Source organism: Janthinobacterium sp. PLB04 (genome assembly GCF_021165895.1).
GTDB classification, from domain to species: domain Bacteria; phylum Pseudomonadota; class Gammaproteobacteria; order Burkholderiales; family Burkholderiaceae_D; genus Janthinobacterium; species Janthinobacterium lividum.
Genome location: NZ_CP088968.1, coordinates 4,449,395 through 4,506,067 on the forward strand (window position 1 = coordinate 4,449,395; position 56,673 = coordinate 4,506,067).

Sequence of the window (56,673 nt, forward strand, 5' to 3'; positions counted from 1 at the left end):
TCAAGCCTTCAAAGGGTCAAAGCTCACAGCGCGAGCGCACAGGCGCTCAAGCGCCATGAATCAAACGGAACAACGCTTAGTTGAATTGCTTCAGGAACCTTAAATCGCCTTCATAGAACAGGCGCAGGTCGTTGATGCCGTAACGCAGCATCGTCAAGCGTTCCAGGCCGGAGCCGAAAGCAAAACCGATGAATTTCTCGGGATCGAGGCCAAAGTTCTTCACCACGGTCGGATGCACCTGGCCGGCGCCCGACACTTCCAGCCAACGGCCTTTCAATGGACCGGAGCCAAAGGCGATGTCGATCTCGGCCGACGGTTCCGTGAACGGGAAGTACGATGGACGGAAGCGCACTTGCAAATCGTCCGTCTCGAAGAAGGCCTTGACGAAATTCAGGTACACACCCTTCAGGTCGGCAAAGCTGATGTCTTCGGCGATCCACAGGCCTTCGACCTGGTGGAACATGGGCGAATGGGTGGCGTCGCTGTCGACGCGGTAGGTGCGGCCTGGCGCGATGACCTTGATCGGCGGCGTGTGCGTGCGCGCGTAGCGCACCTGCATCGGGCTCGTGTGCGTGCGCAGCAGCAAGGGCTTGCCATCGGTATCGTTGCCGTCGATGTAGAACGTGTCTTGCATGGAACGGGCCGGGTGGTTTTCCGGGCTGTTCAGCGCCGTGAAGTTGGTCCAGTCGTTCTCGATTTCGGGGCCGTCGGCCACGTCAAAGCCGATCGAGCGGAAGATTTCCTCGACCCGTTCCCACGTGCGCATCACGGGATGGATGCCACCGGGCATGCGGCCACGGCCTGGCAGGGTCACGTCGATCGCTTCGGCGTTCAGACGACCTTGCATCTGGGCATCGGCCAGCGCATCACGGCGCGCCGTCAGCGCGTCCTCGATCTGCACTTTGACGGCGTTGATCAGGGCGCCTTGCGCCTTGCGCGCGTCCGGGTCCAGCTTGCCCAGGCCCTTCATCATTTCAGTAATCTGGCCAGTCTTGCCCAGGTAGCGGGCTTTGGCGTTTTCAAGTGCGGCAGCGTCTGCGGCGGCGATAAAGTCAGCCTGGGCCGAGACGACGAGTTCTTCTAGGGAGTTCATGCGGCATTTCCTGTTTTGGACATCAATTCTGGACTCGCTTATCTAAAGTCCAACAATCAAAAACGGAAACGGGGCATAAGGTTCACACCCCTGCCCCGCTCTTTATGACAACCGACCTAATCTGCTGCGCGTCGTGATCTACGGTTTGCGATGCTCACCGTACTTTCGTACGGTTGCGCTTCTCGACCGCAACTCCCTTCCGCTCGCGACGATTTTGTCGGTCGCCGTTCTAACGTCACCCTACGGATGACGTTGTGCAATGACCGATGCTTACGCAGCGATTTTTGCTTTAACTGCGTTGACAATCGCAGCGAATGCTGGCTTGTCCATCACAGCCATATCGGCCAGGACTTTACGGTCCAGTTCGATATTTGCTTTTTTCAAGCCGTTCATGAATACGCTGTACGTTACGCCATGCTCACGGGAAGCGGCGTTGATACGGGCGATCCACAGGCGGCGGAAAACGCGTTTCTTGTTGCGGCGATCGCGGTAAGCGTATTGGCCAGCGCGCATAACTGCTTGCTTGGCAACACGGTATACACGGCTGCGGCGACCACGGTAGCCTTTAGCTTGAACAAGAATCTTTTTATGACGGGCACGAGCTGTAACCCCACGTTTTACTCTAGGCATAGTAACTCCTTAAATTGAGTGTGAGATTAAGCAGTCGGCATCATGCGCATGACGGATGTGACATCCGATGCGTTGATGTTACGGGTACCGCGCAACTGACGTTTGTTTTTGGTGGTTTTCTTGGTCAGGATGTGGCGTTTGAACGCGTGACCCGACTTGACTGTTCCACCTGGACGCACGCGAAAACGTTTTTTCGCGGAGCTTTTGGTCTTCATTTTAGGCATAGCAATCTGTCCTCTTACGGACAGCTCCATTTATAACAGGATTGCAGGTGGCAACACGACGCTGCGCTTAGATGCCTGCTTTCACATGTTGTGCAGCGGATGCGAGTCCGCTACAGTTCACGCGGCCCGGGCATTGCTGACCGGGCCGCGCAAATTCTGCCTGGAATCTGGTGTCGCGCCCATGCAGGCACAAACCACGTCGATCCACAGTAAAACGCTATTGTAGCTTACTTCTTCTTCTTAGGCGAAAGAACCATGATCATTTGGCGGCCTTCCATCTTCGGGAACTGCTCGACCTGGCCGTACGGCTCCAGGTCGGCTTTCAGACGTTCCAGCATGCGGAAGCCAATATCCTGATGCGCCATCTCACGACCGCGGAAACGCAAGGTGATCTTGGTTTTATCGCCATCTTCGAGGAACTTGATGAGATTACGCAACTTGATATTGTAGTCACCATCATCAGTCCCCGGACGGAATTTAACTTCCTTCACGAGGATGATCTTTTGCTTCAATTTGGCTTCGTGAGCTTTCTTTTGCTCCGAATACTTAAATTTGCCGTAGTCCATCAAACGGCACACCGGTGGCTGCGCGGTAGGCGCAATTTCCACCAGGTCGACGTTTGCCTCTTCCGCCAGGCGGAAGGCTTCAGCCAAACTTACGATACCGAGTGGCTCGTTATCGACCCCGCTTAAACGCATTTCAGGGGCAGTGATTTCGCCATTGATGCGATGTGACTTGTCAGTAGCTATTGTAATTTCCTTTAAAAATCTTGTAAGACGGTCGTGCAGCGAGTTTCCTCGTCAGGCCTTGGTGTCGACTTCATGTTTGAGTCGCTCAATCAGGGCATCGACGGACATGACGCCCAGATCGACATTGCCCCGCGCCCGCACGGCCACTGTATTCGCATCCCGCTCTTTGTCGCCAATCACTAAGATGTAAGGCAATTTTTGTACGGAATGTTCACGTATTTTATAGGTAATCTTCTCGTTACGCAAATCAGCCTGTACGCGCAGCCCCGCTTTGCGCAGTTTTGTTGTAACTTCCTGTACATAGTCGGCTTGAGCGTCGGAAATATTCAACACCGACACTTGCACTGGCGACAACCACAGCGGCATGGCGCCCGCATAGTGTTCGATCAGGATGCCGATGAAACGTTCCAGCGAACCGACGATCGCGCGGTGCAGCATGATGGGCACCTGGCGCGTATTGTCCACGGCCACGTATTCCGCACCCAGGCGGCCCGGCATCGACGGATCGATCTGCACGGTGCCCACTTGCCATGCGCGGCCCAGACTGTCCTTCAGGTGGTATTCGATCTTCGGACCATAGAACGCGCCCTCGCCCGGCAATTCCGTCCATTCCACGCCGCAGGCGCGCAAGGCCGAACGCAGCGATTCCTCGGCGAAATCCCACGACTCTTCCGTACCGATGCGGTTATCCGGGCGCAAAGCCAGTTTCACATCGATATTCGTGAAGCCGAAAGCCGTGTACACATCCATTGCCTGCTGGTGGAACGCCGTCACTTCGCCGGCGATCTGCTCTTCCAGGCAGAAAATGTGACCATCGTCCTGCGTAAAGCCGCGCACGCGCATCATGCCGTGCAAGGCGCCCGACGGCTCATTGCGGTGGCATTGACCGAATTCGCCGTAGCGCAATGGCAAGTCGCGGTAGCTGCGCATGCCATTGTTGAAAATCTGGATATGGCCAGGGCAATTCATCGGCTTCAGCGCATAGGCGCGGTTTTCCGATTCCGTGATGAACATGTTTTCACGGTAATTGTCCCAGTGACCGGTTTTTTCCCACAGGCCACGGTCCAGAATTTGCGGCGCCTTGACTTCCTGATAGCCATTGACCTGATACACATTGCGCATGTATTGCTCGACTTGCTGCCAGATCGACCAGCCTTTCGGATGCCAGAAGATCAGGCCTGGCGCTTCCTCCTGGAAATGGAAGAAATCGAGCTGCTTGCCCAGCTTGCGGTGGTCGCGCTTTTCCGCCTCTTCCAGATTGTGCAGGTACAGTTCCTGGTCTTCCTTCTTGGCCCAGGCCGTGCCATAGATACGCTGCAGCATCTCGTTTTTCGAGTCGCCGCGCCAGTAGGCGCCGGCCAGCTTCATCAGCTTGAAGACTTTCAGCTTGCCCGTCGATGGCACGTGGGGGCCGCGGCACAAGTCCGTGAACTTGCCCTCGGAATACAGCGACACTTCCTGGTCGGCGGGAATCGAGCCGATCAGCTCCGCCTTGTACGCCTCGCCGATACCCTTGAAGTATTCGATGGCTTCGTCGCGCGCGACAACCTTGCGCGTGACTTGCTCATCCTTCTTGGCCAGTTCCGCCATTTTCTTTTCGATCGCCGTCAAATCTTCGGGCGTGAACGGACGCTTGTAGGCGAAGTCATAGTAGAAACCGTTGTCGATCACGGGACCGATGGTTACTTGCGCGTCAGGGAACAACTCCTTGACGGCATACGCCAGCAAGTGGGCCGTCGAGTGGCGGATCACTTCCAGGCCATCGGCGTCCTTGTCCGTGACAATCGCCAGTTCCGCATCCTGCTCGATCAGATAGGAAGTATCGACCAGTTTGCCGTCGACCTTGCCGGCCAGCGCAGCCTTGGCCAGACCGGTACCAATATTGGCCGCAACCTGGGCCACGGTGACCGGGCCGTCGAATTGACGGGCGGAACCATCGGGAAGTCGGATTGTAAGCATATTGATCTCCATATCGGCGCTGGCGCCAGGTAAAACTGCAATGTGATGGGTAAAATACTGAAAGGAAAACGCAGACGCAAAAAAACGCGGACTAGCCGCGTTTTTCACTTTCTTGAGACAAAGGAAACCCGTTCGACTAGCGTCACTCCCAAAGCTTGGTAGTAGTTCGCGGTGTCATAACCGGCTTTACCTTTCTCTCTAACTGCATTCTGGTGGGCGGTGAGGAATTCGAATCCCCGACCCCTTGGATGTCGACCAAGTATTCTAACCAGCTGAACTAACCGCCCGTAAAACTTTTGTTGATCATTGTATTTCAAATGACCGCTTGCGGCTTGCGCCAGCTTAAAAACCATCTACTGCCAAATTCTGGTGGGCGGTGAGGAATTCGAATCCCCGACCCCTTGGATGTCGACCAAGTATTCTAACCAGCTGAACTAACCGCCCCGAAGACCAGCATTATAGAGAGGCTTTCCCAGAATGACAAGGGCTGTTTTACAGGAAACTTTAATCATTTCCCGGGGCGTCAGCCCCCTTTATATAGAGTAGGCCCGGCGCACGCGGAATGCCGCTAGAATCGCGGCATGAACTCCACCATATTAGCCTGGCTGAAAACCCTGAGCCGCATCTGCGGTTTTGAAACGGCCGACTCCTTCCCGCCCGGCCACCCGTATGCACGCACGCGCTGGGAAGCCGCGTATTTCGATATCGCCTCCGACGTAAAACCTGACGAGATCGAACGGCGCATTTGCGCGGCCATTGCCAACACGCCGAGCGTCTTCGCCTACATCACCAATCCCACGCCGCGCATGCAGCGCGCGCTGCTGAACGTGATCCACGACCGGCTGCGGCGCCAGCCCGGCGCGGGCGCCACGGACCTGGTCTTGTTATTGATCAATGCCTACGCCAGCGACCACGTCACGGAAGCCGTGCCCGGCCTGCGCGCCCTGATCTGCAACACGGAGCACGAAGACACGAATCTGCGCGTGCATGCCATCCTGGAATTGCTGGTGGGCACGCCACGGGGACTCGATGTCATCGACATGTAGTCGTCACGCATGATTCGCGGGAACGTAGCGCGCCCGCAAGCGCATGAACGGCGTTTCCACCAATCTATATAAGAGCCAGCCCGTGACGATGCTCACAGCGATACTGACCAGTATCGCCGTGAGGCCATCCGGCCCGTAGCCAAAGTCTTGCAACAAGGGGCGCAGCAAAATGCACAGCTGCTTGTGCAGCAGATAGATCGCATACGACCACAAGGCCAGGCTGGCGGCGCCCGGCACGCGCAGTGTATAGAGTGCGCTGGCGGGACTGAGCGCCGCGATCAGCAGCAGGGTAAAACTGGCCGCCAGGGCCGGATAGCCGAACACCGCCACCCAATAGCCATAGTGATCGGTGAGAAACACATAAAACATCAGCGCCGTGCCCGCGATTCCCGCCAGCAAGCTGCGGTTGCCGTAAGAGGTCAGGCGCGACCAGGCGCCAGGGTGGTAGCTCTTCAGCAGCGCCAGCGCCACGCCCGCCACCAGCTCGTCGAAGCGGCACCACGACGCGTAATAAATATACTTGTAATACCCGAGGCCGCCGCGCGGCACTTGCACGTATTCATCCCACAAATAGGCGCGCACCAGCATGCCGACGATAAAGCTGGCGGCCACGGCCAGCCAGGCCCACAGCAGCGACTTGCGGCAGGCGGCGATCACCAGGGCCACGGCCGGCAGCAGCACATAGAACTGTTCTTCCACGCACAAGGACCACGCATGCGAAAACGCCGTACCCGGCGTCAGATTGATGTTTTGCGTAAAGGTCAGGAATTTCCACAGGGGCAGCAGCGCGCTATCGCCGCGGAACGCGGGCCACAAATAATACAGGGCCAGCACGGCATAGAAACTGGGCAAGGTGCGCAGGAAGCGCCGCGCATAGAAACGCGACAAGGAAAATCCATGTTCGCTGCGCAAGGCCGCAAAAATCTGGTTGCCGATCAGATAACCGCTGAGGGCAAAGAACAGGTCCACGCCCACCCAGCCGATTTCGCCCCAGAAACCAAACGCCCCACCCTCGCTGACGAACAGCAAATAATGGTTCATGAAGACAAGCACGATGGCCAGCGCGCGCAAGGTATCGAGGCCGTACAGGCGGGAAGGATGGGACGTACTGGACATGGAATCGGCAAGGGAAAACAACGGTGGCGCCGATCATGCCACGCCGCACGCCGCCATGGCCAACTTTTTACAGGCGTCCATGGCGAATCCCGCTAAAATATGCCGACCCCGCTTTCCCTTCCCGCAACAGCATAGGATATGTCCAGCATGAGCAGCGCACTCCACTTCAAATCCATCAACTACACGGGCCAGGGCAGCGGCCCGCGCCTGATCGTCACGGGCGCCGTGCACGGCAATGAAACCTGCGGCACCAAGGGCATTCACCGCGTGATGGCTGAACTCGACAGCGGCGCCCTCTCCATCGTGGCCGGCAGCGTCACCTTCGTGCCCATCACCAATCCGCTGGCCTATGCCAAGGGCGTGCGCAGCGGCGACCGCAACCTGAACCGTAATCTGTTCCCGAACGACAATCCGCAGGATTTCGAAGACCGCATCGCCAATTGGCTGTGCCCGCTGTTGGGCCAGCATGACGTGCTGCTGGACTTGCACTCGTTCAATGCCGATAGCCAGCCCTTCGTCATGGTCGGACCACGCAACAACGATGGCCCGCTGCAACCGTTCAAGCACGAGGACAAGGAGCGCGCACTGGCACGCCGCCTGGGCGTGCGCCGCTTCGTCGATGGCTGGCTGCACGCTTACGGCCAGGGCGTGCAGCGCCGCCTGGGCAATAGCGACCAGGTGGGCCTGGTCTTGCGCTACGGCGTGGGCACGACGGAATACATGCGCTCGACGGGCGGCTACGCCTTGACCCTGGAATGCGGCCAGCATGCGGACCCGGCCGCGCCAGATGTCGCTTACCGCGCCATCATGAACACCCTCGCCTTCCTCGGCTTCATCGACGCGCCGCAGCCGGAAGCGATCGCCGACGCCGACATGGAAGCGCTGAACATGGTCGTCGTGCACGACAAGCTGCACGCGGATGACCGCTTCATCAAGACCTGGTCCAGCTTTGACAAGGTGAAACAAGGCGAGCAGATCGGCGTGCGCGCGGACGGCACGCCCGTAACGGCCGAATTCGACGCCTACATCCTCTTCCCGGACGTCAATGCGGCGGCGAATGCCGAGTGGTATTACCTGGCGCGGGTGGCCAGCAACTTTTGATTAGTGGCCGACGGACTTTGAAAACAAGTTAATGACCAGCACGCCGGCAATGATCAGCCCCAGGCCAATCAAGGCCGGCGTATCGAGGCTTTGCTTGAACCAGAACCAGCCGACGGCGGAAATGAGCACGATGCCCACGCCGGACCAGATGGCGTAGACGATGCCGGTAGGAATGACCTTCAAGGTCAGAGACAAACACCAGAAGGCGATGCTGTAGCCAACCACGGTAATGATGCTGGGCCATAAGCGACTGAAGCCCTCGGACGCCTTCAAGGCGCTGGTGGCGATCACTTCGGCGATGATGGCGATGGCGAGGTAGAAATATGTCATGGCGAGACTCATGCTGGCATCCTTTATTGTGGGCTGAGCAGTTTCAAGCCCAGGATGCCCGAAACGATCAGGGCGATGCAGGCGATGCGCGCGGCGCTGGCCGGCTCGCCCAGCACCATGATGCCGAAGATGGCCGTGCCGACGGTACCGATGCCCGTCCAGATGGCGTAGGCCGTGCCCAGCGGCAAGGTGCGCAAGGCCAGGCCCAGCATCACTACGCTGCCCAGCATGGAAATGGCGGTCAATACGGATGGCACGAGGCCGGTAAAGCCGGCACTGTATTTGAGGCCGATGGCCCAGCCGATTTCCAGCAAGCCCGCCAATACCAGAATGATCCACGCCATACTTTTCTCCCGAGGCGGCAGGGTCGTCCCCGCCATACAGCCCCGTCATCGAGCAGGGTCGTCCCCACTGGAGCAAAGGGAAAAGTATACCATTGGGTGAAAACTCTTGCCGCCAGCACATTTTTTCTAGTGCGTCCGCTCCAATCGAAAGTTGCCAAAAAACATGCTGATGGCAGCATAATTGCCGCATCCATTCACTTTCGGGAACAATGATGCTACTTCTGGCCCAAATCCTTACCGCCCTCATCCTGCTGCTGCACGCCTACATCGTGCTGCTGGAAACCGTGCTGTTCGATGCGCGCGGACGCAAGGTGTTTGGCCTGTCCAAGGAAAAAGCGGAGATCGTGCGTCCCGCCATGTCGAATCAGGGTTGCTACAACGGTTTTCTCGTCGCCGCCCTGACGCTGGGCTTTTTTCACCCGGACGCGGCCATCGCCTATGCGTTTACCGTGTTCGGCCTGGCCTGCATCGCCGTGGCCGGCGTGTGGGGCGCAGCCACCGTCATGACGCGCATCCTCTACCTGCAAACCGTGCCGGCCGTCATCGCCTTGCTGCTGTTCCACTTCGCCTGATACCTGCCAGGGCGGCCAGCCGGCCGCCCTGGCCCGCTCCGCTCCGCACTGCCTGCGCATACCCCAAATGGGTGATGTTTCCAAAAAACATGCCCGATACAATTCCTTGTAGCAAAAATACCACCAGACACATGGTGGCAAGTCACAGTCCACAGGGGAAATCATGCAAGCACATCCAACCACCTTTGCCGTCACATTGCTCGGCTGCCTCATGCTGTCCGCCTGCGGTGGTGGCGGCGGCGACGGCAGCGGCTCCGGCTCCGGCAGCGGTTCCACCAGCGCCGGCGGCACCAGCGGCACCTCGGCAAACTGCCAGTACAGCAACCTGATCAGCGATACGGAGCGCAAGCAGGCCAGCGCCTGCGGCGTCCAGGTATCGGGCAACTACGCCCAGGCGGACTCGGGATACGACAGCGTGGTCGCCGCCTGCAAACAGGGGCAGAAAACCGTTGCCGATACCTATTACAACGGCACGTACCAGAAAATGGTCGACTACGCGCGCTCTGTGAGCAAGGAGCTCGGCTGCGGGCAAAACAATGGCCCCACCTTGCCCAACAACACGACGGCAAGCAACTACAATTTCTGTGTCAAGAGCACCACTGTCAGTGGTAAGCTCAGCTATGAAGGCGCTTGCTACGGCCCCGTCAAATCGGGCGAAGGCGGCTGCGGCAGCGGCTATAACTATGTCAGCCAGTATGCCAGCCTCAGCACGTGCACATCCGGCGGCAAAAGCTGGCTGGAATCGCGCTAGGGAAGCCGGGCGGCCGTAGCAAGGGCCGCCCCCAGATGTGTCTTGTCCACCGCTTGCCGCCATGAGGATCGCCAATGACGCCATCGCTCGCCGTCGCCAGCCAGGCACTGATTGCCCTGATCTACGAAGCGGCCACGCGGCATGGCGCCTGGTCGCAATTCCTCGCCGCCTTTGCGCAACAACTGAAATCGCACGCGGGTTTGATCTGGGCCAATGATTTCAGCAACCGCTCGGTCGACGTCCAGCTGCCCGGCAGCGGCCTGTCCGCCACGTATGGCTTCGAGTCGGATGCCATGGCCAGCTTTGCCAGCTATTACGGCGCGCGCAATGTCTGGCTGGAAGACGCCACCCTGCACCGCGAGGGAGCCGTCGTCACCGGCTCCATGCTGTTTCCCGACCATTGCCTGAAGAAAACCGAATACTGGAACGACTGGCTGCGCCCGCAAGACATCTTTTATACGGCGGCGGCCATCGTCGAATTGCGCGCCGAGCGCTCCACCAATGTCACCGTGGTGCGCCGCGAACAGGCGGGCGCCTATGACGCGGGCGAACTGGCGCTGGTCCGCAGCCTGATGCCGCATTTGCAAACGGCCTTTGCCCTGCAGCGCAAGCTGCGCCGGCTGGAAGTGCTGTCCCAGAGTTCCACGCAGGTGCTGGAATTGCTGCCGTTTGGCGTGCTGCTGCTCGACGCCACCTCGCAACTGCTGTATGCCAACGAGCGGGCACTGGCCATGACGGCCGCGACGCGGCTGCTGCATCTGCGCGAAGGCGCACCCCTGTATTGCCCGCGCGAAGCGGACAACGGCGCGCTGCGGCGCATACTGCACGAGGCGGCCCAAACGGGCACGACGGCGGCAGGCGGTCCCGGCGGCGTGCTCAATCTGAATGGATTGACGGGCGAACAGCTGCGCCTGCGCGTCACGCCCCTGCCTTCCTGGCACAGCCCGTTCGGCTCGGCCAGCGCCATCGCCGTTTTCCTCAGCGACAGCAGCGACCTGATCACCTCCCTGGCCGCCACCCTGCGCAATTTCTATGGCATGACGGTGGCCGAGGCGCGCCTGACGGAAGCGCTCGTCAACGGCTATTCCTTGCAGGAATACGCCGAACGCCAGCGCATTTCCATCCACACGGCGCGCACGCAGATCAAGAGCGCCACCGCCAAGGCCGGCGCCCAGCGCCAGGTGGATCTGGTGCGCATCGTGCTGACGGGCCCGGCCGTGCTGCAGCGCAATCCCCTACCCGCCTGAATCCATTCAAAAACGCGCGCCGCCAGCACGCTTTTCATTTATATCGTAAGATAGATATATCGTAAAACAGCGATATTAAAATTGAACAACTACGATATATACATCGCTGAAAAGCGAATTGTATGTTAAGGAGAAACAATATGGATATCGACGCCATCCACAAGGCGCTGGCCAATCCGGTGCGCCGGCAGATTTTGCAATGGCTGAAAGAGCCGCAGCTGTATTTCCAGGAGCAGGATCACCCGCTGCACCTGGGCGTGTGTGCCGGCCTGATCGACCGCCGCCTGAACCTGTCGCAATCGACGGTCTCGGCGCACCTGGCCAGCTTGCAGAAGGCAGGCCTGATTTCGGCCACCAAGGTGGGCCAATGGAGTTTCTTCAGCCGCAATGAAGCCACCATCGAAGCCTTTCTCGAACACATGCAGCAAGGTTTGTAAGCACATAGTTCATCTTGACAACCCCGTCTCAACACCGCCTGAACGGCACCCACAAGGACAATCATGGCAACTTTATTCGACCCCATCACCATTGGCAGTTTGCAACTAAAAAACCGCATCATCATGGCGCCGCTGACGCGTTCGCGCGCCGGCAACCCGGGCCGCGTGCCCAACGCCCTGATGACGGAGTACTACACGCAGCGCGCTTCGGCCGGCATGATCATCTCGGAAGCGACGGCCGTCACGCCCCAAGGCGTGGGCTATGCCGACACGCCGGGCATCTGGTCCGAGGAACAGGTGGAAGGCTGGAAACACATCACCCAGGCCGTGCATGACGCAGGCGGCTTGATCGTATTGCAACTGTGGCATGTGGGCCGCATTTCCGCCCCCGTCTTCCTCGATGGCGACTTGCCCGTGGCGCCCAGCGCCGTCAAGCCGGCCGGCCACGTCAGCCTGCTGCGCCCGAAACAGGAATTCGTCACGCCGCGCGCGCTGGACACGGAAGAGATCCCCGGCATCGTGGCAGCCTACCGCCTGGGCGCCGAAAATGCGAAAAAAGCCGGTTTCGACGGCGTGGAAATCCATGGCGCCAATGGTTATTTGCTCGACCAGTTCCTGCAAGACAGCACCAACTTGCGTACCGACAACTATGGCGGCTCCGTTGAAAACCGCGCCCGTTTGATGCTGGAAGTGACGGACGCGTGCATCGACGTGTGGGGCGCCGACCGGGTCGGCATGCATCTGGCACCGCGCCGCGATGCGCACGACATGGGAGATTCCGACCCGCGCGCCACCTTCGGCTATGTGGCACGCGAGCTGGGCAAGCGCGGCATCGCCTTCATCTGCGCCCGCGAAGCGCTGGGCGACGACCGCCTGGGCCCGTACCTGAAGCAGGAATTTGGCGGCGTGTACATTGCCAACGAGAAAATGGACAAGGCGGCGGCCGAAGCCCTGCTGGCCAACGGTGAAGCCGATGCCGTGGCCTTTGGCCTGTGGTTCATCGCCAACCCCGACCTGCCCATCCGCCTGCACAGCGACGCGCCATTGAATCCCCTGAATCCGGATACCCTGTACGCAGCGGACGCTGCCGGCTACACGGACTACCCGGCACTGGCGGCACACGCCTGAACGGCTCTTTGAGAATACCCTGAGAGCTCCCTGAGCGGCACTAAGCTGCTCATCCCCGCTCCTCCCCCACTGGCGGCGGACGCAACGATACCAACGCAACTCACTGCGTGACGATCGCGGCGCCCGCCGTTTTCGCCGCTTTTTTTTAATGACACTGCCGCTCCCCATCGTCAGCGCCATCGGCGCCGTGCCGGCCGGGCCGGACGACGCGCCTGCACGCTGCTGAAGACCCGGCGTATCACCTCGACCGGTACCGCGTGTTCGCGCAAATAGGCTGTCGCCACCGTCCGTCCCAGGGTGTGATGAAAAGCGACGCCCCGCTCGACGAGCTCGGCCATCGCTTTGTCCGTTCGCACATGCTCCCCGTTTACATCGTCGATGTTGTTTTTCATGCCATGGCTCCATGTCGGGTGGATCAACGCTGCGTCAAGTTTTGACCACATTGTGCGCATTTAGTGCCCGACACAGTGACCAAGCATCGTTAAAATAGCGGCAGCAACCGCCTCGACACCGCATGAATAGCGGCCTCGGCTGCTTGTCGCCATCGCCAGCCCCGTATAGAATGCCTGCGCAGAATTTTTGCTTCAAGGAAAATGGCCACCAGCGCCATCCCATTAAGAACAGTGTCACTGAAGGGTATCAATGGACGATTTATTTGTACAAGCGGGCGACTTGCCGACCTGGCACCAGCGCTGCGCGCTGCGCGTGCTGCACCTGTTTGGCTGGCGCATGCGCTTCCGTCCCCTGCCGGGACCGCGCGGCATCGCCGTCGTCTACCCGCACACGTCCAACTGGGATTTCATGGTGGGCCTGTTCGGCAAATGGGCGCTGTCCCTGCCGTTCCGCTGGCTGGCCAAGGATTCCCTGTTCCGCGGCCCGATGGGCAAGGTGCTGCGCTACCTCGGCGGCGAACCCGTCGACCGCAGTACCACCAGCGGCACGATCCAGCGCCAGGCCGAGCGCATGCTGGCCGCCGACTGGTACTGGCTGGCCATCACGCCGGAAGCGACGCGCAGCTACCGCCCGAACTGGAAGAGCGGCTTTTATCACCTGGCCCTGGCCGCCAAGGTGCCGCTGTTGCTGGTGTATATCGACTACCCGAACAAAGTGCTGGGCGTCGTCGACCATATCTATCTGACGGGCGACAAGGACGCCGACATGGCCGCCATCGCCGCCGTGTATGCGGGCCATCAGGGCTTGCATCCAGAAAAGGCGGCGCCCATCGTGCTGTCCGAGAAGCGCCCCGGCGCTTAATTCATTCCCATCAGCACCACGCCGGCGGCCGTCATGGCCACGCCGGCCAGGCGCAGCATGCGCTCGGCCAGTACCTGGCCGATGAAACGTCCCGCCCCCAGCAAGATGGCCGAAGCCAGCAGGAAGCCGCACGCGGCCGAGGCGGCCGGCAATTCCTGGCCATGCGCATTGCCATGCGCCAGCGCAAACAGGCCCACCAATCCCATGCCCAGCCAGTTCGGCAAGGCCAGCGCCAGCGCGATGGCCAGTCCCACCAGCGCCACCGTGGCGGCGATACCCGTCTCCAGCCCGGGTACCGCCACGCCCGCCATGCCTGCCAGCGCGCCGAGCAGCATCATGCCGAGGAAAGTGGCGGGCTGGGCCAAGCCGCGGCGCTGCTGGCCGCCCCAGATGCCCACGCCCAGCATGGCCAGCAAATGGTCGATGCCCGTGAACGGATGGGCGAAACCGGCCAGGAAACCGGCGCTCTCGCCATGGCCGGGGTGGGCCATTGCGGGCAAGGCCAGCAGGCACAGCGCCGCCACGGCGGCCGTATTTTTCATCAGTCTTGCACTCATTGCAGCTCCTTGCCTGGTTGATCGAGCAAACCTTGCTCGCGGATAAAATCAATGACGACCTGCACGCCGTCGCCGCTGCGCAGGTTGGTAAACACGAAGGGGCGCTCGCCGCGCATGCGCTTGGCATCCTGCGCCATGATGTCCAGATTGGCCCCCACATACGGCGCCAGGTCCGTCTTGTTAATAATGAGCAAATCGGAACGCGTGATGCCGGGCCCGCCCTTGCGCGGAATTTTTTCGCCGCCGGCCACGTCGATCACATAAATGGTGAGGTCCGACAATTCCGGGCTGAAGGTGGCGGCCAGATTGTCCCCGCCCGATTCGACCAGGATCAAATCGAGATTCGGAAAATCTGCCTGCATGCGCGCGATCGCTTCAAGGTTGATGGACGCGTCTTCGCGGATGGCCGTGTGCGGGCAGCCACCCGTCTCCACGCCCATCAGGCGCTCGGCCGGCAAGGCATCCGCGCGCAGCAGGATTTCCATGTCTTCCTTGGTATAGATGTCATTCGTGATGACGGCCATGTCGTAGCGCTCGCGCATGCCCTTGCACAGCATTTCGCACAGGGCAGTCTTGCCCGATCCGACGGGGCCGCCGATGCCCACGCGCAGGGGATTGGAGGTGATCGATGTCATTTTTTGCTCTCTCATAAAATTTTCAGGAACGGTACAGCCGGCTGTACTGCACTTCGTGCCGCATCGACAGCAGCGACAGGCCGGGCGCCCAGTTGCCCATCTCGTCGTCTGCTAACGTCTGCGCCGTGAGGGCCGCCGCTTCCAGCTCCGGGCGCAGCGACAGCAGCAATCGCTGGCCCGCCACCTGTCCCAGCGGCACGGATTTCACGCAGACGAGCACCTGATTTTCCACCCACGCAAACAGCATGGCCAGCAGCGCTTGCTCGCGCGGAATCGCCAACGCCGCCACGGCGCAGGCATAGGCCGTGGGCAAGGCCACCTCCGGCTGGCCCTGCAGCATGTCGATCAGCACGCCGTCGGCCACGCCCAGCTCGGCCAGCAACTTGGTCAGCGAATAGCCCATCTGGATGGTCTCGGCGCGAAATTCCGCCGTGTCGCGCGAAGCGATGAAACGCTCGCTCCAGCGCTGCACGGCGCACAAATCCTGCGCTTCGAACGCTTGCATCAAGCGCCAGCACAGCGGGGCTTCCCAACGCGCCACTACGTGCGTCAGATGCTGGGCGATCCACTCGCGCGCCGTGGCCGCATCCACTACCAGGCCGGATTCGAGCGCCGCCTCCAGCCCCTGCGAATAGCTGTAGGCGCCAATCGGCAAGGCCGGACTGGCAAACTGCAGCAAATGCAGCAGGGCGGACGCCTGCATCATGCAATGTCACCGGGGCGGTGGATTTTCTGCCGCAGCGGCACGGGCGCCAGCAAATGCTGGCCATGGCCGTCGTGGTGGCCATGGCCGCCGCCATACGCGCCCGCTTCCGGCTCGAACGGCGCGCTTTCTTCCGTCACAGTCGCCTGCAAGCCTTCCAGCATCTCCTTCAGCACCACGTCCTTGCGGATGCGCAAAAAGCCGTCGCCCACCTGCGCCTGCGTGTGGCGGTTCCCCAGGTGAAAAGCGCAGCGCAGCAGGGTATGCGCATCCGCGCAGCGCACCAGGTAGGTCGGCTCGCGCGCGGCGACGATCTGCACCACCTGGCCATCCGGCCCCGTCATGCGCTCGCCGTCGCGCAGCACCGTGCCGCGCACGGTAAACACGGCCACGTCGTCGCCAGTCGACAGCACGGCGCGCAGCCGGCATTTTTCGCGCTGGTCGTAGGGCAGCACCAGTTGCGCAAACGGCGCGCGTTCATCGCCAGGTGCCAGCTTGGTATGCAATGTGAGCATGATTGTCTCCTGCTTAAAATAGAAAATAGCGCTGCGCCATCGGCAGCACGGCGGCCGCCTCGCACACGAGCAGCTGGCCGTCGGCGCGTACGGCATAGGTTTCCGGGTCCACTTCCATGTGCGGCGTGGCGCTGTTGTGGATCATGTCGTGCTTGCGCAAGCCGCGCATGTTCTTCACGGCGATGATAGATTTATTCAGTTTCAGCTGGTGGCCGATATCGAGGTCGTAGGCCGCCTGCGAGACGAAGGTAAACGACTTTTTCAGGCCGCCGCCGAAGGCGCCGAACATCATGCGATAGTGCACGGGCTGCGGCGTGGGGATCGAGGCGTTCGGGTCGCCCATCTGCGCGGCGGCGATCATGCCGCCTTTTAGAATCATCGAGGGCTTGACGCCGAAGAAGGCCGGCTTCCACAGCACGAGGTCGGCGATCTTGCCCGCCTCGATGGAGCCCACCACATGCGATATCCCATGCGTGATGGCCGGGTTGATCGTGTACTTGGCGACGTAGCGCTTGGCGCGGAAATTGTCGCTGCGCGCCGTATCGGGCGCAAGCGGCCCCCGCTGCACCTTCATCTTGTGCGCCGTCTGCCAGGTGCGCATGATCACTTCACCGACTCGCCCCATGGCTTGCGAGTCGGACGACATCATCGAGATGGCGCCGATGTCGTGCAGGATGTCTTCCGCGGCGATGGTTTCGCGGCGGATGCGCGACTCGGCAAAGGCCACGTCTTCGGCGATCGCCGGGTCCAGGTGGTGGCACACCATCAGCATGTCCAGGTGCTCGTCGAGCGTGTTGACGGTGAAGGGCCGCGTGGGATTGGTCGACGAAGGCAGCACGTTGGACTGGCCCACGGCGGCGATGATGTCGGGCGCATGGCCGCCGCCCGCGCCTTCCGTGTGGAAGGTGTGGATGGTGCGGTCCTTGAAGGCGGCCAAGGTGTGCTCGAGAAAACCGCCTTCGTTGAGGGTATCGCTGTGCAGCGCCACCTGAATATCCATGCGGTCCGCGACGGAAAGGCAGTTGTCGATGGCGGCCGGCGTGCTGCCCCAGTCTTCGTGCAGTTTCAAGCCGATGGCGCCCGCGCGCACCTGCTCTTCCAGCGGCAGCGGCAGGCTGACGTTACCTTTACCCATGAAGCCCAGGTTCATCGGGAAGGCGTCGGCCGCCGCCAGCATGGCGTGCAGGTGCCACGGCCCCGGTGTGCAAGTGGTGGCGGCCGTGCCCACGGCCGGTCCCGTGCCGCCGCCCAGCATGGTGGTCACGCCGCTCATCAGCGCTTCCTCGATCTGCTGCGGGCAGATGAAGTGGATGTGGGTATCGACGCCGCCGGCCGTGACGATCATGCCTTCGCCGGCGATGATCTCGGTGGCGCCGCCAATAGCCAGGGTCACGCCGGACTGGATGTCTGGATTGCCCGCCTTGCCGATGCCGAAGATCAGCCCGTTTTTCAGGCCGATGTCCGCCTTCACGATGCCCCAGTGGTCGAGGATGACGGCATTCGTGATGACGGTATCCATCACCTCGGCAGCGCTGCGCTGCGACTGGCCCATGCCGTCGCGAATCACCTTGCCGCCGCCGAATTTCACTTCTTCGCCGTAGATCGCGTAGTCATGCTCGATCTCGATGAACAGTTCCGTATCGGCCAGGCGGATGCGGTCACCCTTGGTGGGGCCGAACATTTCGGCATACGCGCTGCGGGGAATGCTGGCCATCTCAATCCTTTCCCGGTGGAGTATCTTGCAGTTCGCCCATCACTGCGCCATTGAAGCCGTAGACCTTGCGCTCGCCCGCCAGCGCCACCAGTTCCACCGTGCGCTGCTGGCCCGGCTCGAAGCGCACGGCCGTACCGGCCGTGATATTGAGGCGCATGCCGTAGGCGCGCCAGCGCTCGAAGGACAGCGCAGGGTTGACTTCGAAAAAGTGGAAATGCGAGCCCACCTGGATCGGCCGGTCGCCCCGGTTGGCCACTACCACGGTGGCCGTGGCGCGTCCGACATTCAAGCTGATTTCGCCTTCTTCCAATTTGTATTCGCCTGGGGTCATGACCGGCTCCTGTAATGTCGCTTGTATGGTTAAGGTATCGGGTGGTGCACGGTGACCAGCTTGCTGCCGTCGGGGAAGGTCGCCTCCACCTGGATATCGGGGATCATCTCGGCGATGCCGTCCATGACGTCGGCGCGCGAGAGTATCTTCGTACCGTCCGACATCAGCTGCGCCACCGACTTGCCATCGCGCGCCCCTTCCATGATGGCCGCGCTGATCAGGGCCACCGCTTCCGGATAATTCAACTTCAAGCCGCGCGCCAGGCGCCGTTCGGCCAGCAGCGCGGCCGTAAAAATGAGCAGCTTGTCTTTTTCGCGGGGAGTCAGGTCCATGTCTTTCCTTGTCTTTCCTGATTAAGTGTTCCAGATGCGGGGCACGACGGCGCCGCGCCCCAGCATGGCGGGACGCAGCAGCTGCCAGGCGGCCAGCATGATGCGGCGCGCCGCCTCGCTGTCGCCGCACAGCAGGCGCACCGCCACCAGCGATTTCATGTGCGTGGCGCCAAACGCGGCGCCGTCCGGCACGGCGATCTCGCGCACGGCCGCCAGCACGGCGGGAGAAACGGGCGTGCCGATGGCGATCAGGGTGGCGCACACGGTGTGGCCTCCCAGGCCCAGCGGGCTGGCCATCAGCGCGCCGCCGGCGGCCAGCACGCCCTGCTCCCACCACAGCAGCTTGCCGCCACGGCGGATCTGCACCTGCTGGCTGATGCTGCCCGTATTGAACATTTCGCCCGAGGCGCTGCGGCCCAGGCAGACGATGTCGCAGCCGATGTAGCTGGCGTCGACCGCCAGTTCCACTTCATGGCGCAGGCGCACGCAAGCCTGGTCGAAGAAAATGCTCTCCTGCGGCAGCCACTCGATGGCCGCGCCGCTGGCGGCGCGCAGCATGATGTGCTGGCCCGAGACATGGCCGTTGGCGCGGTACCATTTGGCGGCGCCCGGGGACGTGAGCAAGGCGTGCGCACCCTCGCCCACCGTGGCGTCGACGGCCAGCTGGTCGCCGCCCACCACGCCGCCGGGCGGATGGATGATGATGGCGTGGCAGACGCGATCGCCCTCCGGATACAGGGGCTTTTGCACGCGCAGGGGGCCGCTGTGCGTACGCTCGACGAGGCGGCTGACGCCATCGTGCAGCGCAAAGCCCAGGCGCAAATGCGCCTGCCAGGCGCCGTGAGCGCTGGCCTGCAAAAGCATGGCTGGAGGGGTACTGTCTGGCATGCGGGGCAATCGCGTAAATAAGCGATTACCTAAGCAGGATATGTGCCAGCGTCTGGGGAAATAAAAGTGAGAATCGTGCACCGCACTGCAGCGAACGCACCGGCATGGTGCATCGGCCGCACCGCGGCGCTTAGGCCGCCGCCACGGCCAGGGTGCGCCGTTCGCGCAGCAAGGCCGTGAAGGCTTCCGCGGCCAGGGGGCGGCTGAAGTAATAGCCCTGCATTTCGTCGCAGCCGTGTTCCGTCAGGAAGTCGACCTGTTCGCGCGTTTCCACGCCTTCGGCGATGACGCGCATGTCCAGGTTGTGCGCCAGCGAGATGACGGAACGGGCGATGGCCGCGTCGCTGCTGCTGGTGGTGACATCGTCGACGAAGGATTTGTCGATCTTCAGCACGTCGATGGGAAAGCGTTTCAGGTAGCCCAGGCTAGAATAGCCGGTGCCGAAGTCGTCGAGCGAAATGCCCACGCCGATATCCTTCAGGCGCGTGAGGGCCGCCACGGCCTTGTCCGGATCGCCCATGACGGTGCTTTCCGTGATCTCGATGCCGAGGCAGGCGGGCGCGATGCCGTATTTGCGCAAGGCCGCCTCGACGAACGGCACCGTGCGGTCTTGCGCGAACTGCTTGCCGGACAGGTTGACGGCCACCTTGATGCTGCCCAGGCCCGCGTCGTGCCAGGCGCGGATCTGCGCGCACACGCTTTCGAGCACCCATTCGCCGATGGCCGTGATCGAGCCATATTCCTCTGCCAGCGCGATGAACAGGCCGGGCGGCACCTTGCCCAGCACCGGATTATCCCAGCGCAGCAAGGCTTCCGCGCCCAGCAAGGCGCCCGTGCGCAAGCACATCTGCGGCTGGTAGTGCACTTCGAATTCATCGCGGCCGATGGCGCCGCGCAGCTGCTGCTGCATCGCCAGGCGGGCGCGGATATCGCTGCCCATGCGCTCCGTGAAGAAGGCGTAATGGTCGCGTCCCATTTCCTTGGCGCGCACCAGGGCCGTATCGGCGTGGCGCAGCACGTCGTCGAGGCTGTCGCCGTCGGCCGGGCACATGGCGATGCCGATGCTGGTGGTCAGCGCCAGGCGCTCGCCATCGACGCTGAGTTCTTCACGCAAGCCGGCCAGGATGGTTTGCGCCAGCCCCAGGGTGCGCCCCAGCAGGGCATCGTCCTGCAGCAGGATCTGGAATTCGTCGCCGCCCTGGCGCACCACCGTGTCGCCCTCGCGCACGCAGCCGGACAGGAAACGCGCCACCACTTGCAGGGCCTTGTCGCCCACGGCCTGGCCGTGCGAATCGTTGATGTTCTTGAAGCGGTCCAGGTCCAGGCACATCAGCACCACTTGCTGGCTGTCGCGCAGGGCGTTCGCGCGCGCCTGTTCGAAGCGCTCGCGCAGCAGCACGCGGTTCGGCAAGCCCGTCAGCGCGTCGTGGTAGGAAAGGAAATCGATCAGATGCTGCTCGGCCTTGCGCTCGCTGATGTCGAGGAAGACGCCGATGTAGTTGACGACGGCGCCATCGGGCCCGTGCACGGTGGAGACGCTGAGCAGGCAGGGATAGGTGTCACCGCTCCTGCGCCGCGTCTGCACCTCGCCCGACCAGCAGCCGCTGCTGCGCAAGCCCTGGCGCAGGGCCAGCAGCACCGCCTCGCCCGTGTATTCGGCGTGCAGGCGCAGGATGTCCGTGCCCACCACTTCCTGCGCCGCGTAGCCGGTGATGCGCGTAAAGGCGGGATTGGCCGTGACGATGACGCCGGCAGGATCCGTGATCAGGATGGCGTCCTGCGTCGCTTCAAAGACCTGGCCCGACAGGCGCAGCAATTCTTCATTGGCGCGGCGGATCTGCACTTCGCGCGCCAGAGTGCTGGCCACCTGTTCCAGTTCGGCCGTGCGTTCGGCCACGCGCCGCTCCAGGTTGGCGCGCTCCTGCGCCAGCTGCAGCTGCGCCCGCGCCAGGCGCACGTGGGCATCGGTGCGGGCCAGGATTTCCTCGGCCTGGAAGGGCTTGGCGATGAAATCGACGGCGCCCAGCGCGAAGCCGCGCACCTTGTCGTCCGTATCGTACTGGGCCGACAGGAAGATCACCGGCACCTGGCGCAGGGACGGTATTTCCTTCAGGCGGCGGCACACTTCAAAGCCGTCGAGGCCGGGCATGCGCACGTCGAGCAGGATCAGCTCGGGCGGGCGCGCCTGGGCCGTCCACAGGGCCAGTTCGCCGTTCGGCGCCTGGCGCACCGCATAGCCGGCGCCGCCCAGCAAATCGCTCAACAGCTTCAGCGAAGCCGGCGTATCTTCAACGATCAGTACTTCGCCCTTCGAGTTCACTTCCGAAAAATCGCGGTGCATGTAGCAGTTCTCTCAGCTTTGGATGAGGCGCGGCGATCCGTTGCCGCGCTGGACAAGACATTTCTTTGCGATGAACTACGTACTATCATCATAATCTTTATTGCAATTTAGCACCATCCATCGGTGGCACTTAGCCCGTCTTTTCATCGAATCCGATGTTGTCAGCCCACACTTTTCAAGCGTGCGCCGGCGCGCCCTCACTCTCCAGCAAGTCGCACAGCTGGCGGTACTGATGCTGGTCGAGCATGGCTTGCAGCGGCGCCAGCACGGGCGCAGCCGCCGGCGGCAAGTCACCCAGCAGCAGCGCCACCCTGGCCAGGTTCAATTCGCGCAGCGCCACCAGCAAGGCCGCGCGCTCTTCACCTGCCAGCAGCAGCAAGTCTCGCGCCCGCAGCGCCGGCGGCGCCTCGGGCACCGGCGCCGCCGGCAGCGGCACTGGCACCTGCACGGGCGCTTCCGCCGCCTGCGCGGGTATGCTGAAACGGAAGGTGGCGCCCTGCCCAGGCATCGATTCCACTGTCAATTCGCCTTTCATCAATTGCACGAATTCGCGCGAAATGGCCAGGCCCAGGCCCGTGCCATCCTTCGGTCCCGCGCTGTCGGCCTGCACGAAGGGTTCAAAAATGCGCTGCTGGTCCTCCGGGGCGATGCCGATGCCCGTGTCGCTGACGGCAAACGACAGCATCCATTGATCGCCATCGCGCCGCTCAGCGCGCACGCGCAAGGTGACTTCACCGCCGCCGGCAAATTTGACGGCGTTCGACATCAGGTTCAGCAGCACCTGGCGCAAGCGCGTCGCGTCAAGCACCACGGCCACCGGCAGGTTCGCGCAATCGAGGCGCAGGGCCAGGCCCTGCTGCTCGGCGCGCATGCCCAGCATGTCCATCACTTCCTGCAGCAGGGGCGCCAGCGCCGCCACGGCCGTCTGCGCGTGCAGGCGTCCCGCCTCGCCCTTCGACAGTTCGAGGATTTCATTGATCAGGGTAAGCAGATGATTGCCGGAGCGGTGGATGATGGCCAGGTTGCGCTTTTCATCGTCCTGCATGTTGGGCGAGGCGGCCATCAGGCGCGAAAAGCCGATCACGGAATTCAAGGGCGTGCGCAGTTCATGGCTCATGTTCGCCAGGAAGGTGCTCTTGGCGCGGTTCGCCGCCTGCGCCTGGCTGACGGCCACCGACAGGGCGCTCGTGCGCTCGGCCACCAGTTCTTCCAGGTGATGGCGGTGGCGCAGCAGTTCCAGTTCGGCCTCGCGGTGCGCCGTGATGTCGTAGTTCGAGCCCACCAGGCGCATGGGCTGGCCCTGCCCGTCGCGGAAGATCACGGCATCGGCCTTGATGTAGCGGATGGCGCCATCGGGCCACAGGATGCGGTACTCGTGCGTGAACGCCTGGCCGGCTCCGAGCGCGGCGCGCAGGGCTTCCTTGGCGGCCGGCACGTCGTCGGGCATCAGCGCCGCGCGCCAGATCGCCGCGGGTGCCATCCTGCTGTCCGCATCGGCCTTGAACTGCGCGTACATCTGCTCATCCCACTGCAAGGCATCGTTGATGACGTTCCAGTCCCAGATACCGATGCTGGCCGCGCCGGTGGCCATCTGCACGCGCTCCTCGCTGCGCTGCAGGGCGCGGTAGCGGCTATCGAGCAGTGCCACCATGTCGCGGATGGAGCGGTACAGCGTGCGCAGTTCGCCCAGGAACCAGGCTTTCGGCGGCGTGCCGAATGCTTCGCCCTGCCCCGCCTTGATGCCGGCCGCATACTGGCCGATCGCCTTTAGGGGCTTGAGCATCAGACACCACATGAGCAGCCAGACGCTGGCCACCAGGATCACGTCGAGCGCCACGATCATGGCGCCGATGCCCAGCGCGCGCTGCTGCAGCTGCGCGTGCAGCAGCGCCGGCGTCGCATACACGGCCACGCTGCCGATGACCTGTCCGCCCATGGTCACGGGGCGCCGCTGCACCAGCCAGTCGGGCTCCGCGGACAACGAGGAAAAGCTGTCGATGGCGCCGCTTGCAGTGCGGCGCAAGACCAGCGCCTCCTTGCCGATGCCCGGCGTCAGGGAACTGGCCACCAGGTCGCGCTTGCCCAGCATGCTGCGCATGATGGCCTGCATCTGCTTTTCATCGAGATTCCACAATGGCAGTTCGATGGCCACGGCCAGCTGGTCCGCGCTCACGGCCAGGCTGCGATGCAGCTGCTGCCAGCGCTGCTCGCGTTCGGACTGGTAAAACAGCACGGCAAACACCAGCAGCAGCGCGGTGACGACAAAGGTCAGCGCCACGCTGACGGCCAGCACGATGGAGACGCCGCCCAGGCGCGCGTCTTTGGGCAAGTGAAAAGTCATGCGTCCTCGCCCTGCGGCTCGCTCGCCAGCTGCGCCAGCAAGGCGCACAGCGGCTGGTACTGATGCTGTTCCAGCATGGCGGCGATATGCGCGGCCAGCTGCGGCAGGCTGGTCGCCACGCCGGCCAGCACGATGGCGCTGCGGCGCAGATCGAGGGCTTGCACGGATTCGAGCAGCGCCTGCCGCTCGGCAGCGCCCAGCTGGCCCAGCGCCTGCTGCAAGTCAAAGACAGCCACCGGCACGCGCGGCGGCGCGGCGGCAGTACGCTGGAAGCGCACGCCCAGCTGCTGCTCCAGCATGGCGAACAGGTGTTCCTGCTCGATCGGCTTGCGCAGGAAACCGTCGGCGCCGGCCGCCAGCGCTTCCTGCTTTTCTTCCTCGAAGGCGGAGGCGGTCATGATCACCAGGCGCGGCTGCACCAGCGCCGGCTGCGCGCGCAGCCAGCGCGTCAGCGCCAGGCCATCCATGTCCGGCATGCGCCAGTCGCTGAGCACGATGTCGTAGCGCTGCGCCGCCAGCATGGCTTGCGCCTGCACGCCGCCCGCCGCCTCCTGCAGCTGGAAGCCCAGCGGCGCCAGCAAGCCGGCCAGCAGCTTGCGGCAGTTATCGTCATCGTCGACCAGCAGCACCATGCGCCCGCGTTGGGCTGGCGGCAGGCGCGCCACGCGGCCCGGCGCCAGCGACGCGATGGCCGGCTGCTGCAGCACCGGCGCGCGCAGCTCGAAACTGAAGCGGGACCCGGCCCCCAGGGTCGATTCGACGCGCAGCTCGCCGCCCATCAGACGCACGAATTCGCGCGAAATGGTCAGCCCCAGTCCCGTGCCGGCCTGCGCCACGGCGCTGTCGGCCTGCACGAACGGTTCAAAGATGCGCTCCAGATCCTCTTCCGCGATGCCGCTGCCCGTATCGCGCACGGCAAACGCCAGCGCCACCTGTCCATCGCCGTCCGCCTGGCAGGCCAGCGACAGAGTCACGCTGCCCTGCTCGATGAACTTGAGCGCGTTCGACAGCAAATTCAACAGCACCTGGCGCAGCTTGGCGCCATCGAGACGCACCAGCGGCGGCACGCCGGCACGTTCGAGCCGCAGCGCGATGCCCTGGTCGCCGGAGCGCATGCGCACCATCTCGAGCACCTCGTCGAGCAAGCCATTCAAGTCCACGGGCCCCGCTTGCAGCTGCATGCGGCCCGCCTCGATCTTCGACAATTCCAGGATATCGTTGATCAAGGTCAGCAAATGATGGCCGGCGCGGTTGATGATGGCCAGGTTATGCTTTTCTTCCTCGAACATGCTGCTCGAATCGGCCATCATCTGCGAAAAACCGATCACGGAATTCAAGGGCGTGCGCAATTCGTGGCTCATGTTGGCCAGGAAGACGCTTTTCGCGCGGTTCGCCGATTCGGCCTCGGTGACGGCCACCGACAGGGCCGCCGTGCGCTGCTGCACCAATTCTTCCAGATGGTCGCGGTAGCCGAGCAGCTCCTGCTCGCTTTGCTTGCGCTCGGAAATGTCGACGATGCCGCTGCGCACCAGGCGCCGCCCTTCCATCGGCAAGCGCACCAGCCGCACTTCGCAGGGAAAGATGCTGCCGTCGGCGCGCCGCACATTGCGTTCAACCAGGATGGGTTCACCGAGCATGGCGCGGCGCAGATGCTCTTCCATCATCAGTCCCAGCGGCAGGCCATCGGGCTGCTCGCCGGTATACAGGTCGAACGGCCCACGCGCCAGCAGCGCTTCGCGCGACATCCCCAGCATGCGCTGCGCGCTGCTGTTGGCGTCGATGAAGCGGTCCAGGTCCAGGTCATACACGACGATGGCTTCGGGCGCATGCTCGACGAGGATGCGGAAGCGCTGCTCGCTTTCGCGTGCATCGCTCTCGGCGCGGCGCAGGCGGCGGCGCTGCAGCAGCAAGGCGCTCAGCATGCATGCCATGGCGAGAAACACGGCGCCGGCCGACAGCACGGCGACGCGGTGTTCGTGCCACAGTTGCGGCGGGCGGTTGAAGAACAGGGTGTGCGGCGGCAGCCGGCTGAAGTCCGCATCCCAGCGCTGCAGCTGTTCCCAGTCATACATGGGCACCGGGCTGACCGGCGGCAGCAAGGCGCCCGGCGCGGCAGGCGCCTTGCCGGCCAACACGGCCAGCGACATCTGCGCCACCTGCTGCGCGGCCCCTTCGATGTGCAGGATGGAGCCGCCGAGAATCCCCTTGCCCACGTTCGTGTTGTACATGCCGAACGCGGGCACGTTCGCCAGCCGCGCCAGTTCACCAGCAAACTGCACGGGCGTGGCGATGGCGCCGTCCACATCGCGGTTGACGTTGCCCGCCACCAGCAAGGTATCGGCGGGCAGGTGCGCCACGGCCGCGCGCATCTGCTCCAGGGTCAGGTCATCGAGGTAGCGCATGGCCACCTTGCCCTGCCACGCCTGCGCCGCCTGCTGCATGTTGCGCTTCAAGGCCTGGTCAGCCTCGCTGGCGCCGACGGCCATGACGATGGTTTTGGTCTCCGGGAACAGCGCCATGGCTTGCGCCAGGGTGCCGGGGAAATCGACATTCGCCTTTTGCTGCCAGATGGATGCCGGGCTGCCGGCCGGCAAAGCCTTGCCCGAGGTGTTAATCGCCAGCACGGGCACGCCGCGCGCCAGCGGCGCCAGGTCGGACAATAAAAAATCGAGCGCCGGCTGCTGCATGGCGATGATCAGGTCGGCCTTGCGGCCCATCATCTGGGTGTATCTTAAAAGCAACAAATCACGCATCTCGTTGCGCAGCGCCGGGTCGCCCTGGGTATTCAGGTTCAGGTGCTCGACCATGATGTCTTCGCTGGCCAGGCCCGCGGCGGCCATGGCGGCCACATAGGTCCGCGTGTACGACTCCACGCCGGCGCGGCCGTAATCGTAGGCGTTGAGAAACAGCACGCGCTGGCCCTGGTGCGGGGGCGCAGCGTCCGGCGTCGCAGCCGGCACGGCGGCCGGGGCTGCGGCGACACAGAACGCCAGCAGCAATGCGCGGCCACAGCGACGCACCGCTGCCCTGCCCATCCCGCCGCCAGGCCGCCAGCCGCCCGGCACATCACGCATCATTCGCCATGCCCATGCTCACTCCCGCCTGTCACCATGTTTCAACTATGCGCTGACTGCTCAGCCACCGACACTTACAAAAACATGATAACGTCAACTGCAGGGGCAAGTCTATTCCTTAGGGCAATCTTTTGACAAGACATCCGCTTGCAGCGCCCACCATCGTTACGCGGCGGTGCCGCTGATACCGAACAATTCCAGCTTTAACCCTTTTATGCCAGACGGCACATAAATCGCAATCGCCTGGGCCTTGATCATGCTGTCATAAATACTGCCCTTGTTATCGATCGAAAAGTAATACGTATTGGGCCGCACTGGCACTTCGGCAGGAACCTGGGCCATATGGCGCAACTCGGCACCCGGAAGCGCCCGCCCCAGTAATAGTTCGATAGTGTCCGGAGAGGAAACTTTGAACTGCAATGGCACCGTGGCGACCAGTTCCAGCGCCGGCATATCGGCGTTTACCGCAAGACAGAGTTCGGTCTGCCGGTCAATCCGCTTGGCATCGAGCAAGCCGTGATAGTGGGTGTTTTGTTGCATGTCGTTGGACAGCGCAATCGGGAAATAGCGCGACAGCAGCACAGTATCGATCAGGTCGCGAATGATGCCATCGAGCTTGCCGAAACCGGGAGCCGCGTCATCGTGACAATACGCCGGCAAGTCGCTCAGTGTGTATTTTTTCGAAAACGTCATCAAGCCACCGGCCAATGCCATCAATTTTTCAAACAAATATACGGGATGGTGGCGCCGATAACTGGCGCAATGGCTGAGCGTGGCGCTGGCCGTACTCAATGTATTGAGCATCCAGAATGAGGAAACATCCCCGCCATGAAATTCAACCGTATTTTTACCGGGCTGACGGTGGCGGCTGTACAGCGCCTCAACTTTCGCACCCATGCGGTCGATCAGCGACTCGAGCATTTTTTGCAGAGAAGACTCGGCGCTGATGGTCAGGCCAGGTGGAATGAAGGACGTATCGACTTCAAAGCCGCCATTGCCAGCGCGGTACAAACGGATCAGCGGAATGGCAAGGTAATCGTTCAGGGGCTCCAGTTGCGACAGAAGATACACGCGTTTCTTCAGGTAAGCCACGTCAATGCTGACTGCTTCGCTATACAGATCCGGAGTTTCGATATCCACCTGAACATAGCGCGCGCCGGCAGAACTCGAATTGCCGCCATGTGCCCGCAGCGCGGGCAGCGCGGCATAGAACGTAAAACTATGTTCGCTGGAAGGTAGCTTGGACAGGTCAACCGCACTGGGCAATACATCGCCAAGCGGCGCGTCAAAGAGCTCTCCATCCTGAAAGACGAGCGACATGGCGTCCGCCCGCAGACTGTTGTTGGCCAGTGCATCCGCATTCCAGCTGACGCTGTGCACGCCCCATAAATGTGGATTAATGAGTGAGGCCAGACGTTGCAGGCGCGCTTCATGGTAGCGGTCCAGTTGCTGGAACTGCTGGGGACCGATGGCCAGTCCTTCGGACCAAAGTAATTTGGATGGCAATGTCATCGCGTTCTCCATGTTGACCGTTGGAATCATGCTGCCTTGCCAGTCTGATGTTGCCAGCGTTGACGTCTTTGATGTTGCGCAGTAACCCTATTCAATTATTTGCGCAAACGCAATTTACCTTTGAGCAAACGCTCGGATACTGGCCATTCCGCCGCAAAGACACAGGAAACAGAGATGGAGGACTTGCTGCCGTATTTCGAACGCGAGCTGGTGATGCTGCGGCGACATTGCCGTGAGTTCTCCGAACGCTATCCGCGAATCGCCGGCAAACTGCACATGTCCGGCGAGTCTTGCGAAGATCCCCACGTCGAACACTTGATCGAATCGGTGGCCATGCTGGCGGCACGCATCTCGAAACGGCTCGATGACGACTATCCGCAATTTACCGAAGCCTTGTTCGAAGCCCTGTTCCCCCATTATCTGCGCCCCTTTCCATCGTGCACCATCGTTCACCAGTCCGCCCCGGCCGCTGGAGCGGGCGTATTGCACTTGCCGGCGGGCAGTGAAATGGACGCAACGCCTGTGCGCGGCGTGCGCTGCCGCTTCAAGACTGCCTACGGCATGACGACAGGAGCATCGGTACTGGAAAGCACGTTTTTCGATACGATGATCAAGGCGCCGCCAGGCGTACGCCTGCCGGCACAAGCCAGTTCCTCGCTGAACATTTGCATCCGGCATCTCGACGCAGCGCCTGCATCACTGCGCGTTTTCATCGATGGCGAAGCTTCTTTTTCCGCCGCATTGCGCGATGCCTTGTTCATGCATGCAGTCTGCGCTTTTGTGTCCATCGACGCAGTGCAATGGTTTGCTTTACCCGCCGTGCCCTTGACGCCCGTCGGCTTCGCCGATGCGGATGCCTTGATACCTTTCGGTGCCCGTTCCCAGCCGGCCTACCGCATCCTGAGCGAGTATTTTGCGTATCCGGAAAAATTCAATTTCTTCGACATCGATATCGCGACGCTGAGTACGGCCCTGCCGCCTGGGTGCCAGCGCTTTACCCTGCATCTGTGCATGGCAGGTTTGCGACCCGATTGCGCTGCGGCACGCATGTTGTCCAGCATTTCCAGCGAAAACTTAAGGCTGGGCTGCAGTCCGGCGGTCAATATTTTCCGCCAGGAAGGCGTGCCGATCGCCATCACCCGGCAGAAAGCCGACTACTCCGTGCTGGCCCATGCTACCCATGCCCATGGTTACGAAGTCGTCACTGTCGATACGGTGCGTTTGTTGCGCCAGCGGGGAGGGGAAAGCACGCTGACCGAATTTCGCCCGCTGTACAGCCTGCGCCATGGCGAAAGCGCGGCGCAACAAGGCCATTACTGGATCGTTCGCCACGACATGGCTTTGGCCATCAAAAGTCCTGGCCATGAAAAGAAAATCACGCTGGTCGATGGCGACTTCAATCCCTTGATCCATGAAAAGGCCAGCTTGTCGCTGTCGCTGACATGCAGTAACCGCGATCTTCCGCTGTCGCTCAAATATGGCCAACCGCAAGGAGACTTGCAACCGTGCGGCGGCGGACCCGCATTGCACATGCTGCGACGCCCCAGCCAGCCGCGACGCTTTTCACCGGGCGCGGGCCTGCACTGGCGCCTGATTTCGCACCTGACGCTGAATCATCACGCGCTGGTCCAGGAGGGCTTGCCGGCGCTGCGCGAAATGCTGACACTGTATGACCTGTCCCAATCGGCAAGCTCGCAACGCCAGATCGACGGCATCGTCGCACTGACGCACTCGCCGACCACGACCTGGCTGCGGCACAAGCGCGGCACCTCGCTGGCGCATGGCGTGGAGGTGCGCATCACGCTTGACGAGGGGGCGTTCGTCGGCAGCAGCATGCACCTGTTTGTGCAGGTGATCGATCACTTCCTTGGGCTATATGTGCAAATCAACAGTTTCATCGAACTGGTGGTGCTGTCACTGCAAAGCGGAGAGGAGCTGATCCGATGCAAACCAAGAAGCGGACTGCAGAATCTGGTGTAATGCACCACTTGCTGGCCGAGCCGTACCGCTACCAATTCGTGCAGGCAATGCGTATTCTGCTGTGCTGGCTACGTCAGCAGAACGTGTCCCATGCGCAAGCCTTTGGCCAGGTGTTGCGTTTCAAGAACAGCTTGTCATTGAGTTTTCCCGCCAGTGAAATCGAACAGCTTTCACTCGACGACAATGAACAGCTGACCTTGATACCGACGTTCATGCGCTTTCTGGGCATCGGCGGTACCTTGCCTTTGCACCATTCGGAACGTATCGCCGGCCACCGCTTGTCGAGCAAAGACGCCTGCGTTCCGGCCTTCCTCGATATCTTTTCGCACCGCATGCTCACGCTGTATTACCAGGCGTGGGAAAAGTATCGACTGGAATCCACGCTCCAGACCCAGGCAACGGATGCGCAACTACCTTTGCTGATGGCACTGGCCGGCGTGCAGCGCACTGTACTGCCGTCGAACGGAGAAACTGATGCTGTGACGCAGGATGTCGCGGCCTGGTACGCGGGTCTGCTGCGCTGCCGCCCCGTCTCCGCGCAAGCAATCGGCCCCGTGCTGGCCGAGTACTGCGCCGTACCCGTCACCCTGCAACAATTTGTCGGCGGCTGGGACTATCTTGAAAAAGATAGGCGCAGCCTGCTGGGCAGTGTCAACTTTACCCTGGCGCGCGGCGCAACGCTTGGCCTGCGGCTGTGGCGCCAGGATATGCGCGTATGCCTGCATATCGGTCCGCTGGATGCTGCTGGCCTGCAACGCTTCCTGCCGCGCAGCACAGGCGCGGCGGCTTTGGCAAAGATGCTGGCGCTGTTCGGCGTACCAGACTTGCAATATGAAGTGCGGCTGATATTGAGTCCGCCATGCATTACTCCCCTGCTCCTGAACTCCAACCCTTCAGAAAGACGGCGCTTGGGCTGGACGACGTTCTTGCAGACAGCACAAGGCAAGGTACGCGGCGCCGAAGTGCGTTATTTGCTGCAACTGGCTTGAGTACTTCACTCATGGAAAGCGAGGCAAGCATGAAACATGCGGGACGCGGCGTCATCCGGCTCGGAGACGCAACCGATCACGGCGGCAAGGTCACCAGCGCATCGTCCGGCAGCACCGTGATGGGGAAGACTGCGGCGCTGGCCGACGACACAACGTTCTGCCCCAAGTGCAAGGGCAGTTTTCCGATCACGCCGGATGGCGCCGGCGCAAAACACATGGGCAAGCCGTACGCCTATGACGGCGATGCCACCGCCTGCGGCGCCCACCTGATCACATCGCTTTAACGGAGGCAGGCCATGCATGCAAGCATCCAGGCGGCACTGTCGGCCTTCGACCTCGCCGCGCAAGAACGGCGCCTGCTGAAGATCGATTTCCCCCATGAAGATGGGCCAGCCGGCGCCATCCTGCTGGTCAATTCACTGACTGCCAGGGAGGAGGTGTCGCGCGACTTCCGTTTCGAGGCCGAACTGCTGTCCGATGACGCGCATATTGCGCTCAAGGCCATGATGGGCCGCATGGTGAGCATTTCCATGGTGCGCGACGATGGCACGCTGCGCCACTTCAATGGCTATGTGGGCGAGTTTTGCCTGCTGCGCGCCGATGGCGGCTTTGCGTGGTACCGCATGGTGCTGCAACCATGGCTGGCCTTCGCCCGGTTGCGCCAGGACAATGTGTCCTTTCATGGCCAAAGCGTGATGCAGCTGACCGAAACAACGTTCGCACACTACGAGCAGCGCGACTGGAAAACCAGCATCCATGGGGACGATCCGCAGATCACCTGCGCCAACCAGCACAATGAGACCGACTACAACCACCTGCACCGGCGCTGGGAGGCGCTGGGCTGGCATTACTGGTACGAACACCGCGCCGATGGCCATACGCTGTGGCTCGCGGACAACAGCATCCTGGCGGACATGGTCGCCACGGCGTCCGGAGACGGTGCCATGCGCTTTCACGCCGAATCGGGTGCCATGGAAGACGATGGCCTGCAACAGTGGCAAGCCGTGCGCCGGATCGGCTCCGGGCAGCTGACCTTGGCCAGTTTCGACTATAAAAATCCCCAGCCGCGCCTTGCCAGCGGCTACTCCCTGAATCGCCAGGGTGATGTATTTGCCCACGAGCTATATGAAAACACGGGCGCATATGGCTATAAGAATATCGGCGAGGGAGAATCCCTGGCGCAACGCCGCATGGAAGAAAGCGACCATTTGTGCCAGTATTTCGAGGCGGCCGGCAATCACCGTGGCGCACAGCCTGGCCTTTGCTTCCGGCTCGATGGACATTTCAGCGCCGAGGAAAAACGCTGCCAGCCTGGCCAGGAGCGCCCGGACAATATCGCCGAACGCGAGTACCTGATCCTGTCAGTCGTGCATAGCGCCAGCAATAATTATCAGCTTGGCCCTGGCACACCTTCCCACTATGTCAACAAGTTGGTGTGCGTGCGGCGGGACATCCGCTGGCGGCCGGGTCGTGGCTACAACAGCACACCGTGCGTGGTTGCCGGTGTGCAGACGGCGCTGGTGGTCGGGCCGGCCGGAGAGGAAATCCATACCGATGCACTGGGACGCATCCGCCTGCAGTTTCACTGGGATCGTCTGGGTGAATTCGATGAGCGCAGCTCGCCATGGATACGCGTCATGATGCCGATGGCGGGTGCGCAAATGGGACACATCGCCTTGCCGCGCGTGGGCCAGGAAGTCGTTGTGCAATTTCAAGACGGCAATATCGACCACCCTATCGTCATCGGCGTGGTCTACAACAGCGCCAATCCGCCGCCGTGGCAACTGCCGCAGCAGCGTGCCCTGTCCGGCTTGCGCAGCCGTGAACTGGGCGCCCGCAGCGCCAACCATCTCGTGCTCGACGATACCAAGGGTGCGATCCAGGCGCAGCTGCGCAGCGAACACCAGGACAGCCGGCTTTCACTGGGCAACATCACCCGCATCGACGACAATGCCGGCCGCAAGGAAGCGCGCGGCGTGGGCTTTGAACTGGCCAGCAGCGCCTGGGGCGCCCTGCGCGCGGCCAAAGGCATGCTGATCACCACCGAAACACCGGCAGGCGGCGGCTCCGTCAAACAACTCGACGAAACACAGGCCCGTCTGGCGCAAGCACGTCAACTGCAGCAAGGCTTGGCCGGCATGGCTGTCGACGCGGGCGCGCAAGACAGCGCAGCACAACAAGGCGCCGTCGCCGAGTCCATCCAGCGGCAAAACGCCGCAATCAAGGGCGCCGGCGGCGATTTCCCGGAACTGTCCGAACCGCATTTGCTGCTGGCCAGCCCGGCCGGCATCGAGTTGAGCACGGCCCAGTCCATCCACCTCGCCGCCAGCGAGCATGTGGCGCTCACCAGCAGCAAGCATATTTCACTCGCCAGCGGCGACAGCATGTTTGCCAGCATTGCCAGTACCTTCAGCCTGTTCGTGCACAAGGCCGGCATGAAACTGATCGCCGCCAGCGGCAAAGTGTCCATCCAGGCCCACAGCGACGAGGTGGAAATCCTCGCCCAGAAAGTCTTGTCTCTGATCAGCGAAGCGGACTGGGTCAACATCAAGGGCAAAAAAGGCGTACGCCTGCACGGCGCCAACCACATGCTGGAAATCAGCGACAAGGTGCAGTTCTTCACATCTTCTCCCGTGCTTTTTAACGGCAACCTGGAAACATTGGCGCCGAAAAGCGTGTCGCAGGAATTCAATGAGAGGCCGCATAGCAGTTTTGATCAGGCTGTCCGACTGCTGCAAGTCGACGGCACACCCGCCCCCGATATAGCCTTTGAGTTAATACGTGAAGATGGTCACAGAATCAGCGAAAAGAGTAGCAGTGGTGGACACACCCCAGTACAGAAAGGGGACGGCATGGATAGCTACACAATACGCTACAAGGGAGAACTTCCATGAGTGACGATATGGATCTGAATGAACACGGCAATCATCAAGGCGAGTTTAGGCAGAGTGTTGGCGGATGGGCTGAATACACAGTTAATATGACTGAAATAAAAGATACGATTCGTCATGACGTAACTATTCCACCTAAGAAAATAATTCCTATCATATTTCTACCGGGTGTTATGGGTAGCAACTTAAGAATAACAAAAAAACGTCAAGATGATCTGAAGCGACCAGATAACAGATCATGGAGGCCTGATGACATGGTAGACAAATCCGGAAATTTGGCGGTTGCAACTGGTAGCGGTCTAGGTGGTTGGTTCAGGAGTGCATCCCCAAGAGATCGACAATTGGCTTTTGACCCGAACGAAACTGAAGTTGAGTACTATCAATATTCAATTGAAAATGAACGTTTCTTTCCAGGTGGAGATATCACCAAAGGATCCGACGTACGCCACAACAATGTTCCTGACGATTTTCCTGGAGTTCCACCATTGATTTCTGTTAGCTCCAAAAAAAATGCACAAGTAGATTCCATTCAGAAACCTGGAGTAACAGGAAGATTTATCCCCCGTGAGATACGTGAAACGCCAGCACATATTGCACGATGGCGAGGATGGAGCGAAGTTCTTTTCGCCGGAGCATATGGAGAAATGCTTCAAAAGACAGAATTCTTCATGAATAATATAGTAAAAAATGGGCAAATTTTATCTCATTGGAAAATTGATCCTTCCGATCAAACAACGGGCAGATATTCATATGGCCAACAATCCCACCCATCCATTGCCAAGCTTATAATAAAAGATCCAAAAGAATTTGGCGCCTCCTCCGGAACAGCAATTAACAATTCTGATATGTTAAAGATTTCTCCATGCTGGTATCCGGTTCATGCGCTGGGATACAATTTCCTACAGAGCAATGCCATTTCTGCCGCCGTTATTGCCGAACGCATACGCGGCATAGTAATAGGTTATCAGAAATGTGGCTTTAAATGCAGTGAAGTCATTCTCATCACGCACAGCATGGGAGGTTTGCTCGCCAGGGCTTTAATGCATCCAAAATATGGAAATATGCTTAATGATGAAATTGTAAAAATACTTGGAATATATCATAACGTGATGCCTACATTAGGAGCCGCCAGTGCATACAAACGCATGCGTTTCGGCTTTCAGGAAAAGAGCGGCCCATTAAATACACTCGCAGCCCAAGTTCTTGGCATCGACGGCGAACACGCCACCGCGATTCTCGCAAATACGCAAGCACCTCTAGAGATGATGCCCGGCACGGCATATGGTCAAGAATGGCTCAAAGTTGTTGATGCAAGTGATAAATTACTTTGGAGTTGGCCACGCGACAAGGAAAGTGCACTGGAGAGTATTTACCTGCAACCTGCGAATGCTTGGTGGAGGCTCATAAATCCTTCGTGGGTGAACCCTGCAAATATTCCGTTTAACAAAGGAGGAGGCATAAGCAATGTCATGCAACGATTGAAAGATGCCTCTGCCTTATTAAGGGAAATAGATAAAATATTTCATCCGAACACATACGCAAGTTATTGCGCATCAAAAGAGTTCCTAAGCTATGGAGAAATTACGTTCAAAGTTATTGAGGGATTAGAAATAAAAAAAACAAACCATCCAGAAAATTCGACGCCCCCGCCAAATAAATGGAGGCTGCTGAGTGATGATGCGAAAGGCAATCTCACTATACAAGCGGGAACACGTGTATTAAAACTAAAATTACAACCAGCAAATTCTGCTGGCGATGAAACCGTCCCATCGGATCGCTCAGCGAAACACATACCTGGAAAAAAATTTCTCCATGGGGAAAAAGCTGGAACTGGATATGAACATCAAAATAGCTATACTCATCCACATGTCCTAGCATCTATGCTTTATTCAATTGTGCAAATTGCAAAAACAGCAAAATTGGAATAATTATGAAAAATCATAAAAAAGCACTTATATTCATAATTTCAATAATGTCAATCCAAACAGCTGCAAATGAGAATAACCCACCAAAAATACATAGGGCAAAAAAAATGAACGAAACCACCATTCAAAAAAGGAAAATAGAAACCCTGTTCCAGAACACAAAAAAACTATGCTTTGGTAGATATCTATTAAATCTACCCAACGAAGCAGAATTAATAATCGGTAACTCGGCAGTGGATTTATTTAAAGGAGGTCCAAATAATTTGAAACACCAAGCAGAAATTGATTTAAGAAAAATAAAATCGCTTAATATTTCCCCTGAAATTATTTACAATGGCAATGGCCCAATAGAAAACAGTTGGCAACTTCGATACTACAGTAGCAGCTCAGCCAAAGAAGATAATTTTATAATTTATCGAACCTTGATAAATAAAGGGGATTTCATATTTGCAATAGGTGATGCTGTCGGCAATGGCGACACCGAAAGAACAACAGCGGAAAGACAACTCCTTCAAGCAAAAAGTCTGCGTTTACGTGATACGGAAGAAATTCCGGTCACGCCAGGACTTTGCGTAGAGCATGGATTCCTGAGTGAAAATCAGTATAAATATCAAGAAATAGACGACGTAGGCATTTATTTACCCAGCTTGCCAGATGTTACTATCTCCATCAGTTCAAATAAAGATGCATATGGCGACTAACCTTCGACAGAATTTGAATCAAGGTTGCGTGGAAAACTATCACTACTCAGTCGCATACAAGATGCAAAAGAAATTCAACGCAATAACTATCCCAAGCGCACCTTGCTACGCGAAGGCAAACGTACCGTTCAACACTGGAAAGGCGAAGAGTCACTGATACGGCGTACCGATGGTGTCCATGATTTTGAATGGGCATTGGTAGGCAAACCGAAAGACATCGCAAATCCGTCCGTACTGGAAGTCAAGATGTACACCAAAGTCGCCCACAATATGGTCGGCGCTGCCGACACCGCATCGCTGAGCGACGAGGAAGCCATCGCCTTGTGGGACAAGCTGCTGTCCGGCCTGAAGTTCCGGGTGAAGGTGCCGGGTGCGCCGCCGGGTTCGTACTACATCGATCCGGACAAGCCGGCGCAGTGATGGCTGGACAAACGTGGCAAGCACTCTTGCTGGCGTGATGCAAGCCATTGCGCTAGCATGGCCTTTTGCCCGGAAGGCTTCCATGCCCATTACCCTGCGCCCCGCCCTGCCCGACGACATCAACGCCCTGTGGGCCCTGCGCACGGTGGCCGTGCGCGTCAGTTGCGCTACGCACTATGCAGCGGAGCAAATTACTGTGTGGACGGCCTCGCCCGTGCCGGACACGTATGCCGCCATGCTGGCTGCGGGTGGCGGCATCGTGGCGATGCAGGGCGAGATCATTGCCGGTTACACCATGCTCGATGCGGACAAGCAGGAAGTGGACGCCATTTTTGTCGATCCCGCGCATGCGGGATTCGGCATCGGCAAGCGCCTGCTGGCGGCGCTGGAGCAACTGGCGCGCGGGCGCGGCATTACGCGTCTGCGCCTGTCCGCATCGCTCAATGCCGTGCCGTTTTACCGGGCCGCAGGGTTTATTCCCTTGCGCGAGCAAGCATATGCGCACCCGAGCGGCATCAGCCTGGCCAGCGTGGCGATGGAAAAGGCGTTGGCGGCCGCCTGAGCCGTCAGTCGGGCACCGCGCCCGCCTCTGACTCGGCCAGGCAGTGCTGCAGCGTCGCGATCAGGGCGCGTACTTCGTCGCCGCCCAGGTCCAGCGGGTCGCCTTGTGCGCCGACGGCGATCAGGCAGATGGCCGAGCCGTCGTACCAGGCGTCCAGGCGTTCCTTGCCCTCATTCATATTGCTCTGATTCATGTTGCAAATCCCTCAGTAAATCAGCCGGCGCCGCGATGCTGGCGCTGCCTTGCGGCACAGGGAAAACGAAAGCCAGCTGGCCATTCTGGTTCATACCGGGCAGCCACTTGGCCAGGAAATCGCCGAGCGCGATGGCGCGCGGCTGAAAATATTCCCAGTCGCCGCTGGCGCACGCTTGCGCAAACGCGGCTTCCGGCCAGAACGGGATGGCAACCTTGCCGTCGACTTGCGCAGTGGCCCAGCCATCGCGGTACAAGCCCCACACCTCTTGCGTATCGGCTGCCTTGCGCACAAAGTAGGCATGGCGCTCGGCGGACGGCAACCCCGCCACCTGCTTGAACTTGTCAGGATGCATGCTCGTCTCCTGCCCCGTCCCATACCCGCAGCTGCGGCGTGCACCAGCCAGTCACCATGTCGAGGGCGTCCAGTATCACGTCTTCCAGCGGCCCTTCCTGCGCGCCGTCCTCCATAGACGGGCGCAGTTCCTGCAGCAAGGCCGCCACTTGCGCGGCCGTCACGCCGCTGGCCTTGTAACACAGCAGGATGGCGCGCAGCGTGAGCAAACCTGCCCTGGCGTCCAGCGCGGCCAGCAAGTCCCGGTCAATATCGGCGATGATGGTTTGCGTCATCTCAATCCGCCTCCCACGCGATGGCGGCCGGCCGCGCGCCGCCCGTCCTGAAAAACTCGGCAAAGGCCCGCTGGCATTGTTCCACGTCCACGCACCATGCCTCGGGATACTCGTCCACCTGGCCATTGGTCAGCAGATAGCTGCAGGCACCGTCTGCCTCCTCGTCGCCCAGCGAGTGAAAACTCAGGTCGTCCTGCCCCGACAGATACATCAGCCAGGCATTGCCGCCATTGCGCAACATGCACAGGGCCGGACCCTGCTCGGCGTCCGTGGCCAAGGTCAGCCACAGCTCGCACTGCGCCAGCGCGCGCGCCTCATGCAGCGCTTGCTCCAGCGCAAGAATTCCATCAACCACGCGCGGCTCGCCGTGCAGATTCAATTCCATCGTCATGCTTTTTCCCCACTTAGATCGGCCGTCGCCAGGGCCGTGCTCAGGTACAGCTTGCCGCTCAGGTCTTTCAATAGACTGCTCTGGCGCAGGCGGTCCATCACGGGCCCTTTCACTTCGGCCAGGTTCAGGCTGATGCCGCGCTTGATCAGCGCGCTGTTGAGTTCGATCAAGCCCAGCAAGGCCGTGCTGTCGATCTGGTTGACGGCCGACAGCACCAGCACCAGGTGGCGGGCCGTCGGGTGGCCGCGCAACTCGTCTTCCACGCGCTCCGTCACGGCTTCGACGTTGCCGAAGAACAGACCCGCATCGATGCGCAACAGCAAGACGTCCGGCAAGGTTTGCGCTTCATAGCGCTCCACGTTGCGGAAGTGCTCGCTATTCGGGATGCGGCCCAGCACGGCGATGTGCGGACGGCTGGCGCGCCAGATCAGGGTGCCCATCGACAACAGCACGCCGATCACCACGCCCGCTTCCACGCCCAGTACCAGCACGCCGGCCGTCGTCGCCAGCAGGGCCAGCGCATCGCTGCGGTCATAGCGCCACGACAGTTTCAAGGTGTCCCAATCCAGCAGGCTGCTGACGGCAAAGATGATGGTGGCCGCCAGAACGGGCAGCGGCAGCAGGGCCAGCCAGCCCGTGGGCGCCACCAGCGCCAGCGCCAGCAGGCCGGCCGTGATAATGCTGGCCAGGGGCGTGTTGGCGCCCGCCTGGAAATTAACGGCCGAGCGGGAAATCGAGCCCGTGACGGGGAAGCCGCCCGACAGCGCGCTGGCCACGTTGGCCGCGCCCAGCCCCAGCAGTTCGCGGTTCGTCTGCAGCTTTTCACCGCGTTTTTGCGCCAGGGTCTGGGCGGCGGACATGCTCATCAAAAAGATGATGAAGGCGATCAGGAGCGCCGGCGACAGCAGGGTGCGCCAATGGGCGCTCGAGGTGGCCAGGTTCAGGCCCGGCAAGCCGCTGGGCACGTGACCGGTCGTCTGCACGCCCATCGCTTCCAGGCCGCCATAGGCGACCAGCGCGATGCCGGCCAGCACCAGCGCCATCGGCGCCAGGCGCGCGCCCACGTCGGCCGCCACCGTGTTCAGGCCGCAACGCTGCAGCAGGCGCGACAGATAACGCTTGGCCAGCCACAGGAACAACAGGCCGGACAGTCCAAGCACGAGGCTGGGCGTATGCCAATGGGGCCAGGTGGCACCCAGCAAGGGCGTGATCTGGCCCCAGATGATCAGGATCGCGGCGCCATTGCTGAAACCGCTGATCACGGGGCGCGACAGGAAACTGGCCATGAAGCCCAGGCGCAGCACGCCGCACAGCAACAGGACTAGGCCGCTGATGAAGGCCAGCTGGGCGGCCAGGACGATATACAAGGAGGAGCCGGGGTCGGCCAGCGGCGCCAGGGCGGCGGCCGTCATCAGGGATACGATGGCCATGGGGCCCACCGATTGCGTCATGCTGCTGCCGAACAGGGCGTACAGCACGGGCGGCAAAATGCTGGCATAGATGCCCACCACGGGCGGCAAGCCGGCCACCAGCGCATAAGCCATGCCTTGCGGCACCATCATCATGGCGACAACGATACCGGCAGTGATGTCTCCGGCCAACAGAGGACGCCGGTATTGCCTGAGCCAGAGCAGCATGGATGATCCCGAAATCTGAAAACCGAAGCCTATCATGCGACGAGGCCGGCTGACAGGGGGAACGCGTTCACTCTTGCAGCAATTGCGCCTTCACGGCATCGAGGATTTCCACCGACAGGGCTTCGTCATCGACGGAACGGGCCAGCACCATGGCCCCCACCATGGCGGCAAACGTGGCTATCGCCTGCTGGCGCCGCTCTTCCGGGACGCCGTCGGGCAGCAATCCCTGCAGCAAGGCGAACTGCTGCTGCGTGGCCGCCGTAAACGCGGGACGCGCGCCGGGCGACATGCGCGCCACGTCGACGCCCATGGCCGCCGCAGGGCAACCACCGCCGGGCTGGTCGCGGTGCCGGGTGGTCAAATAATTGTCGATAATGGCCGGCAACGCCCGCTGCGGGTCGCTGGCGACCTTTGCCTGCCAGCCTGCCAGCGATTTCTCCAGGGCATGCTGGCACGCCTCGATCATCAAGTCTTCCTTGGACGCGAAATGGCCATAGAAACCGCCATGCGTCAGGCCCGCGTTCTTCATCAAATCGGCCACGCCGATGCCGTCATAGCCCTTTTCGCGGAACAACTTGGCCGCCACCTCCACGATGCGCTCGCGGTTCAGCGCCGCCTGTTCCCTGCTTACCTTCATGCTGCCCTCCCACATTTATGTCAATCATCATATAACTTTACGCCTGTTTGCGCCACTCTGTTAGCAAGCGCACCGTTTGATGCGGTTGCCGCGCCGATACTGGATCTTCGTTTCCAGGGAGGCCAGCATGAACGAGAACAAGGACCAGTCCGCCGGTAACTTGCAGCGCAGCATACAGCAGGAGCAGGATCAGGAAGACAAGCAGCGCGATGCCGCCAAGCAAGGCAAGGCAAGCAAGCCGCCTGTGCAGACGGGCCACCGCAACCAGCCGACGCCTCCCCTGCCCGCCCAGCACCTGGACAAGCCCGGCCTTGAAGCACAGATGGCATTGAAACCCCGCTTCCTGGCGCCCGACTACTGCGGCAGCGGCAAGCTGACCGGCATGGTCGCCATCATCACGGGCGGCGATTCGGGCATCGGCCGCGCCGTGGCCGTGCTGTACGCGCGCGAAGGGGCGGATGTCGCCATCATTTACCTGAACGAACACGCGGACGCCCACGAAACCAAGCGCTATGTGGAAGCGGAAGGACAGAGCTGCCTCCTGATTGCCGGCGACGTGCGCGACCAGGGATTTTGCCAGCAAGCCGTCAGCCAGGTGCTGGACAAGTTCACGCACATCGACGTGCTGGTCAACAACGCAGCCTTCCAGGAACATGCGGAATCCTTGCTGGATCTGAGCGAGGAACGCTTCGACCTCACCATGAAAACCAATGTCTACGGCTACTTTCATATGGCCAAGGCCGTCCTGCCCCACTTGCAGCGCGGCGCGTCCATCATCAACACGGGCTCCGTGACGGGTTTGCAAGGCTCGAAGCACTTGCTCGACTATTCCACCACCAAGGGTGCCATCCATGCGTTTACGATGGCGCTGGCCGGCAACTTGCTGGACAAGGGCATACGCGTGAACGCCATCGCGCCCGGGCCGGTCTGGACGCCCCTCAACCCAGCCGACAAGTCGCCAGAGGACATCCAGAAATTCGGCCAGGACACGGACATGCGCCGCCTGGCCCAGCCGGAAGAGCTGTCGCCCGCCTACGTCTTCCTGGCCTCGCCCGCCTGTTCCAGCTATATCAGCGGCATCGTCCTGCCCATCACCGGCAGCGTGGGGGACTAGGCGATGGCGCGCGCACTGTGGAAAGGCGCCATCAGCTTTGGCCTTGTGCACATCCCCGTCGAGCTGATTTCAGCCAGCCTCGACCATGAACTGGACTTGTCCATGCTGGACCGGCGCGACTTTTCACCCATCGGCTACAAGCGCTACAACAAGAAGACGGGCAAGGAAGTCGAGTGGGACGACATCATCAAGGGCTATGAATACAAGACGGATGAGTACGTGGTGCTGTCCGAGGAAGATTTAAGGCAAGCCAATGTGAAGGCCACGCAAACCATCGACATACTGACCTTTGTCGATGCACTTGAGGTGCCGCTGACCTTTTACGAGCACCCGTATTATTTGCTGCCCGCCAAGGGCGGCGAAAAAGTCTATGCGCTGTTGCGCGAAACCTTGCGCAAGGCGAACAAAGTGGGTATCGCCAGCGTGGTCATGCGTACCAAGCAGCATTTGTGCGCGCTCGTGTGCGTGGGCGACGCCATCGTGCTCAACACCCTGCGCTACGCCGATGAAATCCGCCCCACAGACGACCTGGACTTGCCCGGCAGCACCCTGAAATCGGCCGGCATTTCCGACAAGGAACTCAAGATGGCCCTGTCGCTGGTGGAAGGCATGAGCGAAGCGTGGGAACCCGGGCAATACCACGACAGCTACCGCGAAGACGTGCTGGCGCTGGTCAAGAAGAAAGTCAAGGCCAAGCAGACCAAGACCATCACGCCGCCCACGCCCGAGCCAGCAGAAGAGCACGGCAACAACGTGATCGACCTGGTCGCCCTGCTGCAGCAAAGCCTGGGCAAGAAAGCGTCCGCCGCGCCGGCCCGCAAGCGCGCGGCCTCGTCCGCCGCCCGCAAGCCGCCGTCCGCCAGGCGCAAGGCGGCCTGAACCACCCTACCCGCTTAGCGAGACTCTGCCATCATATAAATGCATTGACTTTGATCCGGCTTCTCGCTACGTTATGCACAGGCCTGCCACCCGGCAAGCCCTGTCATGCGTGCGGAAAAAATGGACGCCGAGTTCGATCAGCTTATCCTCAGCAACGCCCCTGGCGGCGTTGTCATCACGAACGAAGAGCATGTCGTCGTGCGCTGGACAGCGGGGGCGCAGCGCATTTTCGGCTATGCCAGCGACGAAGCGCTGGGCCGCACGCTGTGGGAACTGATCTCCTTGCCGGGACAGGCCGAAGCTGGCCCGCTGATCGCCGAGCAGCTGGCCCTGCACGGCAGCTACGACCGCGAATCGCTGCGGCGGCGCAAGGATGGTGAACTCATCTACGTCGACGTGGCATGCCAGACCGCCCACGCGGCGCCGGATGGCCACCGCTACCTGATTTCCACCATGAAGGACACGACCTTGCTGAAGGCGGCGCGCGACGCCCAGTTCGTTGACGTGCGCTACCGCGTGCTGTTCGAATCGACGCCGGACAGCGTCATCATGGTCAATGCCACGGGCGCCATCGTGCTGGCCAACCAGCAGGCACAGCGACTGTTCGGCTATGCGGAAGGCGAATTGAGCGGCAGGCAAATCGATAGCCTGCTGCCGCAACGCCTGCGCCATGCGCACGTGGGGCACCGCGCGCGCTATTTCGACCAGCCGCGTACGCGCACCATGGGCGCCGACCTGGAATTGCTGGGCTTGCGCAAGGACAACGTTGAATTCCCTGTGGAAATCAGCCTGTCGCCGATCCAGACGGAAATCGGCACCTTCGTCATCAGCGCCATCCGCGACGTCAGCGACCGCCGCCGGGCCGAGCAAAAGTTCCGCGGCCTGCTCGAATCGGCGCCGGACGCCATCGTCATCGTCAACGGCGATGGCGAGATCGTGCTCGTCAACTCGCAAACGGAACGGCTGTTCGGTTACTCGCGCGCGGAGTTGCTCGGGCGCAATGTGGAAGTGCTGATCCCGGCCCGCTATGCACACGATCATCCGCATCACCGCCAGTCCTTTTCCGCGGCGCCGCGCGCCCGCTCCATGGGCGCCGGCCTGGAACTGTATGGCTTGCGCCGCGATGGCACCGAATTTCCCGTCGAAATCAGCCTGTCGCCGCTGGAAACGGAGGAAGGCGTGCTGGTCTCGTCAGCCATCCGCGACATCACGGAGCGCAAGCGCATCGAGCGCACGCTGAACGAACAGAAAATCGAACTGGAACGGGCCAGCCAGGCGAAGGACCGCTTTCTCACCAGCATGTCGCATGAATTGCGCACGCCGCTGAACGCCATCCTCGGCTTCGCCCAGCTGCTGGCCAATGAAGCCCTGCCCGCGACTGTGCTGCAAAAGCGCGCCTTCGTGCACAACATCGTCACCTCGGGCCGCCACCTGCTCACCCTGATCAATGAAATCCTCGACCTGGCGAAGATCGAATCAGGCAGCCTGAGCCTGTCGATCGAGCCGGTGGCGCTGCCCGTGCTGCTCGAGGAAGTGCGCGTCATGGTGGAAGAACAGGCGCAGCAGCGCCAGATTCACCTGGTGTTTCCAGCCTGCGAGGCGCTGACGCTCAGGGCCGACCATACGCGCCTCAAGCAAGTGCTGCTGAACCTGCTGTCAAACGCCATCAAGTACAACCGCCCGGCCGGCAAGGTGGAGCTGGAAGTGTCGCAGCCCGGGGCGCAGCGCGTGCGCATCGCCATCCGCGACACGGGCAAGGGACTGGACGACGCACAGATGGCCGAGCTGTTCCAGCCGTTCAACCGCCTGGGACAGGAGGCAGGCAGCGAGGAAGGCACCGGCATCGGCCTGGTCGTCACCAAGCGCCTGGTTGAGCTGATGGGCGGCAGCATGGGCGTGCACAGCTGCGTCGGCGTGGGCAGCGTGTTCTGGATCGAACTCGACACCATGACCGCCCCGCCCGCCAACCGGCAGCCGGAATACCTGCCCGAGCCCGCCTGCGACGTCCGGGACGATGCCGGCGGCCAGGCCCTGCTGCTGTACGTGGAAGACAATCCGGCCAGCCTGCGGCTGGTGGAAGATATCGTCAGCTTCCTGCCCCATCTGCGCATGATCTCGGCCACCGACGCCCGCCAGGGTATCGCGCTGGCGCTGGAACGCCGCCCCGATGTCATCCTGATGGATATCAATTTGCCCGGCATGAATGGTAACCAGGCGCAGCGCATCCTGCGCAACGATACGCGCACGGCGCACATCCCCGTCATCGCCTTGACGGCCAACGCCATGAAGGGCGATATCCGGCATGGCCTGGCCGCGGGCTTTTTCCGCTACCTGACCAAGCCCGTCGAAATTCCTCAGCTCAACGCGGCCATCGAGGAAGCGCTGCAACTGGCGCGCGCCGTCCTGCCGATCAAGCCGGCGGAATAAAGGCCAGCTTTTTCATCGCCGCATCGATGCCCTTCGCGCTGCGCGCGTAGCCGTCCCATGGCGCGTTACCCACGTCGAGGCGGCTGTGGACATTGCCCACGTTCCACTGATCGCCCGCCTTCAGTTTGTCGAGCTCATCCCAGGCCAGCGGCACGGAAATGCCCAGCCCCGACCGCGTGCGGGCAGACCACGCGCATACGGTGGTGGCGCCCCGGCCATTGCGCAAATAATCGATGAAAATCTTGCCGACGCGGTTGGCGGGGCCGCTTTTCAGGACGAAGCGCTGCGGAATGAGCTGCGCCATGTGCGCCACGATGGCTTGCGAAAACGCTTTGACCGTATCCCAATCGTGTTTCGGGCGGATCGGCACGACCACATGCAAGCCCTTGCCGCCGCTGGTTTTCAGCCAGGCGGGCAGCCCCAGCTCCGTCAGGAAGGCACGCAGCAATACGGCCGCCTCGCGGATGGCGGGCCAGGCCACGCCCTTGCCCGGGTCCAGGTCGAACACCAGGCGGTTCGGCGTGTCGTAGGCGCTGGCCAGCGCATTTTGCGTGTGAAACTCCACCACATTCCACTGCGCCGCAGACAACAAGCCCTGTGCGCTGGCAACTTCCAGCATGGCGGCATGCTCCGGGTCGAGGCCGGGATCGAGCTGTTTGACGCCGGGCATGCTGGACGTGTCCGCATGCTTCTGGAAAAACAGCTCGCCGCCCACGCCGGCTGGCGCGCGCACCAGCGACACGGGCCGCCCGCGCAAGTGCACGAGCATCAGCTTGCCCACCAGCGCGTAGTAGCGCACCAGGTCGATCTTCGTCGCGCCACTGTCCCGGTCGATCACCCTGTCCGCATGGCTGACCTTGAAACTGGCCGGCAAGATGCCGTCCGGCGTGGATTTGCTCTGCATCGTCTTCTCCCTGTCGATTCGCTGCGCCCGCTCGCGCACGATGGCGGCTGGCTGTTTATCCTCGCGCAAGCCGTGAAACACGGCATGGCGCACGGCGCCACCGCTGGTCCATTGCGCAAAGCTCACTTCGGCCACCAGTTGCGGCTTGACCCAGATGGGCTGGCGCGCGCCGCCCGCCTTGCCCGCGAACGGACTCCTGCCGGCTGCCAGAGTGTCAAGCCGGCGCCGCAATTCGCGCAGGCTGGCATCGTCGAAGCCGCTGCCCACATTGCCCGCATAGAGCAGCCGACCCTGGTCATCATGCACGCCCAGCAACAGAGAACCGATGCCTTCGCGCGCGCCCTGCGGCGCCGTATAGCCGCCGATGACGAATTCCTGGCGCAGCCCGCATTTGAGCTTGATCCAGTCGCCCGAGCGCCGCGTGACGTAGGGCGAACCGCGCCGCTTGCCGATCACGCCTTCCAGCCCCAGCCGGCAGGCGTGGGCCAATATCTGCTGCGGCGTCGCGTCGAGCGTGGCGCTGAAGCGCACCAGGGGCGACGCTGGCAAGCTCTGCAGCAGCTGCTCCAGCAACGCCCTGCGCGCCTCGACAGGCTGGCCCCGCAGATCGTGGCCATCGAAAAACGCCACGTCGAACAGGTAATACACGATCTCGCTGGTCGTTTCCGCATCGAACGCGCGCTGCAAGGCGCCAAAATCCGGGTGGCCGCTGGCGTCGTTGACGACGATTTCACCGTCATACCAGCCTGGCGGCAAACTCAACTGTTCCAGCGCCTGCCGCAGCTTCGGCAGTTTTTCCGTCCAGTCATTGCCATTGCGCGTGATCAAATTGATCCGTTCGCCATCGCAACGCGCGAGGATGCGGTAACCGTCGAATTTCACTTCGAAAAGCCACTGCTGCGCGTCTGGCGGCGGCGCATCGACGAGGGTAGCCAGCTGCGGCGACAGGGTGGCGGGCAAATCGGCATCCGGCGCTGCGGAGCCGTCCGCGCTCTTCTTGCGCTTGGGCATGGCCTTGTTCTTGACGCTGTCGGGAAACTCGTCCACGACAGAAAATTCCAATGCCGGCCGGGCATAGTCGTCCTTTTCCTTGATCAGCAGCCAGGCAGGCTGCTTTGCGCTGCGTTTATCGCCCTTGCCTTTCATGCGCACCAGCACCCAGTTGCCATGCATCTTGTGGCCATGCAGGGTCAATTTCAGTTCGCCGGCCGCCAGCGCCTTGCGTGCATCAGGCGTGGTCGGCTGGGCTTGCCACGTCCCCTTGTCCCAGATGATGACCTTGCCCGCGCCATACTGCTTTTCGGGGATCGTGCCTTCAAAACCGGCATACGCAATCGGATGGTCTTCCACCTGCACCGCCATGCGCTTGTCGCGCGGGTCGTAGCTGGGCCCTTTCGGCACGGCCCAGCTTTTCATCGTGCCGTCCAGTTCCAGGCGAAAGTCATAGTGCAAACGACTGGCCCAGTGCTTCTGGATGACGAAGGTGAGCGCCTCGCCCGCTTCCTCGCCGCCATCCGCAGGCTCGGGCGTAGCGGCGAAATTGCGCTTGGCTTGATAGGTTTTCAAGGCGGCTTTCATGGCGAACCCATGCGGTGACGATGGCATCGAGTCTAGGCCGCTGCCGTCCCTGGCGCGGTACGCCAGCTAACAGAGTACCTGCCCCGGCAAATGTAAGTGTTTGTAATTAGCCCGAATCGCTGTCAACGCTATTGCCATACGGCGCGTTTTTGCCTCAGTGACAGGGGAAATGCATCTCCTGAACTACAACCCCACTTCTCGAGGAACTGCACCATGAAAAAAGTAATCGCTACTCTGATCGCCGGCTTGTTCGCTACCGCAGCCTTTGCTCAAACGCCAGCCGTGCCTGCCAAGGCCGAAGCCAAGCACACCAAGGAAGTGGCAAAAGTGGAAGCCAAGGAAACCAAGGCCGTCGTGAAAGCCGATGCGAAAGAAGCCGCCGTCGCCGCCGATGCGAAAGCCGATGTGGCCAGCGCCAAGGCCGACGCCAAAGCCACCAAGGCCAAAGCCCATCACAAAGCCACCAAGGCCAAGGCAAAAGCCGCCGAAGACAAGGCTGAAGCGACCGCAGCAGCGAAGTAATCGCCATCCCGCCATGGCGGGAGGCACCATGCAAAAAGACAGCTTCGGCTGTCTTTTTGCATTTTCACACTTTCTTCTTCAATTAACGTCGCTCAAATCACCTGATTGTAAGAAAGTGTAAACCAGGTCAACCATTACCTTCCGGGCCGCGTTTTCTGCTCAGTGACACGGGAATCATCCCGGCACACCAGACAAACCACCACCGAGGATTGCACCATGAAAAAAGCAATTGTTACCCTGATCGCCGGCCTGTTCGCTACCGCAGCCTTCGCCCAAACCCCTGCCGCTCCCGCAGCATCGGTTCCCGCCAAGGCGGAAGCGGCCCACACGAAAGCCGTGGCCAAGGCTGAAGCCAAGGAAACCAAGGCCGTCGTGAAAGCCGATGCCAAGGAAGCGGTCGTTGCCGCCGATGCGAAAGCCGATGTGGCCAGCGCCAAGGCCGACGCCAAAGCCACCAAGGCCAAGGCCCATCACAAGGCCAGCAAAGCCAAAGTGAAAGCGGATGCGGCCAAAGCGGCGGAAACCGTTCCCGCAGTGCCGGCAGCGCCAGCGAAGTAAGCGCGAACGACGTCACGGGAGCGCGTCCGCCGGGTCTGCGCTTGCGTGACCACGCCGATTACCAGGGACAGCTTCGGCTGTCCTTTTTGCATGGCGCGGCGCCAAATGACATGGCTTCCTGCGCGCCTTCATGCAAACTTCATCGAACCGGCCAGCTTGCGCGCGACAAAGCGGTGCACATGGAGGACACTGGCACTTCCACCATCGCCGCGAAGCCTATCCCATGCGCCACCTGCCCCTCATCCTGACTACCGCCCTGTATCTACCTTGCGCCGCCAATGCGCAAGATATCCCTGCCACCCTGGAGCAAGTCCTGCAAGCCCAGGACCGCGACAGCCATGGCGATTTGCGGGCCGTCGTCGTGCTGCGCGATGGCGCCGTCGTGGCCGAACGCTATTACAACGGCGAGACGGCCGATACCCTGCACGACATCCGCTCGGCCGGCAAGAGCATCACCGCCCTGCTGGTGGGCGCGGCCGTGGCGCGCGGCCAGCTGGCGACAACAAAAACGGTGGGCGACTACTGGCCCGATGTCGCCGGCAGCGCGGCAGGCAAGGTCATCCTCGACGACTTGCTGACCATGCGTTCGGGCCTGGCCGCCTTCGATGAAGACGAACAGTCGCCTGGCAATGAAGACAAGCTCGATGCGGCGCCCGACCCGGCCGCCTTCGTGCGTGCGATACCGGCTGCAACGGCGCCGGGCAGCACCTATCGCTACAACTCGCTGGGATCATATGTCGCGGGCAGAGTGGTGGAAAACGCCAGCGGCGCCGACCTGGAAGACTACGCCGCCAGGGTGCTGTTCGTGCCACTGGGCATCACCCGCTGGAGCTGGGGCCGCGACGTGGCACGCCACCCGAAAGGCCAGGGCAATCTGTCGCTGCGCGCGCGCGACACGGCAAGGATCGGCCAGATGGTGCTCGACGAAGGCGTATTTGACGGCAAGAGGGTAATCGATGCCGCCTGGCTGCAAGCGGCGCTGGCGCCGCGCGTGGCCATCGGCGCCGTGGACCGCTACGCCGACAGCTACGGCTATTTCTGGTACGCGAAGACGCAGGACGTCGGAGGACAGAAGATTGCCGTGCATTTCGCCTCGGGCAATGGCGGCAACAAGATCTATGTGATACCCGCCCGTCGCATGGTGGTCAGCATCGCATCGAGCGCGTATGGCAAGGGGTATGGGCAGCGCCGTTCGGAAGACATCCTGAAGGCCATCCTGAAAGCGGATGCAACGCAGATGTAAGCGTTTGTAATGACCGTCAACGCAAGCGTCCGGGGGCGCGTTTTATGCTCAGTGACACGGGAATCATCCCGACACCAACAGACATACCAGACAAACCACCACTGAGGACTGCACCATGAAAAAAGTAATTGCTACCCTGATCGCCGGCCTGTTCGCAACTGCAGCCTTCGCCCAAACCCCGGCAGCACCTGCGGCCGCTCCGGCAGCGCCCGCCAAAGTGGAAGCGGCCCACACCAAGGCCGTAGTGAAAGCGGACGCCAAGGAAGCGCAAGCCGTCGTGAAGGCGGATGCCAAGGAAGCGAAAGCCGTCGTCGCCGCAAAAACGGACGTCGCCAGCGCCAAAGCGGAAGCGGCCACCACCAAAGCCAAGGCACACCACAAAGCCAAGAAAACCAAGGCCAAGGCTGACGAAAAGCTGGCATCGGCTACCGCCGAAGCGGCTCCAGCCAAGTAATTCCGACACACTTTACTGACCACGCATACCAAGGATCCTAAAATGAAAAAAGTTATCGCCACCCTGATCGCCAGCCTGTTCGCCACCGCCGCTTTCGCCCAGACGCCAGCCGTCGCGCCAGTCGCTCCAGTGGCACCGATTCCTGTCGTCGCTCCTGTCGTCAAGGCCGAAGCGCCGGCAGCCGCCGTCAAACCAGCGGCGCACAAGAAAGCCAAGCATCACAAGGCAAAGAAAGCCGCGCCAGCCGACAAGGCAGCGCCTGCGGAACCAGCAGTACCGGCAACGCCAGCAGCGCCAGCCAAGTAATCGCGGCGGCACCATCAAAAAAGACAGGGGGTTTTCCCTGTCTTTTTTTTCGTCCGCTTTTTTGTGCGCTTATTTCGGCATCAGCACCGTGTCGATCACATTGATCACGCCATTCGACTGGTACACGTCATAGGTGCTGATATTGGCGCTGTTGCCCCCCTCGTCCATCACGACGATGTTGTGCATGCCGTTCATGGCGAACATCAGCTTGCCGCCGCTGGCCGTGGGCAAGGTGGCTTTACCGTCGTGCATCTTGATTTCCTTCGCCAGCGCCTTGAAGTCGTATTTGCCGGGCACCACGTGGTAGGTGAGGATCTTCGTCAGGGTCGCCTTGTTTTCCGGTTTCACCAGGGTCTCGACGGTGCCTGCGGGCAGCTTGCCGAAGGCCGCATTCGTCGGCGCGAACACGGTAAATGGACCCTTGCCTTTCAGTGTGTCGACCAGGCCGGCCGCCTTGACGGCAGCGACCAGGGTCGTGTGGTCGGCCGAATTGACGGCGTTATCGACGATGTCCTTGGACGGATACATGCTCTGGCCACCCACCATGGTCGTCATGTCGGCGGCAAACGGGGCGCTGGCGGCCAGCATGGACGTAATGAACAATGCTGCGGGAACGAAGGTGCGCATGATGATATCTCCTGGATGACTGCGTTTGCGTGATTGCAGGAGTACTTACGCCGCCGTTCCGCAAACGGATTCAACTCGCTGAAAACAGAAAAACGGCGCCGTGCAGTGCACGACGCCGTTCTTGGCAGGCTCCCGCGTCGCGGGCCGGATTGATCCAGCCCGCGGTGCCGGGAAACTAGTTGGCCGCGACCTGCGGCTCCGTTTCGCCCCAGCCGCCGCCCAGGGCGCGGATCAGCGCCACCGTGGTGACGGCGCGGTTGCCGCGCAGTTGCACGGCATTGCGCTCGATGGTGGCCAGGTTGCGCTGCGCGTCCAGCAGATCGAGGTAGCTGGAACGGCCCGCGTCGTACAGTTTTTGCGCCAGGTCGGCCGAGCGGCGTGCAGAAACGACGGCTTCGTCGATCTGCTGCGTCTGGCCCGACAGGATGCGCAAGCCGGCCAGGTTGTCTTCCACCTCGGCGAAGGCCACCAGCACGCTCTGGCGATACGTCGCCACCGACTCTTCCAGCTGCGCTTCGCTGCGGCTCACGGCAGCTTTATTGCGTCCGCCGTCGATGATCGGCATCGACATCAAAGCGCCCAGCAGCCAGGAGCGGCTGCTCCACTTGAAGATGTCCGAGAAGGTATCGGACGCGCCGCCGCCGGAGGCGTTCAAGGTCAAGGCCGGGAACATGGCCGATTTCGCCACGCCGATGCGCGCATTCGACGCTTCCATGGTGCGCTGCGCCGACGCGATGTCGGGACGGCGCTCCAGCAGGGACGACGGCATGCCGGCCGGGATCACGGGCAGGAAGCCGCTGTCCTGCAGCGGGTTGACGGTCGCCGTGAAACTGGCGGCAGGTTTACCCAGCAGGACGGCCAGCGCATGTTCGCTGGTGGCGCGCTGGCGCTGCAGGCCGATGGCTTCGGCGCGCGTCGTCGACAGCTCCGTGCGGGCACGGGACAGGTCGAATTCGCCGATGTCGCCCAGGTCATAGCGGCGCTGGTTCACATGCACGCTTTCCTCGCGCAGGCGCACCGTCTGTTCCAGGGTCGCCAGTTCGGCATCCGTGGCACGCAACTGGAAATAGGTCTGCGCCACGTCGGCCTGCAAGGACAGCAGCACGGAACGGTATGTCGCTTCCACGGCCAGCGCATCGCTGCGCGAGGCGCTGACGTTCGATGCGACCCTGCCGAACAGATCGACTTCGTAGCTGGCCGTCAGATTCGCCTGGTAGACATTCGTGGCAGCCACCGGCGCGCCGTTCGGCAAGCCGAGCGACACGGCGGAAGCGCGGTTGCGCTGGCCGCCCACGTTCACGCCCACTTGCGGGATGCGGTCCGCTTCGGCGATGCCGGCAATCGCCCTCGCCTGCTTGACGCGGGCGGCGGCGACGGCCAGGTTGGCATTGGCCTGCGTGGCTTCGTTGATCAGGCTTGTGAGGGCCGGATCATTGAAGGCCAGCCACCATTCGCCGCGCGCCTGGCGCTCGGCGGGCACGCCCTGCTTCCAGCGCGTGCCGTCCGCTGCCGTCTGCACGGCAGGCAAGGCTTGCGCTTCCTTGAACGCCGTCGGCGTCTCGATCTGCGGCTGCTTGAACTCCGGCGCCGCGCAGGCGGCCAGCAGCACGGCTGCGGCCATGGCGGTCAGCACGGGCTTGACGCGCCAGATGATTTCCTTGGTTTTCAATATATATCTCCTTCCAGGTTCAATGCTGGCGCGGCGGCAGGCTTGGCGGCAACATCGGCTGGTTTTTTCTCAAAACGCTGCGCCAGGGTGCGCAGCAGTACATAGAACACGGGCGTCAGGAACAGGCCAAAGAAGGTCACGCCCAGCATGCCGGCGAAGACCGCCACGCCCATCGCATGGCGCATTTCCGAACCGGCGCCGTGCGAGAACACCAGGGGCACCACGCCCATGATGAAGGCGATCGACGTCATCAGGATCGGACGCAGACGCAGACGGCACGCTTCCAGCGCCGCTTGCACGACGGTGCGGCCATGCTCTTCCAGTTCGCGGGCAAATTCCACGATCAGAATCGCATTCTTCGACGCCAGCCCCACCAGCACGAACAGCGCGATCTGGGTGAACACATTGTTGTCGCCGCCGGTCAGTTTGACGCCCAGCAAGGCACACAGGATCGACATCGGCACGATCAGGATCACGGCCAGCGGCAAGGTCCAGCTTTCATACTGGGCGGCCAGCACCAGGAATACCAGCAGCACGCACAGCGGGAAGACATAGATCATCGTATTGCCGGACAAGATGTCCTGGTAGGTCAGCTCCGTCCATTCATACGCGATCCCCTGCGGCAGCACTTCCTTGGCGATGCGTTCCAGCGCGGCTTGCGCCTGGCCGCTCGATACGCCAGGGGCTGCGCCGCCATTGAAGTCGGCTGCGGCATACGCGTTGTAGCGCTGCACGCGGTCCGGACCATAGCTGTCCTTCACGCGCATCAACGACGACAGCGGGATCATTTCGCCCTTGTCATTGCGTACCTTCAGCTGCGCGATATCCTGCGCATGCGAACGGAACGCCGCATCGGCCTGCACGCGCACCTGGTAGGTGCGGCCAAACTGGTTGAAGTCGTTCACATACAGCGAACCGAGGTTGATCTGCAAGGTCTGGTAAATCGTTTGCAGCTGCACGCCCATCTGCTTGGCTTTCACGCGGTCGACGTCGGCAAACAGCTGCGGCACGTTGATCTGGTAGCCCGAGAACACGCCCGCCAGTTCCGGCGTCTGGTACGCTTTCGCGGCCAGTGCCTGGGTGGCGTTGTACAGCGCGTCGTAACCAAGATTGCCGCGGTCTTCGATCATCATCTTGAAGCCGCCGATGGTGCCAAGGCCGTTGACCGGCGGTGGCGGGAAGACCATGATGAAAGCGTCCTGGATGCCGCCCAGGCGCTTGTTGATCTCGGCCGCGATGGCGCCGCCCGACAATTCCTTGCTGCTGCGTTCGTCGAACGGTTTCAGGGTGGCGAAGACGATACCGGCGTTCGGCGCATTGGTGAAGTCGTTGATCGACAGGCCGGGGAAGGCGATGGTCGATTCGACGCCAGGCACCGACTTGATGACGTCGGACATGCGGCGCACGACATCTTCCGTGCGGTCCAGCGAAGCGGCGTCAGGCAATTGTGCAAAGCCCACCAGGTATTGCTTGTCCTGCGCTGGCACGAAGCCGGCCGGCACGGACTTGAAGGTGAAGATGGCGGCAACGACCAGCAGCGCATACACGCCCAGCGACGCGCTCTTGCGGCCCAACACGCCTTTCACGCCCGCTTCATAGCGGTGCGAAGCGCGGCCGAAGAAGCGGTTGAACCAGGCGAAGAAGCGGCCGAAGACCATGTCCATGCCGCGCGTCAGCGCATCTTTCGGCGCATCGTGCGGTTTCAGCAGCGCGGCCGACAGGGCTGGCGCCAGGGTCAGCGAGCTGAAAGCGGAGATCACGGTCGAAATGGCGATCGTCAGCGCGAACTGGCGGTAGAACTCACCCGACAGGCCAGGCACGAAGGCGATCGGCACGAACACGGCGCACAGCACCAGGGCGATGGCGACGATAGGACCGCTCACCTCTTTCATGGCCTGGATGGTGGCGTCGCGCGGCGACAAGCCTTCCTCGATGTTGCGCTCGACGTTTTCCACCACCACGATGGCATCATCGACGACGATACCGATGGCCAGCACGAGGCCGAACAGCGACAGCGTGTTGATCGAGAAGCCAAAGCCCAGCATCACGGCAAAGGTGCCGACGATGGAGACGGGTACGGCCAGCAGCGGAATGATCGATGCGCGCCAGGTTTGCAGGAAGATGATCACCACCAGCACCACCAGGGCAATGGCTTCCAGCAGGGTATGGATCACGGCTTCGATGGACGAACGCACGAACTGCGTCGGGTCGTACTCGATACGGTATTCCACGCCTTGCGGGAAGTCTTTTTTCAGTTCGTCCATCTTGGCGCGCACGTCGGAAGACAGCTGCAGCGCGTTGGCATTCGGCGCTTCGAAAATACCCATGCCGACGGCCGGATTATTGTTCAGCAGCGAACGCAGCGAGTAGCTGTTGGCGCCCATTTCCACGCGCGCCACGTCCTTCAGGTGCGTGACGGCGCCGTCGGCATTGGTGCGCACGATGATGGCGCCGAATTCCTCGGGTGTCTGCAGACGGCCCTGGGTATTGACGGTCAGCTGGAAGTCCGAGTT

At 61.5% G+C, this 56,673-nt stretch carries 53 protein-coding genes, 2 tRNA genes and 1 pseudogene (1 of these 56 running past the window's edge); 23 read left to right on the plus strand and 33 right to left on the minus strand.

The genetic code is table 11. The features are described from left to right. Positions 1-76: 76 nt before the first annotated feature. The 7 genes from pheS to LSO07_RS19545 all read right to left on the minus strand — a co-directional run bounded on the left by pheS (position 77) and on the right by LSO07_RS19545 (position 5,099). The gene (pheS, locus tag LSO07_RS19515; protein WP_034751917.1) at positions 77-1,093 is read right to left on the minus strand and encodes a phenylalanine--tRNA ligase subunit alpha; all 1,017 of its coding nucleotides are present in this window, start codon (positions 1,091-1,093) and stop codon (positions 77-79) included. Between the two features lie 270 nt (positions 1,094-1,363). Next, positions 1,364-1,723, minus strand: a complete 360-nt coding sequence (rplT, locus tag LSO07_RS19520; RefSeq protein ID WP_010399214.1) for a 50S ribosomal protein L20 — start codon at positions 1,721-1,723, stop codon at positions 1,364-1,366. 26 nt (positions 1,724-1,749) lie between these two features. Further along, the gene (rpmI, locus tag LSO07_RS19525; protein WP_038493025.1) at positions 1,750-1,947 is read right to left on the minus strand and encodes a 50S ribosomal protein L35; all 198 of its coding nucleotides are present in this window, start codon (positions 1,945-1,947) and stop codon (positions 1,750-1,752) included. 227 nt (positions 1,948-2,174) lie between these two features. Further along, entirely contained in the window at positions 2,175-2,735 is a 561-nt protein-coding gene (infC, locus tag LSO07_RS19530; protein ID WP_205711303.1) for a translation initiation factor IF-3, read from the minus strand. A 12-nt stretch (positions 2,736-2,747) separates the two neighbouring features. Continuing rightward, complete coding sequence (gene thrS, locus LSO07_RS19535; protein WP_070280420.1) at positions 2,748-4,655, minus strand: threonine--tRNA ligase; 1,908 nt, start codon at positions 4,653-4,655, stop codon at positions 2,748-2,750. Between the two features lie 210 nt (positions 4,656-4,865). Then, positions 4,866-4,942 (minus strand) — tRNA-Val (locus tag LSO07_RS19540). Positions 4,943-5,022: 80 nt separating this feature from the next. Continuing rightward, positions 5,023-5,099: transfer RNA gene (locus LSO07_RS19545), tRNA-Val, on the minus strand. 137 nt (positions 5,100-5,236) lie between these two features. Between LSO07_RS19545 and LSO07_RS19550 the strand changes: the two genes are divergently transcribed. After that, the gene (locus LSO07_RS19550; protein ID WP_151096333.1) at positions 5,237-5,701 is read left to right on the plus strand and encodes a hypothetical protein; all 465 of its coding nucleotides are present in this window, start codon (positions 5,237-5,239) and stop codon (positions 5,699-5,701) included. Positions 5,702-5,704: 3 nt separating this feature from the next. On the opposite strand, the gene LSO07_RS19555 is transcribed toward LSO07_RS19550, so the two are convergent. After that, positions 5,705-6,817 (minus strand): acyltransferase family protein, encoded by a 1,113-nt coding sequence (locus LSO07_RS19555; RefSeq protein WP_191909730.1) that lies wholly within the window; start codon positions 6,815-6,817, stop codon positions 5,705-5,707. A gap of 138 nt (positions 6,818-6,955) precedes the next feature. Here LSO07_RS19555 and LSO07_RS19560 point away from each other — a divergent pair, with 138 nt between their 5' ends. Next, positions 6,956-7,918, plus strand: a complete 963-nt coding sequence (locus LSO07_RS19560; protein WP_151096334.1) for a succinylglutamate desuccinylase/aspartoacylase domain-containing protein — start codon at positions 6,956-6,958, stop codon at positions 7,916-7,918. Here LSO07_RS19560 and LSO07_RS19565 read toward each other — a convergent pair whose 3' ends face one another. Further along, entirely contained in the window at positions 7,919-8,248 is a 330-nt protein-coding gene (locus LSO07_RS19565) for an SMR family transporter (RefSeq protein ID WP_151097794.1), read from the minus strand. Positions 8,249-8,271: 23 nt separating this feature from the next. Continuing rightward, positions 8,272-8,592 carry a quaternary ammonium compound efflux SMR transporter SugE gene (sugE, locus tag LSO07_RS19570; protein WP_151096335.1) on the minus strand — a complete coding sequence of 107 codons (321 nt, stop codon included), beginning with the start codon at positions 8,590-8,592 and terminating at the stop codon, positions 8,272-8,274. 209 nt (positions 8,593-8,801) lie between these two features. On the opposite strand from sugE, the gene LSO07_RS19575 reads away from it, so the two are divergent. The 5 genes from LSO07_RS19575 to LSO07_RS19595 all read left to right on the plus strand — a co-directional run bounded on the left by LSO07_RS19575 (position 8,802) and on the right by LSO07_RS19595 (position 12,727). Next, positions 8,802-9,164 (plus strand): DUF1304 domain-containing protein, encoded by a 363-nt coding sequence (locus tag LSO07_RS19575; protein ID WP_404811496.1) that lies wholly within the window; start codon positions 8,802-8,804, stop codon positions 9,162-9,164. A gap of 163 nt (positions 9,165-9,327) precedes the next feature. Continuing rightward, on the plus strand, positions 9,328-9,915 hold the full coding sequence (locus LSO07_RS19580) for a hypothetical protein (RefSeq protein WP_191909731.1): 588 nt from the start codon (positions 9,328-9,330) through the stop codon (positions 9,913-9,915). Between the two features lie 74 nt (positions 9,916-9,989). Beyond that, on the plus strand, positions 9,990-11,162 hold the full coding sequence (locus LSO07_RS19585; RefSeq protein ID WP_151096337.1) for a helix-turn-helix transcriptional regulator: 1,173 nt from the start codon (positions 9,990-9,992) through the stop codon (positions 11,160-11,162). A 140-nt stretch (positions 11,163-11,302) separates the two neighbouring features. After that, on the plus strand, positions 11,303-11,599 hold the full coding sequence (locus LSO07_RS19590) for an ArsR/SmtB family transcription factor (RefSeq protein WP_070280336.1): 297 nt from the start codon (positions 11,303-11,305) through the stop codon (positions 11,597-11,599). A gap of 63 nt (positions 11,600-11,662) precedes the next feature. Continuing rightward, positions 11,663-12,727, plus strand: coding sequence for an alkene reductase (locus tag LSO07_RS19595; protein WP_034783166.1), 1,065 nt, complete (start codon positions 11,663-11,665; stop codon positions 12,725-12,727). A 170-nt stretch (positions 12,728-12,897) separates the two neighbouring features. On the opposite strand, the gene LSO07_RS19600 is transcribed toward LSO07_RS19595, so the two are convergent. Then, the gene (locus LSO07_RS19600; RefSeq protein ID WP_034783165.1) at positions 12,898-13,119 is read right to left on the minus strand and encodes a hypothetical protein; all 222 of its coding nucleotides are present in this window, start codon (positions 13,117-13,119) and stop codon (positions 12,898-12,900) included. A gap of 250 nt (positions 13,120-13,369) precedes the next feature. Here LSO07_RS19600 and LSO07_RS19605 point away from each other — a divergent pair, with 250 nt between their 5' ends. Further along, a complete protein-coding gene (locus LSO07_RS19605; RefSeq protein WP_092605733.1) occupies positions 13,370-13,981 on the plus strand; it encodes a 1-acyl-sn-glycerol-3-phosphate acyltransferase in 612 nt (203 codons plus the stop codon). On the opposite strand, the gene LSO07_RS19610 is transcribed toward LSO07_RS19605, so the two are convergent. The 12 genes from LSO07_RS19610 to tssK form a co-directional block, all read right to left on the minus strand. Next, positions 13,978-14,538 (minus strand): HupE/UreJ family protein, encoded by a 561-nt coding sequence (locus tag LSO07_RS19610; RefSeq protein ID WP_225317358.1) that lies wholly within the window; start codon positions 14,536-14,538, stop codon positions 13,978-13,980. The two genes, LSO07_RS19605 and LSO07_RS19610, sit on opposite strands and share 4 nt — an antisense overlap. Then, positions 14,535-15,173 (minus strand): urease accessory protein UreG, encoded by a 639-nt coding sequence (gene ureG / locus LSO07_RS19615; RefSeq protein ID WP_034783159.1) that lies wholly within the window; start codon positions 15,171-15,173, stop codon positions 14,535-14,537. The genes LSO07_RS19610 and ureG overlap by 4 nt, the downstream gene beginning before the upstream one ends. Positions 15,174-15,195: 22 nt before the next feature. Beyond that, positions 15,196-15,876 carry an urease accessory protein UreF gene (locus tag LSO07_RS19620; RefSeq protein WP_151097800.1) on the minus strand — a complete coding sequence of 227 codons (681 nt, stop codon included), beginning with the start codon at positions 15,874-15,876 and terminating at the stop codon, positions 15,196-15,198. Continuing rightward, positions 15,876-16,391: an urease accessory protein UreE gene (ureE, locus tag LSO07_RS19625; RefSeq protein ID WP_151096338.1), complete on the minus strand. Its 516-nt coding sequence runs from the start codon at positions 16,389-16,391 to the stop codon at positions 15,876-15,878. The genes LSO07_RS19620 and ureE overlap by 1 nt, the downstream gene beginning before the upstream one ends. A gap of 13 nt (positions 16,392-16,404) precedes the next feature. After that, complete coding sequence (ureC, locus tag LSO07_RS19630; RefSeq protein ID WP_151096339.1) at positions 16,405-18,105, minus strand: urease subunit alpha; 1,701 nt, start codon at positions 18,103-18,105, stop codon at positions 16,405-16,407. Between the two features lies 1 nt (position 18,106). Then, the gene (locus LSO07_RS19635) at positions 18,107-18,436 is read right to left on the minus strand and encodes an urease subunit beta (RefSeq protein ID WP_151096340.1); all 330 of its coding nucleotides are present in this window, start codon (positions 18,434-18,436) and stop codon (positions 18,107-18,109) included. Positions 18,437-18,465: 29 nt separating this feature from the next. Beyond that, positions 18,466-18,768, minus strand: a complete 303-nt coding sequence (locus LSO07_RS19640) for an urease subunit gamma (protein WP_034751936.1) — start codon at positions 18,766-18,768, stop codon at positions 18,466-18,468. Positions 18,769-18,789: 21 nt separating this feature from the next. Next, positions 18,790-19,656 carry an urease accessory protein UreD gene (locus LSO07_RS19645; protein ID WP_151096341.1) on the minus strand — a complete coding sequence of 289 codons (867 nt, stop codon included), beginning with the start codon at positions 19,654-19,656 and terminating at the stop codon, positions 18,790-18,792. 130 nt (positions 19,657-19,786) lie between these two features. Next, on the minus strand, positions 19,787-21,997 hold the full coding sequence (locus tag LSO07_RS19650; protein WP_070280328.1) for a two-component system response regulator: 2,211 nt from the start codon (positions 21,995-21,997) through the stop codon (positions 19,787-19,789). A gap of 175 nt (positions 21,998-22,172) precedes the next feature. Further along, positions 22,173-24,338: a sensor histidine kinase gene (locus LSO07_RS19655; protein WP_151096342.1), complete on the minus strand. Its 2,166-nt coding sequence runs from the start codon at positions 24,336-24,338 to the stop codon at positions 22,173-22,175. Beyond that, positions 24,335-27,415, minus strand: a complete 3,081-nt coding sequence (locus LSO07_RS19660; protein WP_151096343.1) for a sensor histidine kinase — start codon at positions 27,413-27,415, stop codon at positions 24,335-24,337. Before LSO07_RS19660 ends, LSO07_RS19655 begins: the two co-directional genes overlap by 4 nt. Positions 27,416-27,577: 162 nt before the next feature. Further along, the gene (tssK, locus tag LSO07_RS19665; protein ID WP_307778598.1) at positions 27,578-28,954 is read right to left on the minus strand and encodes a type VI secretion system baseplate subunit TssK; all 1,377 of its coding nucleotides are present in this window, start codon (positions 28,952-28,954) and stop codon (positions 27,578-27,580) included. Positions 28,955-29,098: 144 nt separating this feature from the next. On the opposite strand from tssK, the gene tssF reads away from it, so the two are divergent. From tssF to LSO07_RS19700, 7 genes and pseudogenes are all read left to right on the plus strand, one after another. Then, on the plus strand, positions 29,099-30,904 hold the full coding sequence (gene tssF, locus LSO07_RS19670) for a type VI secretion system baseplate subunit TssF (protein ID WP_151096344.1): 1,806 nt from the start codon (positions 29,099-29,101) through the stop codon (positions 30,902-30,904). Next, positions 30,868-31,893, plus strand: coding sequence for a type VI secretion system baseplate subunit TssG (gene tssG, locus LSO07_RS19675; RefSeq protein ID WP_151096345.1), 1,026 nt, complete (start codon positions 30,868-30,870; stop codon positions 31,891-31,893). Before tssF ends, tssG begins: the two co-directional genes overlap by 37 nt. A gap of 11 nt (positions 31,894-31,904) precedes the next feature. Continuing rightward, positions 31,905-32,177 (plus strand): PAAR domain-containing protein, encoded by a 273-nt coding sequence (locus LSO07_RS19680; protein WP_404811498.1) that lies wholly within the window; start codon positions 31,905-31,907, stop codon positions 32,175-32,177. 12 nt (positions 32,178-32,189) lie between these two features. Further along, positions 32,190-34,787: a type VI secretion system Vgr family protein gene (locus tag LSO07_RS19685; RefSeq protein WP_151096346.1), complete on the plus strand. Its 2,598-nt coding sequence runs from the start codon at positions 32,190-32,192 to the stop codon at positions 34,785-34,787. Next, positions 34,784-36,712, plus strand: coding sequence for an esterase/lipase family protein (locus LSO07_RS19690; RefSeq protein WP_151096347.1), 1,929 nt, complete (start codon positions 34,784-34,786; stop codon positions 36,710-36,712). Before LSO07_RS19685 ends, LSO07_RS19690 begins: the two co-directional genes overlap by 4 nt. Positions 36,713-36,816: 104 nt before the next feature. After that, positions 36,817-37,830, plus strand: a pseudogene (locus LSO07_RS19695) (T6SS immunity protein Tli4 family protein). Positions 37,831-37,912: 82 nt separating this feature from the next. Continuing rightward, on the plus strand, positions 37,913-38,392 hold the full coding sequence (locus LSO07_RS19700) for a GNAT family N-acetyltransferase (RefSeq protein ID WP_151096349.1): 480 nt from the start codon (positions 37,913-37,915) through the stop codon (positions 38,390-38,392). Positions 38,393-38,396: 4 nt separating this feature from the next. Here the strand turns inward: LSO07_RS19700 and LSO07_RS19705 are convergent, their stop codons facing one another. From LSO07_RS19705 to LSO07_RS19730, 6 genes are all read right to left on the minus strand, one after another. Continuing rightward, complete coding sequence (locus LSO07_RS19705; RefSeq protein ID WP_151096350.1) at positions 38,397-38,585, minus strand: hypothetical protein; 189 nt, start codon at positions 38,583-38,585, stop codon at positions 38,397-38,399. Further along, positions 38,563-38,940, minus strand: a complete 378-nt coding sequence (locus LSO07_RS19710) for a DUF2750 domain-containing protein (protein WP_151096351.1) — start codon at positions 38,938-38,940, stop codon at positions 38,563-38,565. Before LSO07_RS19710 ends, LSO07_RS19705 begins: the two co-directional genes overlap by 23 nt. Next, on the minus strand, positions 38,930-39,214 hold the full coding sequence (locus tag LSO07_RS19715; RefSeq protein ID WP_151096352.1) for a hypothetical protein: 285 nt from the start codon (positions 39,212-39,214) through the stop codon (positions 38,930-38,932). The genes LSO07_RS19710 and LSO07_RS19715 overlap by 11 nt, the downstream gene beginning before the upstream one ends. Before the next feature lies 1 nt (position 39,215). Next, complete coding sequence (locus LSO07_RS19720; protein ID WP_151096353.1) at positions 39,216-39,605, minus strand: Imm1 family immunity protein; 390 nt, start codon at positions 39,603-39,605, stop codon at positions 39,216-39,218. Next, entirely contained in the window at positions 39,602-41,242 is a 1,641-nt protein-coding gene (locus tag LSO07_RS19725) for a SulP family inorganic anion transporter (RefSeq protein WP_151096354.1), read from the minus strand. The genes LSO07_RS19720 and LSO07_RS19725 overlap by 4 nt, the downstream gene beginning before the upstream one ends. A gap of 67 nt (positions 41,243-41,309) precedes the next feature. Beyond that, on the minus strand, positions 41,310-41,879 hold the full coding sequence (locus tag LSO07_RS19730; RefSeq protein ID WP_151096355.1) for a TetR/AcrR family transcriptional regulator: 570 nt from the start codon (positions 41,877-41,879) through the stop codon (positions 41,310-41,312). 127 nt (positions 41,880-42,006) lie between these two features. Between LSO07_RS19730 and LSO07_RS19735 the strand changes: the two genes are divergently transcribed. The 3 genes from LSO07_RS19735 to LSO07_RS19745 all read left to right on the plus strand — a co-directional run bounded on the left by LSO07_RS19735 (position 42,007) and on the right by LSO07_RS19745 (position 46,299). Next, positions 42,007-42,993 (plus strand): SDR family oxidoreductase, encoded by a 987-nt coding sequence (locus LSO07_RS19735; RefSeq protein WP_151096356.1) that lies wholly within the window; start codon positions 42,007-42,009, stop codon positions 42,991-42,993. A 3-nt stretch (positions 42,994-42,996) separates the two neighbouring features. Next, complete coding sequence (gene ku, locus LSO07_RS19740) at positions 42,997-43,872, plus strand: non-homologous end joining protein Ku (RefSeq protein WP_151096357.1); 876 nt, start codon at positions 42,997-42,999, stop codon at positions 43,870-43,872. 105 nt (positions 43,873-43,977) lie between these two features. Continuing rightward, positions 43,978-46,299 (plus strand): PAS domain S-box protein, encoded by a 2,322-nt coding sequence (locus LSO07_RS19745; RefSeq protein ID WP_191909733.1) that lies wholly within the window; start codon positions 43,978-43,980, stop codon positions 46,297-46,299. On the opposite strand, the gene ligD is transcribed toward LSO07_RS19745, so the two are convergent. Then, complete coding sequence (gene ligD / locus LSO07_RS19750; RefSeq protein WP_151096358.1) at positions 46,283-48,781, minus strand: DNA ligase D; 2,499 nt, start codon at positions 48,779-48,781, stop codon at positions 46,283-46,285. The two genes, LSO07_RS19745 and ligD, sit on opposite strands and share 17 nt — an antisense overlap. Before the next feature lie 213 nt (positions 48,782-48,994). Between ligD and LSO07_RS19755 the strand changes: the two genes are divergently transcribed. The 5 genes from LSO07_RS19755 (at position 48,995) to LSO07_RS19775 (ending at position 51,864) form a co-directional block, all read left to right on the plus strand. Then, positions 48,995-49,303 carry a hypothetical protein gene (locus LSO07_RS19755; RefSeq protein WP_151096359.1) on the plus strand — a complete coding sequence of 103 codons (309 nt, stop codon included), beginning with the start codon at positions 48,995-48,997 and terminating at the stop codon, positions 49,301-49,303. A 216-nt stretch (positions 49,304-49,519) separates the two neighbouring features. Continuing rightward, positions 49,520-49,861, plus strand: coding sequence for a hypothetical protein (locus LSO07_RS19760; protein WP_151096360.1), 342 nt, complete (start codon positions 49,520-49,522; stop codon positions 49,859-49,861). 223 nt (positions 49,862-50,084) lie between these two features. Continuing rightward, positions 50,085-51,104, plus strand: a complete 1,020-nt coding sequence (locus LSO07_RS19765; protein ID WP_151096361.1) for a serine hydrolase domain-containing protein — start codon at positions 50,085-50,087, stop codon at positions 51,102-51,104. Positions 51,105-51,219: 115 nt separating this feature from the next. Further along, entirely contained in the window at positions 51,220-51,558 is a 339-nt protein-coding gene (locus LSO07_RS19770) for a hypothetical protein (RefSeq protein ID WP_070258028.1), read from the plus strand. 42 nt (positions 51,559-51,600) lie between these two features. Then, positions 51,601-51,864: a hypothetical protein gene (locus tag LSO07_RS19775; protein WP_046684064.1), complete on the plus strand. Its 264-nt coding sequence runs from the start codon at positions 51,601-51,603 to the stop codon at positions 51,862-51,864. Positions 51,865-51,933: 69 nt separating this feature from the next. Here LSO07_RS19775 and LSO07_RS19780 read toward each other — a convergent pair whose 3' ends face one another. The 3 genes from LSO07_RS19780 to LSO07_RS19790 all read right to left on the minus strand — a co-directional run. Further along, positions 51,934-52,491 (minus strand): fasciclin domain-containing protein, encoded by a 558-nt coding sequence (locus tag LSO07_RS19780; protein ID WP_034783122.1) that lies wholly within the window; start codon positions 52,489-52,491, stop codon positions 51,934-51,936. 175 nt (positions 52,492-52,666) lie between these two features. After that, a complete protein-coding gene (locus tag LSO07_RS19785; protein ID WP_151097810.1) occupies positions 52,667-54,112 on the minus strand; it encodes an efflux transporter outer membrane subunit in 1,446 nt (481 codons plus the stop codon). A gap of 44 nt (positions 54,113-54,156) precedes the next feature. Continuing rightward, on the minus strand, positions 54,157-56,673 hold the 3' portion of the coding sequence (locus LSO07_RS19790) for an efflux RND transporter permease subunit (protein ID WP_151096362.1). Its footprint extends 684 nt past the window's final position; the window shows 2,517 of its 3,201 coding nt (coding positions 685-3,201); its start codon lies off the right edge, out of view; its stop codon occupies positions 54,157-54,159.

Bases quoted from the DNA above. Each gene is read 5' to 3' on its own strand.
- pheS (WP_034751917.1), bottom strand. From the start codon at position 1,093: ATGAACTCCCTAGAAGAACTCGTCGTCTCGGCCCAGGCTGACTTTATC.
- rplT (WP_010399214.1), bottom strand. From the start codon at position 1,723: ATGCCTAGAGTAAAACGTGGGGTTACAGCTCGTGCCCGTCATAAAAAG.
- rpmI (WP_038493025.1), bottom strand. From the start codon at position 1,947: ATGCCTAAAATGAAGACCAAAAGCTCCGCGAAAAAACGTTTTCGCGTG.
- thrS (WP_070280420.1), bottom strand. From the start codon at position 4,655: ATGCTTACAATCCGACTTCCCGATGGTTCCGCCCGTCAATTCGACGGC.
- LSO07_RS19550 (WP_151096333.1), top strand. From the start codon at position 5,237: ATGAACTCCACCATATTAGCCTGGCTGAAAACCCTGAGCCGCATCTGC.
- LSO07_RS19555 (WP_191909730.1), bottom strand. From the start codon at position 6,817: ATGTCCAGTACGTCCCATCCTTCCCGCCTGTACGGCCTCGATACCTTG.
- LSO07_RS19560 (WP_151096334.1), top strand. From the start codon at position 6,956: ATGTCCAGCATGAGCAGCGCACTCCACTTCAAATCCATCAACTACACG.
- LSO07_RS19565 (WP_151097794.1), bottom strand. From the start codon at position 8,248: ATGACATATTTCTACCTCGCCATCGCCATCATCGCCGAAGTGATCGCC.
- sugE (WP_151096335.1), bottom strand. From the start codon at position 8,592: ATGGCGTGGATCATTCTGGTATTGGCGGGCTTGCTGGAAATCGGCTGG.
- LSO07_RS19575 (WP_404811496.1), top strand. From the start codon at position 8,802: ATGATGCTACTTCTGGCCCAAATCCTTACCGCCCTCATCCTGCTGCTG.
- LSO07_RS19580 (WP_191909731.1), top strand. From the start codon at position 9,328: ATGCAAGCACATCCAACCACCTTTGCCGTCACATTGCTCGGCTGCCTC.
- LSO07_RS19585 (WP_151096337.1), top strand. From the start codon at position 9,990: ATGACGCCATCGCTCGCCGTCGCCAGCCAGGCACTGATTGCCCTGATC.
- LSO07_RS19590 (WP_070280336.1), top strand. From the start codon at position 11,303: ATGGATATCGACGCCATCCACAAGGCGCTGGCCAATCCGGTGCGCCGG.
- LSO07_RS19595 (WP_034783166.1), top strand. From the start codon at position 11,663: ATGGCAACTTTATTCGACCCCATCACCATTGGCAGTTTGCAACTAAAA.
- LSO07_RS19600 (WP_034783165.1), bottom strand. From the start codon at position 13,119: ATGAAAAACAACATCGACGATGTAAACGGGGAGCATGTGCGAACGGAC.
- LSO07_RS19605 (WP_092605733.1), top strand. From the start codon at position 13,370: ATGGACGATTTATTTGTACAAGCGGGCGACTTGCCGACCTGGCACCAG.
- LSO07_RS19610 (WP_225317358.1), bottom strand. From the start codon at position 14,538: ATGAGTGCAAGACTGATGAAAAATACGGCCGCCGTGGCGGCGCTGTGC.
- ureG (WP_034783159.1), bottom strand. From the start codon at position 15,173: ATGACATCGATCACCTCCAATCCCCTGCGCGTGGGCATCGGCGGCCCC.
- LSO07_RS19620 (WP_151097800.1), bottom strand. From the start codon at position 15,876: ATGCAGGCGTCCGCCCTGCTGCATTTGCTGCAGTTTGCCAGTCCGGCC.
- ureE (WP_151096338.1), bottom strand. From the start codon at position 16,391: ATGCTCACATTGCATACCAAGCTGGCACCTGGCGATGAACGCGCGCCG.
- ureC (WP_151096339.1), bottom strand. From the start codon at position 18,105: ATGGCCAGCATTCCCCGCAGCGCGTATGCCGAAATGTTCGGCCCCACC.
- LSO07_RS19635 (WP_151096340.1), bottom strand. From the start codon at position 18,436: ATGACCCCAGGCGAATACAAATTGGAAGAAGGCGAAATCAGCTTGAAT.
- LSO07_RS19640 (WP_034751936.1), bottom strand. From the start codon at position 18,768: ATGGACCTGACTCCCCGCGAAAAAGACAAGCTGCTCATTTTTACGGCC.
- LSO07_RS19645 (WP_151096341.1), bottom strand. From the start codon at position 19,656: ATGCCAGACAGTACCCCTCCAGCCATGCTTTTGCAGGCCAGCGCTCAC.
- LSO07_RS19650 (WP_070280328.1), bottom strand. From the start codon at position 21,997: ATGCACCGCGATTTTTCGGAAGTGAACTCGAAGGGCGAAGTACTGATC.
- LSO07_RS19655 (WP_151096342.1), bottom strand. From the start codon at position 24,338: ATGACTTTTCACTTGCCCAAAGACGCGCGCCTGGGCGGCGTCTCCATC.
- LSO07_RS19660 (WP_151096343.1), bottom strand. From the start codon at position 27,415: ATGATGCGTGATGTGCCGGGCGGCTGGCGGCCTGGCGGCGGGATGGGC.
- tssK (WP_307778598.1), bottom strand. From the start codon at position 28,954: ATGATTCCAACGGTCAACATGGAGAACGCGATGACATTGCCATCCAAA.
- tssF (WP_151096344.1), top strand. From the start codon at position 29,099: ATGGAGGACTTGCTGCCGTATTTCGAACGCGAGCTGGTGATGCTGCGG.
- tssG (WP_151096345.1), top strand. From the start codon at position 30,868: ATGCAAACCAAGAAGCGGACTGCAGAATCTGGTGTAATGCACCACTTG.
- LSO07_RS19680 (WP_404811498.1), top strand. From the start codon at position 31,905: ATGGAAAGCGAGGCAAGCATGAAACATGCGGGACGCGGCGTCATCCGG.
- LSO07_RS19685 (WP_151096346.1), top strand. From the start codon at position 32,190: ATGCATGCAAGCATCCAGGCGGCACTGTCGGCCTTCGACCTCGCCGCG.
- LSO07_RS19690 (WP_151096347.1), top strand. From the start codon at position 34,784: ATGAGTGACGATATGGATCTGAATGAACACGGCAATCATCAAGGCGAG.
- LSO07_RS19700 (WP_151096349.1), top strand. From the start codon at position 37,913: ATGCCCATTACCCTGCGCCCCGCCCTGCCCGACGACATCAACGCCCTG.
- LSO07_RS19705 (WP_151096350.1), bottom strand. From the start codon at position 38,585: ATGAATCAGAGCAATATGAATGAGGGCAAGGAACGCCTGGACGCCTGG.
- LSO07_RS19710 (WP_151096351.1), bottom strand. From the start codon at position 38,940: ATGCATCCTGACAAGTTCAAGCAGGTGGCGGGGTTGCCGTCCGCCGAG.
- LSO07_RS19715 (WP_151096352.1), bottom strand. From the start codon at position 39,214: ATGACGCAAACCATCATCGCCGATATTGACCGGGACTTGCTGGCCGCG.
- LSO07_RS19720 (WP_151096353.1), bottom strand. From the start codon at position 39,605: ATGACGATGGAATTGAATCTGCACGGCGAGCCGCGCGTGGTTGATGGA.
- LSO07_RS19725 (WP_151096354.1), bottom strand. From the start codon at position 41,242: ATGCTGCTCTGGCTCAGGCAATACCGGCGTCCTCTGTTGGCCGGAGAC.
- LSO07_RS19730 (WP_151096355.1), bottom strand. From the start codon at position 41,879: ATGAAGGTAAGCAGGGAACAGGCGGCGCTGAACCGCGAGCGCATCGTG.
- LSO07_RS19735 (WP_151096356.1), top strand. From the start codon at position 42,007: ATGAACGAGAACAAGGACCAGTCCGCCGGTAACTTGCAGCGCAGCATA.
- ku (WP_151096357.1), top strand. From the start codon at position 42,997: ATGGCGCGCGCACTGTGGAAAGGCGCCATCAGCTTTGGCCTTGTGCAC.
- LSO07_RS19745 (WP_191909733.1), top strand. From the start codon at position 43,978: ATGCGTGCGGAAAAAATGGACGCCGAGTTCGATCAGCTTATCCTCAGC.
- ligD (WP_151096358.1), bottom strand. From the start codon at position 48,781: ATGAAAGCCGCCTTGAAAACCTATCAAGCCAAGCGCAATTTCGCCGCT.
- LSO07_RS19755 (WP_151096359.1), top strand. From the start codon at position 48,995: ATGAAAAAAGTAATCGCTACTCTGATCGCCGGCTTGTTCGCTACCGCA.
- LSO07_RS19760 (WP_151096360.1), top strand. From the start codon at position 49,520: ATGAAAAAAGCAATTGTTACCCTGATCGCCGGCCTGTTCGCTACCGCA.
- LSO07_RS19765 (WP_151096361.1), top strand. From the start codon at position 50,085: ATGCGCCACCTGCCCCTCATCCTGACTACCGCCCTGTATCTACCTTGC.
- LSO07_RS19770 (WP_070258028.1), top strand. From the start codon at position 51,220: ATGAAAAAAGTAATTGCTACCCTGATCGCCGGCCTGTTCGCAACTGCA.
- LSO07_RS19775 (WP_046684064.1), top strand. From the start codon at position 51,601: ATGAAAAAAGTTATCGCCACCCTGATCGCCAGCCTGTTCGCCACCGCC.
- LSO07_RS19780 (WP_034783122.1), bottom strand. From the start codon at position 52,491: ATGCGCACCTTCGTTCCCGCAGCATTGTTCATTACGTCCATGCTGGCC.
- LSO07_RS19785 (WP_151097810.1), bottom strand. From the start codon at position 54,112: ATGGCCGCAGCCGTGCTGCTGGCCGCCTGCGCGGCGCCGGAGTTCAAG.